General features: G+C 61.7%; 52 protein-coding genes and 1 pseudogene (1 of these 53 only partly in view). 26 read left to right on the top strand and 27 right to left on the bottom strand.

Annotated features, from left to right (window positions below; genetic code table 11):
- Positions 1-4,287 (top strand): Ig-like domain-containing protein (locus ACFZAI_RS26305; RefSeq protein ID WP_391569728.1); only part of this gene is annotated, 4,287 nt, incomplete at its 5' end.
- A 63-nt stretch (positions 4,288-4,350) separates the two neighbouring features.
- The gene (locus tag ACFZAI_RS26310) at positions 4,351-4,857 is read left to right on the top strand and encodes a hypothetical protein (RefSeq protein WP_054428056.1); all 507 of its coding nucleotides are present in this window, start codon (positions 4,351-4,353) and stop codon (positions 4,855-4,857) included.
- Between the two features lie 29 nt (positions 4,858-4,886).
- On the opposite strand, the gene ACFZAI_RS26315 is transcribed toward ACFZAI_RS26310, so the two are convergent.
- Positions 4,887-5,471: a hypothetical protein gene (locus ACFZAI_RS26315; RefSeq protein ID WP_391569729.1), complete on the bottom strand. Its 585-nt coding sequence runs from the start codon at positions 5,469-5,471 to the stop codon at positions 4,887-4,889.
- Between the two features lie 145 nt (positions 5,472-5,616).
- On the opposite strand from ACFZAI_RS26315, the gene ACFZAI_RS26320 reads away from it, so the two are divergent.
- On the top strand, positions 5,617-7,491 hold the full coding sequence (locus ACFZAI_RS26320; protein ID WP_391569730.1) for a tetratricopeptide repeat protein: 1,875 nt from the start codon (positions 5,617-5,619) through the stop codon (positions 7,489-7,491).
- On the opposite strand, the gene ACFZAI_RS26325 is transcribed toward ACFZAI_RS26320, so the two are convergent.
- Complete coding sequence (locus ACFZAI_RS26325; RefSeq protein ID WP_391569731.1) at positions 7,448-7,963, bottom strand: GAF domain-containing protein; 516 nt, start codon at positions 7,961-7,963, stop codon at positions 7,448-7,450. The two genes, ACFZAI_RS26320 and ACFZAI_RS26325, sit on opposite strands and share 44 nt — an antisense overlap.
- Positions 7,960-9,867, bottom strand: a complete 1,908-nt coding sequence (locus tag ACFZAI_RS26330; protein ID WP_391569732.1) for a CocE/NonD family hydrolase — start codon at positions 9,865-9,867, stop codon at positions 7,960-7,962. Before ACFZAI_RS26330 ends, ACFZAI_RS26325 begins: the two co-directional genes overlap by 4 nt.
- Before the next feature lie 236 nt (positions 9,868-10,103).
- On the opposite strand from ACFZAI_RS26330, the gene ACFZAI_RS26335 reads away from it, so the two are divergent.
- Positions 10,104-11,027 (top strand): LysR substrate-binding domain-containing protein, encoded by a 924-nt coding sequence (locus ACFZAI_RS26335; RefSeq protein WP_391569733.1) that lies wholly within the window; start codon positions 10,104-10,106, stop codon positions 11,025-11,027.
- Between the two features lie 14 nt (positions 11,028-11,041).
- On the opposite strand, the gene ACFZAI_RS26340 is transcribed toward ACFZAI_RS26335, so the two are convergent.
- The 6 genes and pseudogenes from ACFZAI_RS26340 to ACFZAI_RS26365 all read right to left on the bottom strand — a co-directional run bounded on the left by ACFZAI_RS26340 (position 11,042) and on the right by ACFZAI_RS26365 (position 14,960).
- Positions 11,042-12,022, bottom strand: a complete 981-nt coding sequence (locus tag ACFZAI_RS26340; protein ID WP_391569734.1) for a Bug family tripartite tricarboxylate transporter substrate binding protein — start codon at positions 12,020-12,022, stop codon at positions 11,042-11,044.
- 39 nt (positions 12,023-12,061) lie between these two features.
- Positions 12,062-13,057, bottom strand: coding sequence for a Bug family tripartite tricarboxylate transporter substrate binding protein (locus tag ACFZAI_RS26345; RefSeq protein WP_391569736.1), 996 nt, complete (start codon positions 13,055-13,057; stop codon positions 12,062-12,064).
- Between the two features lie 122 nt (positions 13,058-13,179).
- Positions 13,180-13,344 (bottom strand): hypothetical protein, encoded by a 165-nt coding sequence (locus ACFZAI_RS26350; RefSeq protein WP_391569737.1) that lies wholly within the window; start codon positions 13,342-13,344, stop codon positions 13,180-13,182.
- Between the two features lie 109 nt (positions 13,345-13,453).
- Positions 13,454-13,777: a YciI family protein gene (locus ACFZAI_RS26355; protein ID WP_391569739.1), complete on the bottom strand. Its 324-nt coding sequence runs from the start codon at positions 13,775-13,777 to the stop codon at positions 13,454-13,456.
- A gap of 292 nt (positions 13,778-14,069) precedes the next feature.
- Positions 14,070-14,513 carry a DUF695 domain-containing protein gene (locus ACFZAI_RS26360; protein WP_391569740.1) on the bottom strand — a complete coding sequence of 148 codons (444 nt, stop codon included), beginning with the start codon at positions 14,511-14,513 and terminating at the stop codon, positions 14,070-14,072.
- A gap of 64 nt (positions 14,514-14,577) precedes the next feature.
- Positions 14,578-14,960 (bottom strand): annotated as a pseudogene (locus ACFZAI_RS26365) (c-type cytochrome).
- Between the two features lie 184 nt (positions 14,961-15,144).
- Here ACFZAI_RS26365 and ACFZAI_RS26370 point away from each other — a divergent pair.
- Positions 15,145-16,005: an NmrA family NAD(P)-binding protein gene (locus ACFZAI_RS26370; RefSeq protein ID WP_391569741.1), complete on the top strand. Its 861-nt coding sequence runs from the start codon at positions 15,145-15,147 to the stop codon at positions 16,003-16,005.
- Positions 16,002-16,676, top strand: coding sequence for a hypothetical protein (locus ACFZAI_RS26375; RefSeq protein WP_391569743.1), 675 nt, complete (start codon positions 16,002-16,004; stop codon positions 16,674-16,676). The genes ACFZAI_RS26370 and ACFZAI_RS26375 overlap by 4 nt, the downstream gene beginning before the upstream one ends.
- Positions 16,677-16,695: 19 nt before the next feature.
- Here the strand turns inward: ACFZAI_RS26375 and ACFZAI_RS26380 are convergent, their stop codons facing one another.
- Positions 16,696-17,196, bottom strand: a complete 501-nt coding sequence (locus tag ACFZAI_RS26380; protein ID WP_391569744.1) for a hypothetical protein — start codon at positions 17,194-17,196, stop codon at positions 16,696-16,698.
- Between the two features lie 208 nt (positions 17,197-17,404).
- Between ACFZAI_RS26380 and ACFZAI_RS26385 the strand changes: the two genes are divergently transcribed.
- From ACFZAI_RS26385 to ACFZAI_RS26415, 7 genes are all read left to right on the top strand, one after another.
- Positions 17,405-18,016: a hypothetical protein gene (locus tag ACFZAI_RS26385; protein ID WP_391569745.1), complete on the top strand. Its 612-nt coding sequence runs from the start codon at positions 17,405-17,407 to the stop codon at positions 18,014-18,016.
- A 144-nt stretch (positions 18,017-18,160) separates the two neighbouring features.
- Positions 18,161-18,412: a hypothetical protein gene (locus ACFZAI_RS26390; RefSeq protein WP_391569746.1), complete on the top strand. Its 252-nt coding sequence runs from the start codon at positions 18,161-18,163 to the stop codon at positions 18,410-18,412.
- A 244-nt stretch (positions 18,413-18,656) separates the two neighbouring features.
- The gene (locus ACFZAI_RS26395; protein WP_391569747.1) at positions 18,657-19,187 is read left to right on the top strand and encodes a hypothetical protein; all 531 of its coding nucleotides are present in this window, start codon (positions 18,657-18,659) and stop codon (positions 19,185-19,187) included.
- 45 nt (positions 19,188-19,232) lie between these two features.
- Positions 19,233-19,643: a VOC family protein gene (locus ACFZAI_RS26400; protein WP_391569748.1), complete on the top strand. Its 411-nt coding sequence runs from the start codon at positions 19,233-19,235 to the stop codon at positions 19,641-19,643.
- Positions 19,644-19,688: 45 nt separating this feature from the next.
- A complete protein-coding gene (locus ACFZAI_RS26405; RefSeq protein WP_391569749.1) occupies positions 19,689-20,312 on the top strand; it encodes a hypothetical protein in 624 nt (207 codons plus the stop codon).
- A 249-nt stretch (positions 20,313-20,561) separates the two neighbouring features.
- Complete coding sequence (locus ACFZAI_RS26410; protein ID WP_391569750.1) at positions 20,562-21,389, top strand: phosphatase PAP2 family protein; 828 nt, start codon at positions 20,562-20,564, stop codon at positions 21,387-21,389.
- 68 nt (positions 21,390-21,457) lie between these two features.
- Complete coding sequence (locus tag ACFZAI_RS26415) at positions 21,458-22,249, top strand: hypothetical protein (RefSeq protein WP_391569751.1); 792 nt, start codon at positions 21,458-21,460, stop codon at positions 22,247-22,249.
- A gap of 101 nt (positions 22,250-22,350) precedes the next feature.
- On the opposite strand, the gene ACFZAI_RS26420 is transcribed toward ACFZAI_RS26415, so the two are convergent.
- From ACFZAI_RS26420 to ACFZAI_RS26445, 6 genes are all read right to left on the bottom strand, one after another.
- A complete protein-coding gene (locus ACFZAI_RS26420; protein ID WP_391569752.1) occupies positions 22,351-23,379 on the bottom strand; it encodes a helix-turn-helix domain-containing protein in 1,029 nt (342 codons plus the stop codon).
- Between the two features lie 74 nt (positions 23,380-23,453).
- Positions 23,454-24,491 carry a DUF1254 domain-containing protein gene (locus ACFZAI_RS26425; protein ID WP_391569754.1) on the bottom strand — a complete coding sequence of 346 codons (1,038 nt, stop codon included), beginning with the start codon at positions 24,489-24,491 and terminating at the stop codon, positions 23,454-23,456.
- A 238-nt stretch (positions 24,492-24,729) separates the two neighbouring features.
- A complete protein-coding gene (locus tag ACFZAI_RS26430; protein ID WP_391569755.1) occupies positions 24,730-25,713 on the bottom strand; it encodes a helix-turn-helix domain-containing protein in 984 nt (327 codons plus the stop codon).
- 256 nt (positions 25,714-25,969) lie between these two features.
- Positions 25,970-26,641 carry a lysozyme inhibitor LprI family protein gene (locus tag ACFZAI_RS26435; RefSeq protein ID WP_391569756.1) on the bottom strand — a complete coding sequence of 224 codons (672 nt, stop codon included), beginning with the start codon at positions 26,639-26,641 and terminating at the stop codon, positions 25,970-25,972.
- A 128-nt stretch (positions 26,642-26,769) separates the two neighbouring features.
- Positions 26,770-27,567 (bottom strand): SDR family NAD(P)-dependent oxidoreductase, encoded by a 798-nt coding sequence (locus tag ACFZAI_RS26440; RefSeq protein WP_391569757.1) that lies wholly within the window; start codon positions 27,565-27,567, stop codon positions 26,770-26,772.
- Positions 27,568-27,602: 35 nt separating this feature from the next.
- Entirely contained in the window at positions 27,603-28,589 is a 987-nt protein-coding gene (locus ACFZAI_RS26445) for a Bug family tripartite tricarboxylate transporter substrate binding protein (RefSeq protein WP_391569758.1), read from the bottom strand.
- Between the two features lie 357 nt (positions 28,590-28,946).
- On the opposite strand from ACFZAI_RS26445, the gene ACFZAI_RS26450 reads away from it, so the two are divergent.
- Positions 28,947-29,858 (top strand): tripartite tricarboxylate transporter substrate binding protein, encoded by a 912-nt coding sequence (locus tag ACFZAI_RS26450; RefSeq protein ID WP_391569759.1) that lies wholly within the window; start codon positions 28,947-28,949, stop codon positions 29,856-29,858.
- A gap of 28 nt (positions 29,859-29,886) precedes the next feature.
- Here ACFZAI_RS26450 and ACFZAI_RS26455 read toward each other — a convergent pair whose 3' ends face one another.
- Positions 29,887-30,813, bottom strand: coding sequence for an alpha/beta hydrolase (locus tag ACFZAI_RS26455; protein ID WP_391569760.1), 927 nt, complete (start codon positions 30,811-30,813; stop codon positions 29,887-29,889).
- Between the two features lie 90 nt (positions 30,814-30,903).
- Complete coding sequence (locus ACFZAI_RS26460) at positions 30,904-32,523, bottom strand: methyl-accepting chemotaxis protein (protein WP_391569761.1); 1,620 nt, start codon at positions 32,521-32,523, stop codon at positions 30,904-30,906.
- Positions 32,524-32,778: 255 nt separating this feature from the next.
- On the opposite strand from ACFZAI_RS26460, the gene ACFZAI_RS26465 reads away from it, so the two are divergent.
- The 5 genes from ACFZAI_RS26465 to ACFZAI_RS26485 all read left to right on the top strand — a co-directional run bounded on the left by ACFZAI_RS26465 (position 32,779) and on the right by ACFZAI_RS26485 (position 38,044).
- The gene (locus tag ACFZAI_RS26465; protein WP_391569762.1) at positions 32,779-33,132 is read left to right on the top strand and encodes a hypothetical protein; all 354 of its coding nucleotides are present in this window, start codon (positions 32,779-32,781) and stop codon (positions 33,130-33,132) included.
- A gap of 106 nt (positions 33,133-33,238) precedes the next feature.
- Complete coding sequence (locus ACFZAI_RS26470) at positions 33,239-34,192, top strand: LysR family transcriptional regulator (protein ID WP_391569763.1); 954 nt, start codon at positions 33,239-33,241, stop codon at positions 34,190-34,192.
- 179 nt (positions 34,193-34,371) lie between these two features.
- Complete coding sequence (locus ACFZAI_RS26475) at positions 34,372-35,244, top strand: tripartite tricarboxylate transporter substrate-binding protein (RefSeq protein WP_391570272.1); 873 nt, start codon at positions 34,372-34,374, stop codon at positions 35,242-35,244.
- Between the two features lie 38 nt (positions 35,245-35,282).
- Positions 35,283-36,731 carry a sulfatase-like hydrolase/transferase gene (locus tag ACFZAI_RS26480; protein WP_391569764.1) on the top strand — a complete coding sequence of 483 codons (1,449 nt, stop codon included), beginning with the start codon at positions 35,283-35,285 and terminating at the stop codon, positions 36,729-36,731.
- Positions 36,728-38,044, top strand: a complete 1,317-nt coding sequence (locus ACFZAI_RS26485; protein WP_391569765.1) for an FAD-binding oxidoreductase — start codon at positions 36,728-36,730, stop codon at positions 38,042-38,044. Before ACFZAI_RS26480 ends, ACFZAI_RS26485 begins: the two co-directional genes overlap by 4 nt.
- A gap of 256 nt (positions 38,045-38,300) precedes the next feature.
- Here ACFZAI_RS26485 and ACFZAI_RS26490 read toward each other — a convergent pair whose 3' ends face one another.
- The 7 genes from ACFZAI_RS26490 to ACFZAI_RS26520 all read right to left on the bottom strand — a co-directional run bounded on the left by ACFZAI_RS26490 (position 38,301) and on the right by ACFZAI_RS26520 (position 43,848).
- Entirely contained in the window at positions 38,301-38,945 is a 645-nt protein-coding gene (locus tag ACFZAI_RS26490; RefSeq protein WP_391569766.1) for a hypothetical protein, read from the bottom strand.
- A gap of 429 nt (positions 38,946-39,374) precedes the next feature.
- Complete coding sequence (locus ACFZAI_RS26495; RefSeq protein WP_391569767.1) at positions 39,375-39,734, bottom strand: Rap1a/Tai family immunity protein; 360 nt, start codon at positions 39,732-39,734, stop codon at positions 39,375-39,377.
- Positions 39,735-39,812: 78 nt separating this feature from the next.
- Positions 39,813-40,442 (bottom strand): hypothetical protein, encoded by a 630-nt coding sequence (locus tag ACFZAI_RS26500; protein ID WP_391569768.1) that lies wholly within the window; start codon positions 40,440-40,442, stop codon positions 39,813-39,815.
- Positions 40,443-40,470: 28 nt separating this feature from the next.
- A complete protein-coding gene (locus ACFZAI_RS26505) occupies positions 40,471-40,695 on the bottom strand; it encodes a hypothetical protein (protein ID WP_391569769.1) in 225 nt (74 codons plus the stop codon).
- Positions 40,696-40,811: 116 nt separating this feature from the next.
- The gene (locus ACFZAI_RS26510) at positions 40,812-41,813 is read right to left on the bottom strand and encodes an NADP-dependent oxidoreductase (RefSeq protein WP_391569770.1); all 1,002 of its coding nucleotides are present in this window, start codon (positions 41,811-41,813) and stop codon (positions 40,812-40,814) included.
- Between the two features lie 64 nt (positions 41,814-41,877).
- Positions 41,878-42,666, bottom strand: a complete 789-nt coding sequence (locus tag ACFZAI_RS26515; RefSeq protein ID WP_391569771.1) for an SDR family NAD(P)-dependent oxidoreductase — start codon at positions 42,664-42,666, stop codon at positions 41,878-41,880.
- A 90-nt stretch (positions 42,667-42,756) separates the two neighbouring features.
- Positions 42,757-43,848: an alkene reductase gene (locus tag ACFZAI_RS26520; RefSeq protein WP_391569772.1), complete on the bottom strand. Its 1,092-nt coding sequence runs from the start codon at positions 43,846-43,848 to the stop codon at positions 42,757-42,759.
- A gap of 184 nt (positions 43,849-44,032) precedes the next feature.
- Between ACFZAI_RS26520 and ACFZAI_RS26525 the strand changes: the two genes are divergently transcribed.
- The 5 genes from ACFZAI_RS26525 to ACFZAI_RS26545 all read left to right on the top strand — a co-directional run bounded on the left by ACFZAI_RS26525 (position 44,033) and on the right by ACFZAI_RS26545 (position 51,668).
- Complete coding sequence (locus ACFZAI_RS26525) at positions 44,033-44,596, top strand: TetR/AcrR family transcriptional regulator (RefSeq protein ID WP_391569773.1); 564 nt, start codon at positions 44,033-44,035, stop codon at positions 44,594-44,596.
- A 278-nt stretch (positions 44,597-44,874) separates the two neighbouring features.
- Positions 44,875-45,432, top strand: a complete 558-nt coding sequence (locus ACFZAI_RS26530) for a hypothetical protein (RefSeq protein ID WP_391569774.1) — start codon at positions 44,875-44,877, stop codon at positions 45,430-45,432.
- A gap of 874 nt (positions 45,433-46,306) precedes the next feature.
- Positions 46,307-47,224, top strand: a complete 918-nt coding sequence (locus tag ACFZAI_RS26535) for a radical SAM protein (protein ID WP_391569776.1) — start codon at positions 46,307-46,309, stop codon at positions 47,222-47,224.
- Positions 47,221-47,631 (top strand): DUF6375 family protein, encoded by a 411-nt coding sequence (locus tag ACFZAI_RS26540; protein ID WP_391569777.1) that lies wholly within the window; start codon positions 47,221-47,223, stop codon positions 47,629-47,631. The genes ACFZAI_RS26535 and ACFZAI_RS26540 overlap by 4 nt, the downstream gene beginning before the upstream one ends.
- 14 nt (positions 47,632-47,645) lie before the next feature.
- Positions 47,646-51,668: a hypothetical protein gene (locus ACFZAI_RS26545; protein ID WP_391569778.1), complete on the top strand. Its 4,023-nt coding sequence runs from the start codon at positions 47,646-47,648 to the stop codon at positions 51,666-51,668.
- A 433-nt stretch (positions 51,669-52,101) separates the two neighbouring features.
- On the opposite strand, the gene ACFZAI_RS26550 is transcribed toward ACFZAI_RS26545, so the two are convergent.
- Entirely contained in the window at positions 52,102-54,198 is a 2,097-nt protein-coding gene (locus tag ACFZAI_RS26550; RefSeq protein ID WP_391569779.1) for a TonB-dependent siderophore receptor, read from the bottom strand.
- Between the two features lie 268 nt (positions 54,199-54,466).
- On the opposite strand from ACFZAI_RS26550, the gene ACFZAI_RS26555 reads away from it, so the two are divergent.
- Positions 54,467-54,757, top strand: a complete 291-nt coding sequence (locus ACFZAI_RS26555; RefSeq protein ID WP_391569780.1) for a hypothetical protein — start codon at positions 54,467-54,469, stop codon at positions 54,755-54,757.
- On the opposite strand, the gene ACFZAI_RS26560 is transcribed toward ACFZAI_RS26555, so the two are convergent.
- The gene (locus ACFZAI_RS26560; RefSeq protein WP_391569781.1) at positions 54,694-56,208 is read right to left on the bottom strand and encodes an efflux transporter outer membrane subunit; all 1,515 of its coding nucleotides are present in this window, start codon (positions 56,206-56,208) and stop codon (positions 54,694-54,696) included. The genes ACFZAI_RS26555 and ACFZAI_RS26560 overlap by 64 nt on opposite strands.
- A gap of 97 nt (positions 56,209-56,305) precedes the next feature.
- Between ACFZAI_RS26560 and ACFZAI_RS26565 the strand changes: the two genes are divergently transcribed.
- Positions 56,306-56,601, top strand: partial view of a TetR/AcrR family transcriptional regulator gene (locus ACFZAI_RS26565; protein ID WP_391570274.1) — the 5' end (the start) only. It continues 322 nt past the right edge of the window; 296 of the gene's 618 nt are visible here — the first part of the coding sequence; it begins with the start codon at positions 56,306-56,308; the stop codon falls past the right edge of the window.

A 56,601-nucleotide genomic window follows, 5' to 3' on the forward strand; every position in this document is an offset into this window, starting at 1 on the left:
GTGAACCAAACCGCAACGTCGTCGATCACCTACACCGTCTCGGACGGTGAAGGCGGCACGTCGACCGCGACGCTGACGGTCACTATTACCGGCACCAACGACACGCCGACCCTGACCCCGGGCGTGACGCTCGACGACCAGAACAGCAACGACGGCCAAGCCATTACCCCGGTCGACATCTCCGGCCAGTTCACCGATGTGGACACCGGTGACGTGCTGACCTACTCCGCTACCGGCCTGCCGCCTGGCCTGACCATCGACCCGGCTACCGGAATCATCACCGGCACGCTGGACCGCTCGGCCTCGCAAGGCGGTACCGACGGCGTGTACACCGTCACCATCACCGCCACCGACAAGGCTGGCGCTTCGGTCACGCAAGACTTCTCCTGGGACGTCAAGAACCCGGCACCGACCGCCGTCAACGACGAAGGCAATACGGAGCAAGGCGCATCGCTGAATGTTGACGCCGCCAACGGCGTACTGACCAACGATACGGACCCCGATGGCGACAACCTGGTCGTCTCGCAAGTCAACGGCAACGCCGCCAACGTCGGTACCGCCATCACGGGCTCCAACGGCGGTACGTTCACGTTGAATGCCGACGGCTCCTATACCTTCAACCCGGGCTCGACATTCAACTCCCTGGGCGTGAACCAAACCGCAACGTCGTCGATCACCTACACCGTCTCGGACGGTGAAGGCGGCACGTCGACCGCGACGCTGACCGTCACGATCACCGGCACGAACGACACCCCCACGCTGACCCCGGGCGTCACGCTCGACGACCAGAACAGCAACGACGGCCAAGCCATTACCCCGGTCGACATCTCGGGCCAGTTCACGGACGTGGACTCGGGTGACGTGCTGACCTACTCGGCCACGGGCCTGCCGCCCGGCCTGACCATCGACCCGGCTACCGGCATCATCACCGGCACGCTGGACCGCTCGGCCTCGCAAGGCGGTGCCGATGGCGTATACACCGTCACCATCACCGCCACCGACAAGGCTGGCGCCTCGGTCACGCAAGACTTCTCCTGGGACGTCAAAAACCCCGCACCGACCGCCGTCGACGACGAAGGCAGCACCAAGCAAAGCGCCACGCTGTCTGTTGACGCCGACCATGGCGTGCTGGTCAACGATACCGACCCGGACGGCGACAAGCTGATCGTCTCGCAAGTGAACGGCAACGCGGCCAACGTGGGCGCGGCCATCGCCGGTTCCAACGGCGGCACGTTCACGCTGAACGCCGACGGCTCCTACTCGTTCAACCCCGGCAGCGCCTTCCAGAATCTGGCGAACGGCGCGACGGCGACGACGTCGATTACCTACACCGTGTCGGACGGTGAGGGCGGCACGTCCTCGGCCACGTTGACGGTGACGGTCACGGGCACCAACTCGGGACCCACGTCCACCGCCATCGCCAACCAGAACGGCGAAGATTCGCAAACGGTCGTCAGCGTGGATGTGTCGAGCCACTTCAACGACGCCGACCTGGCGACGGGCGACAAGCTGACGTTCACCGCCTCCGGCCTGCCGGCGGGGCTGAGCATCGATCCGGAAACCGGCGTCATCAGCGGCAAGATCGACCATTCGGCGTCCCAGTTTGGCGGCACCGGCGTGCACACCATCACCGTGACGGCAACGGATTCGGCGGGCGCATCGACGCAGCAAACGTTCAACTGGAACATCACCAACCCCGCGCCCCAAGCCGCGCATGATCAGGCGAACACGGACGAAGACACGTCGATTCAGGTTACCGACGTGACCAAGGGCGTGCTGGCCAACGACGTGGACCCGGACGGCGACGCGCTGCACGTGTCGGCCGTGGGCGGCGATGGGACCAAGGTGGGCCAGGCGGTGGCGGGCCTGCAAGGCGGCACGTTCATCATCTACGCCGATGGCACGTATTCCTTCGACCCGGGTACTGACTTCCAATATCTGGCCGAAGGCCAGCCTGGCCAGACCTCGGTCTGGTACACCGTGTCCGATGGCGAGGGCGGCACCAGCCAGGCCTTGCTGACGGTCACCATCATGGGCAAGAACGATGCGGCCACGATCACCGGATCGGGCGCCGACACCGTGTATGAAGACTCGGCCGTCTTCGCCAGCGGCAAGCTGACGGTGTCTGACCCTGACGCCAACCAGAGCTTCATGCAGGCGCAGTCCGGCGTGCCGGGCCTGTATGGCACGTTCACGGTGGACGTGAACGGCAACTGGACTTACCAGCTGAACAACGCGCTGGCCGCCGTGCAAAACCTGAAGGCCGGCCAAACGCTGTCGGAAAGCTTCAGCGTGGCGTCGCAGGACGGCACGGCATCCAGCCCGGTCTCGGTCACCATCGTGGGCACGAACGACGCCCCGGTCTCGGGCGATGCATCGGCGCACGTCAACATCAGCAGCAGCTACGTGTTGAAGGTCGGCGACTTCCCGTTTAACGATGGCGTCGAGAACGACAGCTTCCAAAGCGTCGTCATCACCCGCACGCCGGGCGCAGGCGAGGGCACGTTGACGTTCAACGGCCAGCCGGTCACCGCGGGCCAAGTGATTTCCGTGGCGGATATCCAGTCGGGCAAGCTCGTCTTCACGGCGGGCAGCAATGGCGGCGATTCGTCGTTTGGCTTCTCGGTGCGTGATGCGGGCGGCACGGAACACGGAGGCAAGGACACGTCGGCCGAACACACGTTCACGCTGTCCACCGACAAACTGGTCTTGGGCAACAACAACGGCAATACGGACCTGAACGGCGGTGGCGGCAACGACATCATCGTTGGCGACCGCGGCGGCTCCGTGACGGCGGTCGAGCCGGGCAAGAACTACAACATCTCGTTGATCGTCGACGTGTCCGGCAGTATGAAGGACAAGATCGGCAACACCAACGTGACGCGTATCGACTTGCTGAAGGCGTCGTTGACGTCGCTGGCCAATCAACTGGCCCAGCACGACGGCATCGTCAACGTGCGCCTGATTCCGTTCTCGGATACGGCCAAGACGGGTGTCACGATCAACAACCTGAGCGCATCCAACGTCAAGCAGCTGCTTGACGCCATTGACGCCCTGAGCGCCAACGGGAACACGAACTACGAAGACGCCTTCAACAAGGCGGTCAGCTGGTTCAATTCTCAGGTGACCGGCGGCATGGACGCCGCCCATAACTACCAGAACCTGACCTTCTTCCTGACGGATGGCGATCCCAACCGGTACGGCAACAATGGCCAGTCGGGCAACATGAAGGAAGTGCTGCAGAACTCGATCGATGCGGCCAAGCCCTTGGTGGACGGCTCCGGCGTGCTGGTGGGCGGCAACAAGGTGGTGATGTATGGCATCGGCATGGGTGCGGGCGTCAACAGCGACTACCTGCGCTTCTTTGACAACACCAATGCCACCGGCACCGGTTCGCAAGGGGTCGAAGTCAGCAGTGGTTGCAGCACCTCTACGCAGTACGTGACCGGCACGGTGGGCCAGCCGCAGATCGTCAACAACGCCAACGAACTGAATGCGGCGCTGCAAGGCGGCCATTCGTCGACGGAGCTGGCCGCGGTGGGCAGCGACACGATCCACGGCGGTGACGGCAACGACATCATGTTTGGCGACACCATCAACACCGATCACCTGTCATGGGCTGGTCACGCCCAAGGCACGCACGACGGCCAGGGCTGGCAGGGGCTGGTGGATTACCTGACCGCGCAAAAGGGCGGCGTGGCGCCGACCACGGCGGACCTGTTCTCGTACTTGCAGCAAAACCATGCCGAGTTCGACAAAGCCAACGACACGCGCGGCGGCGACGACTTCCTGTACGGCGGCAAGGGTGACGACATCCTCTACGGCCAGGGCGGCAACGACTACCTGAACGGCGGCGAGGGCAACGACATTCTGTACGGCGGCACGGGCAACGACGTCCTGGTCGGCGGCAAGGGCAACGACATCCTGGTGGGCGGTTCCGGTAGCGATACCTTCAAGTGGGAACTCAACGACCAGGGTACGGCGGCCGCCCCTGCCATTGACCGCATCAAGGACTTCTCCAACGCCACCATCGCCAATCAGGGCGACGTGCTGGACCTGCGCGATCTCTTGCAGGGCGAGCACACCGGCACCTTGTCGCAGTTCCTGGAGTTCAAGAAGCAGGGCAGCGATACGGTGATCAACGTCAGCACCAATGGCGACTTGCAGAACAACGTGAACCAGAAGATCGTGCTGGAGAACGTGGACCTGACCAACAACGGGGCGCTGTCCAGCGCGCAGGTTATCAACGACTTGCTGAGCAAGGGTAAACTGATCGTCGATCAATAAGCCCGCCCTTTCCCCACGCGATCCGGCCCATTGGGCCGGATCGCTGCTATTTGAATTCATCCCATGCCCAAGCATTTTTTCGAGCGTGAACAGCTGCTGACCTGGTTCAAGGGGAATGCGGCCGCGGCGGACTACGTCGACATGGTGTGCCGCATCGCCCACTTGTGGGACGACCTGATCGACCGCGACAAAGACGTGCCTGATGACGACATCAACCACGGTTTCTTTGAAGCGCTGATACGGCTGCCGCGCAATACCTTCTACCGCGCGCACTTCGACCACTTGAATGCGGTGCTGATCAATGCCGTGTCGAATTGGCAGATCGCCACCAAGCTTGAACGCGAAGGGGGCAATTATGAAAAGAGCATCGCCTTCGTGTTGCGGTCGTCGTATGCCGACCTGATCACGCAATCGGCGCTGATCATTGGCGGCGAGAAGTGGGCGTGCCAGGTTGGCGAAGAAGTGCGCAAGGCGACGCACGGCGAGACCTACGAGGGCTACATCAAGAACCTGGCCCAGGAAGCCGCCGACCGCAGCAAGCAGAAGCTGGCGCGGCAAGCCAAGAGCTGATTGCCGCGGCCAGCCGGGTCACGTTGCCGTCATTCGCGCGGCGGCGCGTCATTGCGCAGCGGGTGGATGGCCAGCGGATCAAAGTGCCAGTAATGGTCATGCTGGTCCGCGCATCGCACGATGGTGTAGATGGGGTTGTCGGTGTAGTGCCTGGGCCCGCCGCGCACCGTGCGCAGCCCCAGTTCCCCGCCGCAAATTGGGCAATCGCCGCCAAACTGCGTGATGAACACGTCGCCCGACTCGTTCGATTCCAGGCAGGTGCTGCGCCATACACGGGCAAAGCGCACGCGCCGCAGGTCGTTGGCGGGCTTGAACACCAGGCCAACGACAAACAGCAGTGCAAACCACAAATACCCCGTGCCTTGCCCCCACGCGCTGATGAAACCCAGCACCGCCAGCACGCAGGCGGCAAGGCTCGGCCAATATAGCCAGTCGACCTTGACCTGGCGCCCTCGGATGACAAAGGGCTGGATGTCCACCCGGGTAAGAGCAGGCGTGGACTTCGCCTTGTCGGTTTCCTCGCTGCGGCCAAACTGGCGCGCAAGCGACGCGCCGCAGTGGCGGCAGTAACGATCTTCACGCTCGCAGCCTGACCCGCACTTCATGCATAGCATTCACGGACTCCAATAATTGCAGTCCGACAGCATAAACGACCGGCATGGCGCCCTGGGATATTGCCGTCTGAAGCGAGAACGTTTCGCTGACTACGAGGATAATGTCTGCTTTCTGACGTTTGCTTATCCTTGTGGAACGGGTCACTTGGGCAACAACAATTCTTCCGCCACCCCTGCGCTGACTGTCTCAACCGCGTTGAGCCAGGCCTATGCGCACTGGAACGCCGGCCAGGCGGCGCAGGCCGAGCCGTTGTGCCTGGCCGTGCTGAAGGCCGTGCCGGATCAGCCCGACGCGCATCATCTGCTGGGCCTGATGGCGCATGCCTACGGACACCAGGACATGGCGATTGCGCACCTGCGCGCGGCTTGCGCATCGCCGCTAGCACCTGCCATGTATCACAGCAATCTGGCCGAAATGTGCCGCCAGAAGGGCTGGCTGGCCGACGCCGAAAGCGCGGCGCGGCGCGCGGTGGCGCTGGACCCCCAACTGGCCGCAGGCTGGAGCAACCTGGGCATCATCCTGCAAGAGGCGGGGCAACTGGCCGCCAGCCTGGAATGCTTGCAGCGTGTGGCCGTGTTATTGCCCGACCGCCCGGAAACGCATAACAACCTGGGCAATACCTGTTTACTGCTGGGCGACAACGCGCAGGCGCTATTGCACTATGAACGCGCCTTGGCGTTGAACCCCGATCACGCACAAACGCTGGGTAATCAGGCACTTGCCCTGAGCAACCAAGGCCGCCATGACGAGGCCCTGCGCGCCATCCGCCGCGCCATTGACATCGACCCCTTGACGCCGCTTGCGCAGCAGAACCTGGCGCGCATCGAACAGGCGCGCATTGAACAGAGCCACAGTGAACAGGCCCGCATTGAACAGGCCCGCGTTGAACAGGCCCCGATCGAACAGACCAGCGCGGTCCAGGATGCGGCTGCGGCGTCGCAGCTCACCGTCGCCGACGCTTACGCGGCAAGCGTGCAGGCGCATGTGCTTCGTGCCCAGGGCCAGGTGGACGAGGCGCGCAAGATCCTTGAACGTGCCGTTCGTGACGTGCCTGGCGATGCCAGCGCGCGGTTCGATCTGGCCGAGCTATTGCTGCTGCAAGGCGACTTCGATGCCGGTTGGCGCGAGTACCGTTTTCGTTACCGGATGGCGCACACGGCCATGCGGGCGCGCCATGTGCAGCAGCCTCGCTGGGAAGGGCAGCCCATCGCGGGCCAAACCTTGTTGATCCATGATGAGCAGGGGTACGGCGACACCTTTCAATTCTTGCGGCTGGTGGCGCGGGCGCGTGAGCGCAGCGGGGCGCGCGTCATCCTTGAAGTCAATGACGATTGCTATGCGCTGGCCGAGCGCAGCGGCGGTTTTGACCAGATTATTCGAGCCGGCACAATACCGCCGCCGTTCGACGTCCATTGCGAACTGATGAGCCTGCCGCTGCCGCTGGGGTTGCGCCTGGGCGACTTGCCGGTCCGCACGTCGTACCTGCACGCCGATCCGCAGCGCGTCGAGCAATGGCGCAAGCGTCTGGCGGACGTGCCGCGGCCTTGGGTTGGGCTGGTGTGGGCGGGGCGGCCCACTCATCCGAACGACGCGCAGCGATCATTGGCGCTGGCGGATCTGGCGCCGCTTGCGCTGGTTGCAAAAGCGGGCGTGAGCTTCATCGGGCTGCAAAAGGGCGCTGCCGCCGACCCAGCCGCCGACCCAGTCACCATCCCGCCGGCGGGCATGGCGATGCTGTCGCTGGGCCATGACCTCGGCGACTTCGACGATACTGCCGCGCTCATCACGCTGCTTGATCTACTGGTGACGGTGGACTCATCGCCCGCACATCTGGCTGGTGCGCTGGGCTGCCCAGTCTGGGTGTTGTTGCCGTTTGCGCCCGATTGGCGCTGGCTGCTGGGCCGCGACGACTCGCCCTGGTATCCATCGATGCGGCTGTTCCGACAACCCGCGCCCGGGGAGTGGGGGCCGGTGCTTACGGAGGTGGCCGCGGCGTTATCAGCGCTGGCGCCGCAATAAGCGCCAGGCCCGCGCAGAAATCCACGTGGGCGGGCGTGTAGGTGTTCGCCGCGTGCAGCAGATTGATTTGCCCAAGTAATCGTCCTTGGCCGTACACGGGAATGTTCAACACACTTTCGCATTGCAAGGCGAAGATGGCGTCGGCATCAAGGAAATTGAGCCGGACGGCCGCGGCGTCCGGGGTGAGCAGCGGCTGTCCGGACTCCACCATTTTCCGTAACGCGGGGGCGGCGCCGATTTGCTTCACGCCGCTGGCCGGATAGATGTCGGGCGCGCTGCTGTAGAGCCGATGCGCCAACCCGGCCTCAAGGTCATAGCGCAACGCGGTGAACAGGCGGTGGCCGACCGCCCGTTGCGCAACGTCATCCAGTGCTTTCAGAAGCGGATCGGGCTCTCCCGCCTTCGGCGCGCGCGCATTCGCCCGGGTCAGAAGCTGAACGTCGTGCGGCGTCAGCGTGAAGGGCGGGGTCATCGGCTTGCCTCGTTGATCGCCTGCGATGGCTCCTGCTGACGATCTCCCTGGCGAAGCGGAAAATCCACGCGAGAGCTGTACGCGCCGCCCGTGCCGATCTTCAACAACGGGGGCCGGCCGTGAGGCACCTGGCCGCAATGGTCTTTGTCGGCGCCCGCTATCGATATCCGCAAGCGGCTGCCCCGTTGAAACTGCCAGGCGGTGGGCAGCAGCGCAAGGCTGATCCGCTCGAACTCGCCCGGCGTGACGGGCGACGCGTCTTGCCGGCTGAACGTGCGGAATGGCCACGACGTCTTGTAGCTCGAGGGGCAGTGCGAGACTTTTCGATGCAGCAGGCGCAGCATGCCTTCGGTCACGTAACGTTCGGCGCCATCCGCCTCGACTTCGGTCAGGTACACGAACAAGCCGGCGTCCGGTTCGCTGCTGCTGATCCACAAGTCCGCCACCACGTGGCCCGCCAGTTCGACCGCAGCGGGCAGGGGCGCCGAGGTAAAGCTGCACATCAGATCAGTGCGGCCTTGCCAGTCTGGGTAGTACGTCGTGCTGTTGATGGCCGCAATGCGCTCGTAGCGCGTGCCGGCGCCAGTGCCGATTGCAAAGTCGACTTGATAGGCCTGGTGCGAGGTGCCGGATGACGGGGCGGGCTCAAGCGAGGCGGCGGGCGTCAGGTGCAGCGTGCTGTCCAGGCGCTTCTCGTAGGGCGGCCATTGTGCCGAGCTGCGCCATTTTTCGGCATGCAGTGCGTAGTAATGGACCGGGTCTTCGGCATCAAGCCCCGTGTCGTGGCCCAGCAGATAGTGGTCGAAGAAGCGCAGGATCTCGGCCAGCCACGGAAAGTCGGCCATCTGCGTTGTGCGCCACGGCGAAACGTCAATGCGCGCGCCGTGGTCCCACGGCCCCAGCAACAGATGGCGGGGGTTTTTCGACAAGGTCAGGTAGCGCGAGATCGCGCCGTTCATGTAGCCGCCGCCATCCATCCAGCCCGATACCGACAGCACGGCCACATCGCGCGGAATCTGCTCGGCCAAGCTGTAGGGGCTGAACGTGGCGGAGCTGAATGCCGCGTCATAGGGCAGCGGATCTTCGCGGAAGCGGAACTCGGGCATGAACTCCGTTTGGCGGAAGTTGCCAAGATGCTGGTGGATGGCCGCTTGCAGCAGGGCGCCGTCAGAATCCTCGTCAACCGGTTGCGGGCCTTCGAAATCCGGGTTGGCGTAGTAGACAAACCGGTGCAGCATGTCGCGGCGGTCATGGTCCAGCGCGACCATCAGGTCGTCATAGCTTTGCGTCAGCGCCTTGAGCGGAATGCCGCCCGGGAAGTAGTTGTCGGTATAGGTGTCCCAAACGGAGAACAGCGGGGCAATGGCCTTCACGGCCGGGTGGCCGGTGCTGGCCAGAAAGTCCGACGCCGCACCCAGGTAAGAGATGCCGGTGGCGCCCACCACGCCGCTGGACCACGGCTGCTTGATGATCCAGTCCACCACTTCGCGGCTGTCATCGCGCTCGCGGGGCGAGCGGAAGCTGTCACGCGTGCCGAAGCTGGCCCCCGTGCCACGCACGTCAATCACGATCACGGCATAGCCGCGCGGAACGAAGAAGTCGCGGAACTTTGCGGTGTTGGGCGCTCGTTCACCCGTGCCGCCTGCCTTGAGCTTGAAGCGGCGGTAGTAGGGCGTGAACAGCACGATGGCGGGAAACTGTGCGGGCGCTTCACGCTCAAGGCGGGCGGCTTGGCTCGCGTCAGCCGTAGGAATGTAGATATCAATGGCCAGGCGGCAGCCATCGCGCATCGTCAGATAGCAAGAGCGCGGCTCGGGAATGCCGAACGTGGCAGGCCGGGTATCCGCATAGTCTTGAGGCGGAACGACCCAGGCCACGTCTTCGTTTTTTGTATAGGACTGCATGAACTTCCTTGAAAGCAATGTCGGGATCTGTGGTTAAAGCCTGGCGGCAACCGATTTGGCAATCATGTTATTGACGCGGAAATGTCGCCGCCAATATGCAATCTGAATAGCGGCATAGGAAAAAGTGATGTTCGTAGGAAAGCTGAATATCGCCATTTTTCCTAGGGATTACGCGCAGCGCGTGGCCGGAAGGCGCCATCGTTGAATATGATTCGTGCTCGAGATAGGAAATCCTGATGGACCTGCGACAACTCAAGTACTTCACTCGCATCGTCGAGCTGGAGAGCATTACGGCCGCGGCGGAAACCTTGCACATCGCGCAGCCCTCGCTTAGCCAACACGTGGCGAATCTGGAGGGCGAGCTGGAGACGCAGTTGCTGTTGCGCGGCCCCGGCGGCGTACGCGCCACCGACGCGGGCAAGTTGCTGTACCGGCACGCCAAGATGGTGCTTCGGCAAGTGGAAGAGGCCAAGTCCGCGCTCAAGCATGGCCGCGATACCCCGGCCGGCCACGTCACGGTGGGCCTGCCGACCAGCACGTCGCGCGTGTTGGCGGTGCCGCTGATCGAAGCGGTGGCCCAGCGGTATCCTGAAGTGCTGCTTGAAATCATTGAAGGCAGCAGCGCCGACTTGGCCGTGGCCGTGTCCTTGCACCGCATGGATATCGCCGTCGCCATGGATGTGCAGCCGCAACCCGCCCGCATGACCACGACGCCGCTGCTGATCGAAAACCTGTACCTGATCGGCCCGTCGCTGGGAGTAGAAGCGGTGTCCCTGCGGCAGATGTCTGAGCTGCCTCTGGTCTTGCCCAGCTTTCCGAATTCGATACGCGTGCTGGCGGCCCGCGCCTTCGCCGAGGAAACCTTGCCGTTGACGCTCGTCGCCGAGACCAGCGCGGTGTCGGTCCTGCTGGCGCTGGTTCGGGCGGGTAAGGGCTGGACCGTGCTTCCCTCGTCCGCGTTGGGCGGCCCGGAGGCCCACGCCGAGAATATCGTCTCGACGCCCATCGCTGACAAGGCATTCAGCCGGCGGGTATCGGTTTGCATGTCGCTGTCTACCGAGAAGAGTATGGTCTGCACCCACATCCATCAGACGCTCATCGAAGTCACGAAAGACTTGGTGGCAACCGGGCGGTGGGGCGGCGTGGCCTGGCATAAGTGACCCCGCCGGCTGCGTTACTCGGACTTGATTTGCGCCAGCTGCGCCACCTTGCCCCAATGCGCCCGGTCTTCGGCGACGATGTCGTCAAAGCCCTTGAGCGTGACGCCGCTGGCGGTGGCGCCCTGCGCATCGAAATACGCCACCATGTCCTTTTCCAGCACGACCTCGCGCACCAGCGCCGCGACTTTTTCAGCCACGTCATTGGGTGTTTGCGCGGGGGCAAACAAGCCAAACCAGCCCAAGGCCTCAAACTCGGGAAAGCCCTGCTCGGTCACCGTGGGCACGTTGGGCAACACTTGCAGCCGCTGCTTTGACGTGACCGCAACGGCGCTGACGTCGCCCCGTTGTATATAGGGCAACGACGTCATCGCCACGTCCAGCATGAAGTCCACATGGCCGGCCATGGTGTCGGTCAAGGCCGGGCCGGACCCCCGATACGGCACGTGCGTGACTGGCAGTTCCAGGCTGGCGCGCAGCGCTTCGGTGGCCAGGTGGTTGGAAGAGCCCAAGCCACTTGAGCCATAGGTCAAGCCACCGGGCTTGTTCTTCGCCGCGGCGATCAAGGCCTTCAGGTCGTGGACCTTCAAGTCCTTGTTGACGACCACCACGTTTGGCACGGACGCAATCATCGCCAGACCACGAAAATCCTTTAGCGGATCGTAGGGCAGGGTCTTGTACAGAAAGGGCGCTACCGATTGCGTGCTGACCGTGCCAAGAAACAGCGAATAGCCATCGGCAGGCTGCGCGCGCGCATAGGCCGCACCCAGCGTTCCGCCGGCGCCCGGCTTGTTTTCAACCACGAAGGGTTGATGGGTCAGCTGGCCCAAACGCTGCGCGACCTTGCGCGCGACGATGTCGGTGGACCCGCCCGCTGCGAAAGGCACGATGATGCGCACCGGCTTGCTGGGCCACGTGGCGGCGTCCTGCGCGTGGACGGACGGGCTCAGGCTCAACGCCGCAAGCGCGATGGCGGCCAGGGTGTAAACAGGTTTCATGACGATCCTCCACGGATCAGAAAGAAGGGGCGGGCAGCGTCAGTCCACTTGTACGCCGGTGCGGGCGATGAAGTCACCCCATACCTTGGCGTCTTCGTCAGCGCGTGCGCGCATTTGCTCGGCGGTGCCTTGCAGCGGGATGAAGTACAGATCCTTCAGCCGCTTATTGATGGCGGGTTCGGTGATAGCGGCCTGAATGGCGCTATTCAACTTGCCGACCACCGCCGCATCCATGCCTGCCGGTCCCACCACAGCAAACCAGCCGGGCATGGAAGGGGCTTGAATGCCTGCTTCTTTCAACGTCGGCACGTTGGGCAGGTCGCTGGCGTGTTCGCTTGCCAGCACGGCCAGCGGCACCACGTTGCCGCCCTGAATCTGCGGCAGGGCTGAGCCCAGCACGCTGGTCATGATGTCTACCTGCCCGCCGATCACGGCGTTCAACGCCGGGCCTGACCCCTTGTAGGGCACGTGTTTGAGCTTGATGTTGGCGCCCGCCGCGATCATTTCCGTGGACAGGTGCGTGGAATTTCCGGCGCCGGCGCTGGCGTAGGTCACGCTGTCAGGCGACGCCTTGGCGGCGGCCACCAGCTGCGCCAAGGTCTTGAAAGGGCTGCTCTTTCCCGCCACCAACACAAACGGGGTATCGACCACGGGGGCGACATACGTGAAATCTTTGCCCGCGTCGTAGGGCAAGTTCTTGTACAGCTTGGGGTTGAAGCTCATCTGCGACACGCCCGCCAACAGCAGGGTGTAGCCGTCGGGGGCCGACTTCGCCACATACGACGTGGCCACAATCCCGTTCGCGCCGGGCTTGTTCTCGACGACGACCGAGGCCCCCAGCGCGGCACCGATCTTCTCGCTTAACAACCGGGCGACAACGTCGCCGCCAGAGCCTGCGGATTGGGGAACGATCAGCCGGATCGGGCGGTCGGGGTAGGCGGACTGAGCATGGGCCGCACTGCTAAGTAACGGCAATACGCTGATCAGAGCAGCGCCGAAGCAATAGGCCTGACTGGCCTTGCGAAGATTGAACATCTTTTTCCCTTGGATCGATGCGCTTGGTGCGCCTTTTTCGTTGCGCCATTTGATTGCGATATCAGCGCAGATCCATGCTAGGGAGAGCTTGCATTCAATTCAAATACTGCTTTCCTATGCGCCTATAGGTTTTTCCTTTGGCTGTCCGTGCTGGCAATGCCACTGGCCGGTACGTTGCGGCGGCGGGAAAAATCGCAGACTTCGGCGGCGCGCCGCGCGATGTATTCACTGCGGCCGTCCAGCGTGCCTTGGTGGAATACGGCGTTGTAGACCATCGGCGGGGGCATGGGAACGCTGTGCACAATTCTCAGCAGGCCAGCATCGAGCTCCAGGAATTAGGTGTCAGACTGCAATTCCAGGATGTAAGTGTCAGACTGCGATATTGCAGTCTGACACCTAAACCAGCGGCCACACCTCAACAACACCGTGCGCGATCGCGCAGGGGGTGCGGGCCACCATATCAATTGCCTCGGCCAGATTGGCGGCCTCGATGATGGAAAATCCTGCCACGGGCAAGGACGATGTCATATAGGGGCCGGTCGTCGTTTGAACATTAGCCGACTCATGATTGCGCACTTGGACGGGGGCGCCCGCAATCCCCATCAAGACGCCGCGTCGTTGCAAAGCGGCGTCATGCGCGTGGGCGGCGTCGCGCAGCGTTGCGGGCGTGCGGTCGTAACCGGCCTGGTCTCCGTATCCTATCGTCACGAATTTGGGCATAGGGGGCTCCTGACATCAGGCGTCTTCGTGCGCGCCTGGGGGTGGGGCGCGGGAAGGCCGCGCGTTACCGGCGGCGAATCCCGATGCTGATGCCGAGGCCGCCACAACGTGTTTTTTTAACACTTGTCGGGCCTGCATCGTTAACCCTGTGCCCACCGTAGGCACCCCATGCGCGGTGTCGCTGGCACCCGACGCGCGGTGTGGCGGGCACCCCCATGCGCGGTATGGCGGACACCCCATGCGCGGCTCGTCAGGCGCGACATGCACGCGTGGCAAGCCCCGCCAACCGTCTTCAGTGAACCTGGTCTGAACCTTCAGGCTGCAATTCAGCCAGGGCATTCCAATCGGGGTCTTTGAACATGCGCAGCTGAAGCGGATACACCGGATGCCCCGCCAGGCATGCATTGAACGCGTCCAGGAAGGCTTCGACGTCACGGGTGTAGAAGCGCCATTCCTTCAGATGATTGCCCGTCATGCAAGCCACCATCACGCCAAGATCAGAGTGCTCGAAACCTTGCTCGATGGCCTCTTCAAAGCGGTTGGTAAGCGCCTTGTCTTCGTCGTTGGGCATGCCGGACTCGATGCCCGTATACGGCCAGGAGATGAAGACCAGGTTGTCATTGGCCTGACGATCAGGCGCCGGCGGCAGCCCGGTACGAAAACGAACGATGACCGACAAGCCGTCGGTGCGAGTTTCCCCGACCGCCCACAGATCCCCTGGAAAAATACTGCTCATTGAATCAATTCCTGTGTAGAAGCCGAACCCGCGGGTTCGGCGGCCGTTAAGTCTATCGCGAACTTCACCGGCTTTTTGCAATCACGCCGCTCATGTACTGGTTCAGATCCCGAAAATCCTGGACGGTCCAAGCATGCGGCGCGATCTTGACACCGTTCTCTCGCAACGTTCTTGGGATCAGGTCCCCGTTGGGGCGCAGGATCACCGACGACACAATCACGCCCGGATAATCATTAAGCCGCTTTTTGAACGCGGCGGTAGTCAGGTCAGGAGTGGGAGGGTTGCTCTTGTTGGCCAGAGGCCCCGTTCCTTTGATGTCTGCGCCGTGGCACATGGCGCAACGCTGCGTAAAAAGTTTTTTCCATTGACATTTTGGGCGACGGACAGCGGTGCTTGAGTCAGCAGCACAACGCCCAGCATCGCCACACATAACGCGCTTACGTTCATTTGATGTTGTTGTATAAATCAAAGAATTATCGGGAACAGAACTGGGAACAGAACTGGGACCACCCGGGGGAAAAATCCCGGGAAGCCTACACAGGAAGGCGCGTTTCGCGATGGCGCACAAGGCCGGCCACGGCGCCGGCGCATTGTCGCAGAAGGCGCGGCCTTGGTTTGCAGGAGATTACGCATGTACATCGTCATGGGTGGAACGGGCCATGTAGGCGCCGCCACGGCGGCAACGCTGCTTGGCCGGGGCGAACGGGTCGTGATCGTCACGCGCGATGCCCGTCGCGCTAGCGCTTGGCGCGACAAAGGGGCCGTGCTTGCAGAAGCCGATGTTGACGACGTGGACTCGTTGCGCGCCGCGTTTCGCCTTGGGAAACGCGCCTTCTTGCTGAATCCGCCGGCCGATACCGCGACGGATACCGACGTTGTCGAGCGGCGTACGGCGGCCAATATTTTGGCGGCGCTTGAAGACTCGGGACTGGAGAAGGTCGTGGCTGAATCGACCAGCGGTGCGCAGCCCGGCGAGCGTATCGGCGACCTGAGCGTGCTGTGGGAATTCGAGCAGGGGCTGCGTCGTCAATCGATCCCGGCCGCCATCAACCGCGCCGCTTACTACATGAGCAATTGGGACGCCCAACTAGAGGCGGCCAAAGCAGGCAGGCTGTCTACGCCGTTCGCGGCCGACCTCGACATCCCGATGGTCGCGCCGCAGGACTTGGGTCAGGTGGCGGCGAACAGGTTGATGTCGTCTCTGGACGACGTCGGCGTGAAGTATGTGGAAGGCCCGAAACGCTATTCATCCGACGATGTCGCAAGCGCATTTGCGGCCGCGCTTGGCCGGCCCGTCGAACTGGCCGTCACGCCTCGCGACGACTGGAAAGCGGCTTTTCGCAAGTTGGGCTTTTCCGAGGCGGCAGCCGATTCCTACGCACGCATGACGGCAGTCAGCGTTGACGGCGGCTTTGATATGCCGGATGACGCCTTGCGGGGCGCCATCACGCTCGACGCCTACATTCGCGATCTTTTGACAATCTCCCGATGACTGTGCGACGGTTTCTCCTTGCGGTTGCCACGGTCGCCACGCTGGCCGCATCGTCCGCATCGCCCGCATTTGGCGGGCAGGCCACGTCCAACGTTGCCGTCTGGACGCCGTCGGGCCCCACGGCGTGCAGCGTCTCGGGCTGGACGACCAACGTAAAGCCTGCGATTGCCGTGCGCGCGGCGCCGTCTGCCAACGCCCAGGTACTGGGCCGCCTGCCGACCACGCGCGGCGACGACCCCGATCCTGATATCGATTACTACAGCGTCACCTTCGACGTGACCGAAGCACGCGACGGTTGGCTCAAGATCAAGAACGCCAGCGACGACATGACCGGCAACGACACGCCCCGGCCACGCCCCGTTTACCGGGGCGTGGGCTGGATTGAAGCGGAAGATGCGCAGGTTGGCATTCAGTCAGCGCGGGGCTACGCGCGCCCGGACGCGGGCAGCGAGCGGCTGCTGGATTTGAAAAGCGACTGGCTGACGGAAAGAGCCGCCTTGCGCGGCATCGTCGCGTGCGATGGCGAATGGCTGCTGCTGGATTACGAGATGCGCCAAAGCGAAAATTGGGAGCCGCTGGCTCCCAAGGACCGCACGCGGGGGCGTGCGTGGTTTCGTGGCGTTTGCGCTTCTGCCGAGACAACTTGCGATATGCGCTCCGTCGACAAATAGCCCCCGCTACGCTTGGCGCTTAGCCGTGCTTGCTGAAGCCGCCGCTGGCCCACTCAGATGCGCGCTGCACGGTCAGTTTGTACGTCGGTGCAACCTGGGTTTGGGCCAGCTGTTCACCCAATTCATCGTAGGCGCTTAGCACCGCATAAGGCTCGTCTTCATCGGGAACGATATCCAGCTTGATGGTCAGGCGGCCCGCCGCAGCGTCAATCTTCACGCTCTTGTGCAGCGTCGCGTGCAGCTGCTGTTCGTGGCGGCGCAAGACTTCATTGGCGGTTTTGACCAAGGTGGAGAAGGCCGAAGAGTCGAGCGGCTTGGGGTTCTTTTTGTCACGCCCCATGGTCCAGGGGCCGACCAGCGCCGGTTCGGCTTGGCCGTCCAGCGTCATTTCCACGGCCCAGCCGTCGTCGTCTTCGTTCTTGATGACGCGAGCGGTCCAGCCGTCGTCGCGCCACAGCCGGGGCTCTTGTTCCTTTCTGTCTTCGGCGATGTCGGTGTCCGGGGTGTGGGTGTCATTCACTGCTGTACTACTCCTGAATTCATTTGCTCGCAGCCTTGCCGCTGCGGCGCCAACAGCACTGTAGCCGAAGGGCTGCGGGCCGCGCTTGCTGGCGCCCCTGGGCGGCCGGCGAACAGATGGATGAATACATCAATCGATAAATATTGTTGCATTTTATTGGGGACGGTATAAAGCGGCCTGCGGATAATCCCGGCACCATTTGCAGAGGATGTTTATTTTGAAGTTGAAAGCCGCAGTCCTGATTTCCGCGCTCAATGCCTTGGCGTTTGTTCCCGCGCACGCAGCAGCCCCACGGTCGGTCGACGCCCGGACCTTTGATATCGCCGGGGTCAAGACCGGTATGGACTATGACGAGGCCGCCGCGGCCGCCGCCAAGAATTTCAACGTCAGCAAGAGCGAAATCAAAGCGGGATACGCAGAGGTTAACCCTGTAACGAACACGAAGACGCCCAAAAATTTCAGCTACAAGAAGGACGGCGTCGAGCTGGTCGTTCACTTCGAACCGCGCGTGCCCGTCGATAAGCAGCGGCCGTTGGTGGTCTCGCAGATCAACTACGAAATGCCGTGGACGCCCGCCAACAAAGAGGCGATGGCCCAGGCGGTGGTGCAGAAGTACGGACGGCAGTCGAATTATCCGAACGACCTGAGTTTGGAATGGTGCACCAAGCCGAGTACGAATCCGGGCATGGGCTGCTCGACCGATATGACCCAAGCCGTTTTGAAATACTCCGGCGTGACCGTCCAACTCTATGATCCCGCGTGGACCAACGCGCGGATGGAATTCATGAATCAATCCAACGCCCGCAAGCCCAGCTTTTAAATCCGCCAGCTTTTAATTCCGCCTGCTTTTAATTCCGATGGCGGCGCAAACCGCTGACGCCGGCCCCTACTGCGAGTAAGGTACGCGGTAGAGGCCTTGATTGCCTGGCACGTCGGCCTGTGCCGCCAGCGGGAAGCAGAACTCATGAGAACCTTTCGTTTAGCACTGCGGTCAGTCCTGGCCGCGTTGGCGTGCGCGTCAATTGCCGCCTGCGCGGACAATCCGCCCCGGCAAACCGATATGGAATATCGGACCCGGTCGTCCGAAAAAGCAAAGGCGGCGACCAGCGCGCCGGGTTCGTCCGGCCAACGCTTGACCATACAGTCCGGCGAGGGCGAAAGGCTGAATCTTCCTTGGTTTATCCAGGACACTCAAGACTGGATCAACACGAACTGATCGCAGGCTGCCCCGCGATTGACTATCCATTCGCCGTGCTGCGCCGAGCCTTTACGCCCATCAGAAAAAAAATGTCACGCGATCCATTTTTGTTTACGGGATTGCTGCGAATCACAACATGTTTGCGCAAGGCTGGGTGCTATAAAACCGAGCCATCATGCTGACCTGACCTTGCCTGCGCTTGGCGTGGCTGGGGCTTGCAGGGTGCGGTGATTCAATCAGACCAACCTCGGGAGTTTCGAACGTGCCATTGAACAAACAGAACGCGCGCCGGATGTCGTTGGGCGCTGGCTTGGGGCTGGTCTGCGCGATGCTGTCGGCCACGGCTGGCGCGGTCGAACCGGGCACCGCGCTCAAGTGGTCCACGGACCCGTCCACACAGTGCAAGTTCGTTGCGCCTGAATCGTTGGGGGAGGGTGCGAAGTACTGGACAGGTCCGTGCTCCACCGTCACCCGTGTCGCAACGGGCGTGGGGATGATCGCGGCGCGTAACGGCAGCAAAGCGGGTCCCGCTTTTTTTGGCGAAGTCCGCGCGGGCGTTCCGATTATCGGTGTCGTCGATGACGGCAATGGGTATCGCGCCGGCCTGTTCGACGGCCGCGAGATCGGCGCCGCCAAAGAGGCCGAACGCGTCGACGTCGATGACAGCTTCGAGGTTGCGGCGCGCGCGGCGAAAATGGTCAGCGCGCAATACGCCAAGGAAAAGAACGCCGCGTCGGCAAAGCACTATCAGGCGGTCGCCAAGCAGCTTGATAGCCAGTTGAACCGGGACTGAAGCGATCTGAACCCCTCCCAATCTTTCTCACCCCAGAGGATCATCATGCCGGTATTTCAGATCAAGCATTTGGATCATGTCGTCCTCAGGGTTCGGGACCTGGAGCGCAGCGTGGATTTTTATACGAAAGTCCTGGGCTGCTCCATTAGAAAGAAGAACGAGAAATTAGCGATGATCCACCTGGGCGCGGGCGGGTCTTTGATTGATCTGGTGGATGTGCAAGGCCCCTTGGGCGCGGCGGGCGGCCAGGCTCCTGGCAAAGCGGGGCACAATGTCGACCACTTCTGTTTGCGCGTCGATCCGTTCGATGAAGCGGCCATTCTCAAGCATCTCAAGGCGTTCGGCGTTGAGGCGGACAAGGCGGTGATGCGATACGGTGCGGAGGGCGAAGGGCTGTCGATCTATTGCTTGGACCCTGACGGAAACCAAATCGAACTGAAAGGGCCGGCGATCTAGCGCGCATCCTTTCTTCCATGACGTCTGTTTTTGCCCGGCCGGACCATGACTCTTTTGAACGAATTTCCCTCGCCCGATGCGCTGCTCATCAAGTCAAAAGCGCTGGCCATACTGGACGCCATCTATTGCCAAGATTGGAGCATGCGTTATTTCAGTCATAACGCCGGATGGGCCGACGATCAGCATATGAGCTCGATGCGCAACGGTGAGGGCGACGATTACTTCGTCATTCACGCGCCTTATGGTTGCGCCGTCAAAGGCTGTTTTTCGGATAGCAGGGCAGAGGCAGGCGGCGCGTTTCTTGACCGCGTGGCGCAGCAAATTCCCGCACGCTTTGCGGAATTCATGGCCGAACCCGCGTTCTCGATGGAGCAAGCGACCTTCGTGATGTGGTTCGAAAATGACGCGGGCGCTTGGCGTGCCGTGTCATCGCGCGATGCCGACGAAGGCGGCCAAGCGGCGCTGCTCAAGTGGCTTTGCAATGGGCCGGCGTTCTACCGGTCTTGGGCGCAGGAGTACTACGAGGTGGACGTCGACCCGGCATTGGTGGCCCGCGCGTTCAACCACCAAGCGCTGTCAATCGCCGCCATCGAATCGCTAGGCATACCGATTGACCGTGACGTCCTTGTCGCTGACTTCGAAGAGATCGGCTATCCCTGGGTTGCGTAGGCCGGGGATAGATCCGGGCCGATGTGGAAGAGGGGCAGTCTGACTGCAATTTCTCAGTCTGGCAGTCTGACTGCCTTCCAGCCGCAGCGTCTCATTATTCACATCGATCTGTCTCATCTATATCGCGATCACGACTTGCTTTAAAAGCATCGGTGTAAATTCGCCAACGGTTTCACACCGCAGGCGGCTTGCCACGTTCAAGTGTCGGCGCGTGAAGCGTTCAGACATTAGACGGACAGTGAAGATCGTATGCTTTCAAAGACTCGCAGCAAGGCCGCCAGCATTTCTCTGGTTGTGATGGGTATGACCCATGCGATGTCGTACGCGGCGGGCAATGCCGATGGCCCGGCGGTTACCGATCCGCACTTTGAACTGGCGCCCGGCTATATCCCTAAAGACCGCTTGCCCAACAGCCTTGAGCTGCTCGGGCCGCCGCCTGCCGCCACCAGCGCTGCATACGCACGCGATGAGGAGGCTAGGGCTGCAACGATTCCCTTGCGGGGTTCCGCGCGCGCCACGCAGGCGCGTTTGGACGCTGATTTGCAGTTTCCGCAACCGGCCAAGAATTTCTCGTGCGCGATGGGTGTTGATATCACCGAGGCGCAAACGCCGCACCTGTATCGCTTGATGCAGAAGGTGCTGACCGATGCCGGCCTGTCTACCTACGGCGTCAAAAATACCTATAACCGCGTTCGCCCGTTCGTCGTGCACAACGAAGGGACGTGTTTTCCCGAGCAAGAGTCTTTGCTGCGCACGGATGGGTCATATCCGTCGGGCCACACGGCGGCAGGGTGGGCGTGGGCGCTGGTGCTGGCGGAAATCAATCCGGATCGGGCCAACGCATTGTTCAGGCGCGGCCTGGAGTTCGGGCAAAGCCGAGTCGTCTGCAACGCGCATTGGCAAAGCGATGTGGATGCCGGCCGCACGATGGGCGCGGCCACCGTGGCGCTATTGCAAAACTACGCCGAGTTTCGTGCGGATGTGGCCGCGGCGCGCGAAGAAGTGCAGGCAGCTAAGGCAAAGCCGCAGGCGGCGAGGCTGGACTGCGGGGCAGAAGCCGCGGCGCTTAAGCCATAACGGCGCGCCATAAAAGCGCGCCGCTTGTTCTCTTGCCTGTGCCTCCGACGCCGCATCATCGAGTATTCATGACACGCATTTCTACCCCGCTGTTTTTTTCGTGCCTGCTGTTAGGGGCAAACCACGCGGCCTGGGCCGAAAACATGCTGCCCGTCAGTCCGCTGCTGAAAAGCGAATCTGGCGATGGCGACGCATGGCGTGTCAGCGTCAGCCCCTATATTTGGGCGTCTGGCATCAGCGGCAAGGTGGGGCAGTTCGGGCAGCCGCCGGCCAGGCTCAATTCCAGTTTCAGCGACATCATGAGCGAGCTTGACCTGGCCTTCATGGGCGCGGTCGACGCGCGCCACGGGCGCTTCAGCCTGCTGGGCGACGTCATGTACTCGCAACTGTCGGGAAGCGGCAATACGGATTTCGGCATTCTCAGCCGAAGCGTCAAGATCAAGTCCAAGTCATTCTCCGGCTTTGTTGGCGCAGGCTATACCGTGCTGGAAAGCGATCGCGGGCATCTTGACGTCATCGGTGGAGCACGGCTCTGGTCCGCCAGCACGAAAATCGCCTTGAACGGCGGGGCGCTAGGCGGAAGAAGCCGAACCGACAGCGCAACCTGGGTGGATGCGGTGGCCGGCTTGCGCGGGCAATACGCCTTGAACGAGCGCTGGTATCTGACAGGCTGGGGCGTTATCGGCGCAGGGCAAGCCAAGCTTGATTGGGACGTGACGGCAGCGCTGGGCTATCAGTTCGAATCCAATCTTTCGGCGATGCTTGGTTACCGCGCGCTTGGCGTCAATTACGATCGAAACGGCTTTGTGTACAACGTCATCCAGCAGGGGCCGATTCTAGGATTCGCCTACCGGTTCTGAGCCGCCTGGGCGCTTAAGCGCGCTGACGGCGTTCAAGCTAGAGACACCGCCCACGCCGCTGAAGCCCTAACGCCTCTGAAGCCCTCACGCCGCTGAACCCCTCACGCCGCCCGCAGCGTTGGGCTGTGCGCGGCAAAATGTCTGGACAGAACATTGTTGCCGCCAACCGGTGGCAAGACCGCGCTGCCCCATTCACGGGCGTCTTCGGGCGTTACGCCAAACCGCAGCAGGAACGCCTTGCGAAATCGGCGCATGTCGCGAAAGCCGGCATCCGCGGCGGCCTGGTTGACCGGGCGCGTTGAATTCCGGGCATCGACGAGTCGGGCGTAAGCCGCGTCCAGGCGACGTGTCTTGATCGTATGAGTGACGCCGCCAAGGTCGGAAAAGATGCGGTAAAGATGCGCGCGCGACACGCGGAAACGTTGCGTGAGCAGGTCCGGACCCAGCGCCGGATCAGACAGGTGGTTATCAATATAAGCCAGCACCCGCGCCCGCAACGCCTGACCCAGCAGGGATTTTGGCTCGTCCTGGATAGGCGCCGCGTTCGACAGGCCCGCTGACAACAGCGTGACAAGCGCGTCTTGCGCCGCGATGTCTTCGCTTGCCGACAGTTGCCCGGCCACCGCGTGAAAGCCGCACAGGTAGTCGACCAGCATACGCGTCATCGGTTGGCCGGCCGGCAGCACGAAGCCATGCACATCGCGTTGACCCAGCAGCTTGTCGATGCCGGCGCGGGGTATGGTCATAGCCAATCGTTCGCCGGCATCCACCTTGCATTCGTAAGGCCGGGCCAGGTCGATGATGCATATGCCGCCAGGGGCGGCCACGAGGTTACGCCCGTCAAAGTCCCCGTGTATGGAACCAGCGGTCAAGACATGAACCAGGTAATGGTCCAGTCCGCTGCGCGCAATGGTGGGCTTGTCCCGCTTGTAGCGCTGCGCGTTGAAGGTGGTGGAACCCAGCGTCAATCCGCCAAGGTGGCGCAGCCGCATGCTGCCTTCCAGCGTGGCCGTGTCGGCCGCCGAAATCCGCGAGGTCTCGCAGAACGGCCGCGTGACCTCGCGCCAGTATTCGTCACGCAATGCAGGCTCGATTGCGTCGGTGGAAATGAACGTTTCGGGGCAGTTCATGATGACGTATTACCTTGCTTCGCGTGGGGCGCAACGATAACCGGCGGCGGCTGCGGCTACGGCTACGGCCGCGGTTACGGCTGCGCCTGCGCCTGCGGCTGCGGAAAGCGCCATTGACCCTTCAGGATGCTGGCGTCCGGCTGATACAGCCTGACGGTGTAGTTCCAACCCGGCGTAATGGGCAGGCAATTGGCGATTTTGCCATCGCAGCCGCCGAACTGAATGGTAATGGAACCGTCCTGGCTCTTCTTGGCTGTCAGGTTATTGATCGAATAGGCGTCGTACGGGTTCTTTTGGAAGTAGCCGTCGGCGTTGTAGACGCTGACCGACCAGAAACTCTTGACCGGCACCTTGCCCACGTGCAGCCGGTACTGGGTCTTGCCATCATTCTGGGGAATCGCGCCGCTCAGGTAGATGGCGTCCTTGCTGGGGTTGCCGCCCCAGCCTGTTGCGGTGCCGAGCAAATGCTGAATGGGGTCCACGGCGTCTTTCGTGCCGAACGCCTGGTTGTAGTCGGGAACGGTCGAACCCAGCACGAGCAGGGCGTCACGCATTTGTTTCTGGCTTGCCTGATCCCATTTCGGCACCACGAATTCCCCGGTCTTGGCCTGGGTGACCTTGATGGCGTCCTGTAGCTGATGCACCTGCTTCAGGTCTTTGGCGTCGGTGGGATCGACCAGCGTGCGGACCGCCACAAACACATAGCGCGTGCCGATATCCTTTTTGGTCAGCGTATGGCTGCCCGCGCCGTAATACACGGCGGGCACATAGTGGTTCTCGTCAACGATCTGCATCGACATGAATCGCTCGCCGGCCGGCGGCAGCTCAATGGTGACCGGCCCGGCATCCAGATCAAACACGGCCGACGAATACAGGGTGTCGCGGTTCATGCGGATAACGTTCTGGGCGTCGATGGCCACCGGTTCGCGGCTATGGACAAACTTGCCCAGCCCGCCGTCGGCCACCATCTTGCCCATGTAAAGATCGGATTCCGCTCGGACGAAATTGTTGACGCCTACCGGGATGGCCGCGTCGGCGGCGGGCTGGGCGTGTGCGCTGCCAAGGGCGGCCAACGTCAGGGTGACGAGGCAGGACGCGGATAAATAACGCATGGGAATCCTTGTTGATGTGGGTGGGTTGCCGAGTCCCGCGGCGCGCCTGTTGTGCGCGTATTGCGCATCGCAGGGCGTGTGGCCGGGGCGGCACGGCGTGGGATGCGCCGGACTCTACTAGACCGCTGCGATGCGGGCTTGCCTTTCGACGCCAACATCGCGGTAATTCAAGATGGCGAACACGGATGGCGAACACAGATGACGAATACGGATGGCGAACACGGATGGCGGCGCTGGTTCAGGCCGCGCTGCGCGACAGGATGCGAAAGTGGGACGGGGCATTCCCCGTCCATCGCTTGAACGCGCGCGTGAAGTGGGCGGGGTCGCTGTAGCCGATCATGTAGGCGATTTCGGTGGCCGAATGTTTGCCCAGCGCAATCAATCGCAGCGCTTCGGTGCGACGCGTCTCATCGCGCAAGGCCTCGAAGTCGACGCCACTGCGTTTCAGGCGCCGCTGTAAGGTCCGGGCCGACATGCCAATCGTCTTTGCCACCGCCCCGAGCTTGACGTCAATCTGATCCGACATGCCGTTCCTGAGCAGGGTGGCGGTGGCGATCGTCGATTGCAGCGCCTGCGTGATGGCTGAGGCGTCGTCCGCGAGATGCTTCAAAGGGAGTTCCAGCAAATCGCGGTCGAACTCGATCATGTCGTAATCCGCGCCCGTCTCGATGTTCGGACCCAGGCACGCCAGAAGCGCGTCGTCGCCCCTTGTGCGCGCCGTCTTCAAATGCACGCGTATCGCGGACGGATCACCCGCCATGAGCGGCACTTTGCGCAGCACCGCCAGGCTTCCATAAATGAATTGCCGGGGATCGGCTTCAAGCGGTCCGGCAAAGCGATGTATCAGCCGGGTCTTACGGCCTTCAGTGACGATATGGACTTGTCCGCCTTGATGCAGCATTTCCGCATTGGCGGCAGCTCTGGCGCAGGCCTGCGCCACATTTTCCGAGCGCAGCACCAGATGACCCCAGGCGCCCAATGACGACAACGCCATCAAGCGGCCCACATGCGCACCGGCGAACGGGTCCTGCGCAATAGCGGCCATCTCGTTCGCAATGCGAAAGCACATGGCGCGCGGCAGCCACATATCGGGCGTCTGGAAAATGTTCGGCGACATGCCCACGCGCTGGAAGAACTCAAGCGGGGAAACGCCCTGGCTCGCCAGGTAGGGCGACATGTGCAAAAAACTGCGCAGCTTGATCAGGGGGGCGGGATTCTGCATGGCATTCAGCGATACCGGCAGTCAACTCGCGGGCCTAATCACCCCCAATAACCTGCGCTGCCGGATGTCGTTAGTATTTGAAATCGTTGCCGAATTTACACCCCGTCCCCCGAAGGGCCGCGTAAGAATCGGCCGGCTGAGACAGATTGGCCTGAGTAATGAGACATTTCGCGCGCGAGCCTGCTCGCTTGCGCCTGAAACGAACGCGCGGCGCATCGCGAACATCGATGCCCCCATCAAGCATTCCTGCTGGCCCTTAGCGCACCGCGAACCAGGTGCCCGCCAGGCCGCCGTTCATGCCGCAGAAGGGCGGGCCGAAGCCGTCGTCTTTGGCACCGGGGAGCGGCGCTTCGCTGGTCACCAGCACGGCGCCGCGACGCTTGAGCGACAGGACCCAGGGCGGGCCGTCTTGATAGGTGACTTTCAAGGTGTCGCCGGAAACCACCGCGTTGCCGCTTAAATCGCAAACCCAGCGGCCGTTGTAGGGCTGCGATGAGTTGGCCTCCACGAACAGCTTGCCATCGGCGGCTTGCGTGATCTCGATCTCGCCTTCGATGTTTTTCCACTTGCCGACAAAACCGGCAGGCGGCTGCGGGTTGATGGCCTTCAGAAAGTCCAGCCGGTAACGCATGCTGGTGCTGATTTCTTTGAACGGCGTGCTTCCGGCGTAGGGCTCGGCGTAGATCTTGTCGCGCACGGCCAGGTAACGACGCTGGTCGGCCGTTAGCGACTTGGCGGCTTCGGGGTCAAGCTTGTCCCGTACCGCTTTGTATTGCTGCGCGATGGCCGCGTCCTGGTCGCCCAGAACCAAATTGCCGCATAGGGATTTTTCGACCGGGGTTGTGGCTTTGGCGCAATTGAACGAAGGGGCAGCCGCAGCGCTGCCGGCCATGGCCAGCGATGCTGCAAAGACCAGACGACGAATCATGGTGTCTCGCTCTTAAGATGATGTGCGCGTTCGGCCAACCGGTACGCGCCGAGATAATGGCGCAGTTTACCGGCCTGGCTGGCATTCATCCAGAGCAGGTTTTGGATTGGAATTGGCCCTTACCTGTTTTACGCATCGTATAGATTGCTGAGCGACGCTTTAAGAAAGCCGCCGTCCACCACGATGTCTTGCCCGTTGACGTACACCGAGGCGTCGCTGGCAAGAAAGGCGATTGCTTGCGCGATGTCTGAGGGCAGGCCGATACGCCGCGCCGGGATGCGGGCAATGCGCTTTTGCAGCACCGATTCATCGCGGTAGTGCCGTTCGGACAGCGGCGTGCGGATCATGCCAGGGCTGATGGCGTTGGCGCGGATGCCGCATGGCCCCCATTCAACGGCCATCTGCCGAGTCAGCGCTTGCAGCGCGGCTTTGGTCGTGCCGTAGGCGCCGAGCCGGGTGGGCGACCGCGCCGAGATCGACGCCACGTTGATGATGCTGCCCGCCTGTTGGCCGCGCATCAAGGGAAATAGCGCTTGCGCGCACAACAGGGCGCCGCGCAGATTGACGCGGAAGATGCGGTCCCACAGGTCGATTGGAAAATCCTCCAGGCCGACCGGCGCCGCGCTGATGGCCGCATTATTGACAAGAATGTCGCAACGGCCAAAGTGCGCGCGCACCTGCCCGGCCATGTCGGCTACCGAGTCGGGATCGGAGATATCGCAACGCAGGTTCAGGAGCGGCGCGCCGTCCGTGCCGGTGTGGGGTGCTTCCGATACATTGATATCGGCCTGCACCACGGCCGCGCCCATGGATTGCAGCTGCTGGCAAATCGCCAGGCCGATGCCGCCGGTGGCGCCTGTGACCACGGCCACACGGCCTTGCAAGGCGTTGGAAGAAAACGGGAGGTTGGAGTAGGGCGTGTCCATACGTCTGCCTGAGGGATAGCGGGCGCGGCCCGGGTCTACTTGTTTTTCAGATCAGCCACGTTGGCCAAGCCTTGCCAGATGACCGCGTCGCGCTTGATCGACGACGCGAACTGCTGCGCCGAAGCCTCCGTGGGGACGATCATGTTCTGGCCTTCGATTTTTTCCCGGACGTCGGCGCTATGCTGCGCGCGGTAGATCTCGGCGTTAAGGCGGTCGATGATCTCGGGCGGCGTTCCCGCTGGCGCAAACACGCCATACCAGCCGTCGGCTTCGAATTTGTAGCCTTGCTCGGCCAGCGTGGGAACGTCCATCGTGGCAGGCCAACGGCGTGAACCCGTCTGCCCCAGGGCGACCAGCTTGCCGCTGCGCATGAACGGAATCGGCGAAGCAATATCCATAAAGCCAACGCTGATGGTGTTGGCGATCAGGTCGGTGCTTTCAGTGACCAATTGCTTGTAGGGAACATGGGGCATGTCCAGGCCGTAATGGGCTTTGATGCCTTCCATGGCCAGGTTGCCAGACGAGCCGGTGCCCCAAGAACCGTAGGCCAGCTTGCCAGGATTGGCCTTGGCATAGGCGACCATGTCCGCCAGGTTCTTGAAGCCCGTGCTGGGGTTGGCGACCAGCAAAATCCCCGCTGCGCCGACTTGCGCGATGGGAAGCAAATCCTTTTCCGTGTCGTAGGGTATCGAAGGCAACACAACCGGGTTCAGCAGGATGGCGGACGAGGGCGCAAACAGCAGCGTGTAGCCGTCAGCTGCGGCCTTGGCCACCGTGTCGCAGGCGATCATGCCGTTGGCGCCCGGCTTCGATTCCACCACCACTGGCTGCTTCAGGGCTTTGGACAGGGGGGCAGCGATCAGGCGGGCAAAAATATCGCCACCCGCGCCGGGCGATCCGGCTACGACCAGCCGGATAGGGCGCTCGGGCCAATTGCTCGGCGCGGCAAAGGCGTTGACACCCAGGCCCATCAACATGCCGCCCAGCAGCACGGCGCGCCGCGTGAGAAATGAGGGGTTCATGGTTAGCGTCTCCAGAATTTTTGAATTATTAGGAAGCTCTAAATTCTAGGTAGCAAGATTGAATTGCCTATAGCTGAAACCGCAGATCAGAACTGCGTGAATCGACGGAGTGAGGGATACGGCCGTGGGCGATGCCGCTTGCCGTGTGCTGCATTTTTTGCAGGAGAGATCTTCAAAATGTGAGGGGAATGGACAGCTGCGCCGTCGATACACTTTTGGCGAGACAACTGAAAAAGAGCAAACATGCCATTCGCCAAGAGCCGCTGCGCGCTGTCTGGCCGCGCAGGATTCGGTGTTGCAGCATTCGGTGTTGCAGCAGTCAGTAGTGCCGTATTCGCTAGCGCAGCATTGTGCGCAGTGTTCCCGGTTGCCGCTGCCGCCGAAACCCCCTATCCGTCCAAGCCCGTGCGGCTTGTCGTTCCGTATCCGCCAGGCGCCGCTACCGACGCGATCTCGCGCGCGTTCGCCCAACAGTTGGGAACGATCATGGGGCAAACCGTGGTGGTCGAGAACCGGCCGGGCGCCGGTTCGGCCATCGGCATACAGGCTGTCAAAAGCCGGCCCGCAGATGGCTACACCTTGCTGGTTCATGCCGAAGGGTTCTACAGCGCCAAGTTCACCACGCCCAGCGCCGGCTACGAGTTCTCGGACTTTGAAATTCTTGCTCCGCTAGCGCAGAGCAGCTACGCCTTCATCGTGCCGGCCGACCGGGGCTGGAACCGCCTTGACGACCTGAAGGGCGTGAAGCGGGAATTGGATATCGGCACCGCCGATCTCGGCGTGGGCACTTATTCCACGCTGGCGGCAAGGTTGGCGTCGGGGCTGGGCGCAACCTACCGCGCCATTCCCTTCAAGGGCGGCGCGGAAGGGCTCACGGCAATTCTTGGCGGCCAGATCGATGGCTACTTCACCACGATTGGAACCACGCAAAGCGTCAAGGACAATCCGCACGTCAAGGTGCTGGCCTACACGGGCCGGCCGGGAAGCACCAGCCATCTGCCCGGCGTAAAAACGTTCGCCGACCTTGGCGTGCCTGACATGGTGTTTCACAGCAGCTACAGCGTGGCCGTGCGTACGGGTACTCCCGAGCCGATCAGGCAGAAGCTTGCGGAGTTCGTCCGCCAGGCCGCAACGTCCGAGGCGATGAACAAGGCGCGGCGCGATCTTTATCTGGATGACTACACCGGCAGCCTGGACGACTACAAGCAAGAGCTGATGCGCCTGGCCCATGAGTTTGAAGCCAGCGCCAAAGCGCGGAAAAGCGAATGACGGGTTAGGGCGGGGGGGGGCGCAGGGCTTATTGCACCCGCAGCAGATACGTCAGGCCTTGCATGAAGCCACGCGGTGCGACCGTGAGATGGTCCTCGTCGTTCAGGACCTCTGACTTCAGCTTCAAGCTGGGATACCGCCGGCTCTGCAACGCTTTTTCAAACGCACGGTTGTCGGCGACCATGTCCACGGTCTGGTTGTAGCGCTTGTCCCCCTTGCGCAGCGCCTCATACTCGCCGACATAAAGATAGATATTCGCCGTCAGGTCCTGATGCTGTTTGGCATAGCCCGCCTCGATTTTCAGGGCGTGCCGCTTGTCATACCAAAGCGACGGGCTGCCAAGGATATAGCTGTTGAACAGGCGGGGCTCGGTGAAAAGGATCTGCGTCCCAAGCAGGGCGCCGTAGGAATGGCCGTAGAAAATGGCGTTAGCCGGATCGGTCCGGTATCGACCAGTGATGAAAGGCTTTACCTGATCGCGCAGATAATCTTGATAGGCGCGCGATTGGCCATGGACGGCATTGGCGGGCGCGGTGCTTGGGCCGTTCGGTGTCGGGGTGTAGTCACGTTGCCGGCTGACACCGCCGTCCTCACCCTTCGCATAAGACAGGCCGACAAGAATGAACTCCTGAATTCGCGGCCCTTCAACGTTCAGGCGGCGCGCCAACTGCCGGATGATCGGGAACGCGTAGTCGGCATCGGTCACATACAGCACCGGGTAGCGCCGCTGCGGCTGCTGTGCATAGGACGGCGGCAACGCCACAAACACCTGGTAGCCGCGCCCCGACACCGGGTCGGGCACGTCCCATACTTCGCTGCCGGCGATCTCATAGGGCCGGCCTTCGCCCGGCTGCACCTTGGGGGGCGGCGGGGTTTGGGCTTGTGCGGGAGCGATAGGGAGACTGACGTTTGCGATGACAGCAAGCAGTAACGCGTTCAGAAAACGTGGTCGCATGTGAAGGGGAAGGCGTTATTGGCGTGGGGGACTGCGGATTATGGCATTCAGACTGCAATAACACCGCCACAGCCCCCGTGAGCGGGAGGATCAAGTCAACATCAGCGCGCCGCGCTCGCGCGGCATGATCGCTTCATCGCGCCGTGCCGCGTCATCGCCCAAGCGGAAAACCCCCACCGCTTTCACCAATGCATGGGCTTGATCCTGCATGGAACCCGCCGCCGCGGCGGCCTCTTCAACCAGCGCGGCGTTTTGCTGGGTTACCTCGTCCATCTGCGAGACGGCGCGGTTCACTTGCTCGATACCGCTTGCCTGTTCTTGCGATGCCGCAGCGATCTCGCCCATGATGTCCGTCACACGCTGCACTGAAGCGACCACTTCCTGCATCGTGGCGCCTGCGTTTTCCGCGTGTTCAGCACCCTCGGCCACTTTGCCCACGGACGCATCGATCAACGCCTTGACCTCGCGAGCGGCCTGCGCGCTGCGTTGCGCCAACGACCGCACTTCGCCCGCGACCACCGCAAAGCCCTTGCCTTGCTCGCCCGCCCTGGCCGCTTCAACGGCGGCGTTCAGCGCCAGGATGTTGGTTTGGAATGCAATGCCATCAATGACCGAAACAATCTCGGAAATCTTGCGCGAACTGGCAGAGATATCCCCCATCGTGCTCACCACTGCCGACACGACGGAGCCGCCCCGCTGGGCGATTTCGGAAGCGCTTGCCGCCAATTGATTGGCCTGACGCGCGTTGTCCGCATTTTGTTTGACCGTCGACGCCAGTTCTTCCATCGATGCCGCGGTTTCTTCCAGCGAAGCGGCCTGTTCTTCGGTGCGGCTGGACAAGTCTGTGTTGCCGGCGGCGATTTGCCCCGAAGCGCTGGAAATGGTTTCGGACCCCGCGCGAATAATCCGAACCGCGCCGGCCAGCTTCTCCTGCATATCATGCAGCGCGCGCATCAGCCGGCCGGTTTCATCCAGGGTGTTGGCGTGGATGGGCCGGCCCAGGTCGCCACCCGCCACGGTTTCCGCCACGGTCACGGCTTGCGCCAGCGGCACGGTAATCGACTGCGTGACCTTCCACGCAAAAAATCCGCCCAGCACGACGGCCAGGCCCGACAGCATCAGATTCATGCGGCCCGCGTTGTCGATGACCTGCTGGCTGGCGGCGCCAGCGTCCGCCATTTCGACAGATTGAATCCGGGAAATCTCGATAATCCGGTCTTGCAGGCTGTCCAGAAGCGGCAGGGTTTCGTCCAGCAAGCGCTGGCGCGCGGCATCGCGCTCGCCACTTTTGAGCAGTGCGCCCACTCCCTGGAATGACTTCACGTAGCGGCCGCGCACCTCTTCCAACTGCCGCAACTTCTGGCGCTCATCATCGGTATCGAACAACGGCCGCATCGTGGCAAGCGCCTGATCAATGACTTTCCGATTTGTGTCGATGCGGGCCAGCAACGTTTCGGCGGCGCGGGGGTCCGTGTTGACGATAAGCTCAAGGTTCGCGCGCGCATTGGCGCGCGTCGTCACATCAATGGTGTTGATGGCGTTCGCTTTGGCCCACGTCTCTTGCGTGATCGCCCGGTTGATGCCGCCAATGTGGGTCAGCTCGTACTGAGACAGCCCGGTCAACGCCAGTAATAGCGCGAGTACAACGCCGAATCCCAGCGTCAGCCGGGTGCCAATGGATAGGTTGCCAATCGAGTAGCGCGAGAGCATGAATTTGTATTACGTATAAGGGAAAACCCGAGTGTAAAATTCATGACACATTAAGCAACGATTTTGTAATGAAAGTTTGCGATTGAGCAATCGCGCGGAATATAGTCTGGCTGTTTATCAACCGCCCCGGTGCGCTGTGAAATCAGCAATAATCCATTCACCCTGGCGCCGAGTGACGGCAGGCGTTCAGTTTTCGCTCCCACATAAACCGCTAGCGGGTGGGACGTAGCTTACTCAGTGCGGAGTGTCTCAACGATGACACCGGAAACGCCAGACGACGATTTGGGTCGGACCCGCAGCCCCAGGCCACGCGAATTGCCCCAGGGATTTCGGGCTGGGTTGATTACGGCCATCACGGTATTGCTGGGTTTTTCGCTGGGCTTCGTGCGCTACTGGGGCTTCGACGCGCCGGGCAATTGGAGCGTGCTGTCCGTGCTGCCGGGCGTGTTCTTGTTGCTCGCCATCCTGTTGCAGATAATCGCTCTTTACCGCGCCTTGCGTGTGGAGGATGACGCCGAAGACGAATACCGGAAAACCGTGCGATGGTTCATCGCATCGGCGATGCTGCTGTTCCTGGGACTAACGGCAGCGTTGTGGGAAGTGGCGTGATAAGTCCATGCTGGCGCAGGCGGCCGTCTTTGTAGAAATCCTGCGCGCCGACGCCGGCAGCGCTTGCGGTTGGGCGCCGCATGCTTGACTCCCGTATCCTTGAACCATGACGCCACGCCAGCTTCGTTATTTTCTTGAAATCGCCCGCAGCGGCAGTCTGTCTCTGGCCTCCGGCGCGCTGCGTATCGCGCAGCCCGCGCTCAGCCAGCACGTGGCGGTGCTGGAAAGCGAGTTGGGCGTGGCCCTGTTCGCAAGGCATGCCAAGGGCGTCACGCTGACGGCCGAAGGCAAGCGCTTGCAGCAGCGTGCTGCGTCCATCCTGGACCAGCTGGAATCGCTGAAAACCGATGTGCTGGGTTCAACGGGGAAACCGCGGGGACCGGTCCGGGTATGCCTGGCGCGGTCGTTGGCGCAGGTGGTGGCCGCGCCCTTGATACGGTACGTGGAACAGGAATATCCCGACATACGTCTATTGTTGTCGTCGGCGCTGTCCAGTCAGGTTCGCGCGGCGCTTGAGACGCGGCAGCTGGATGTGGCGCTGATGCCCAACGCGTTCGAATTGCCGGGCTTGTATTGCAAGCCGGTCTACGAAGAAGGATTTTCGCTGTTCGGCCTGGAATCCATGTTCGGCCGGCCGGGAAAGACAATCGCGTTCTCGGAGATCGCGTCGCGGCCGCTGGTGGCGCCCGACCGCGATCACGATTTGCGCCGGCTGATCGAGCGCACGGCGGTGGACCAAGACTGCCCGTTGAACGTGAAATACGAGATCAACGATCCCGAATTGAATTTTGCCCTGGTGCGCGATGGCGTGGCGTTTGCGATCCTGCCCGACAGCGCAGGCCTGGAACTGGGACTGGGCAAAAACATCGTGGGCGCGCGGCGGCTGCTGCGGCCGTCTATCAAGCGGATGCAGTCCATCGTGCGCGTCGCGGAAAACGCACCCGGCAACGCGGTGCTGGCCGTGGAACTGGCGTTGCAGACCGTGTTGCGATCCTTGGTGGAAAGCAAGGTGCTGCGCGGCACGCTGGTATATGAAAAAACTTATAGAAAACGCAGATAAATAATATTTGTCTTCATGGCCGGCGCGACCGTACGCTACCTCCAAAATGGCGCACAGAAAACGCCGATACGGAGACAAGCATGCAAGTCCGACGCAGACAATTCCTGGGCGCTCTAGGCGCCGCCGTGTGCTGTAGCGCGGCGCCGTTCAGGCAAGCACGAGCCAATCCCCCCTTGCGCATGTTGGTCGGTTTCGCGCCGGGCGGTGCGGCCGACCTGGTGGCGCGTGCGCTGGCCGAAGGCATGCGTGCATCGGGCTACACCACCATCGTCGAAAACAAGGCGGGAGCGGGTGGGCGCATTGCAGTCGATTCGCTGTTGACCGCAGGTGCCGACGGCAATTCCGTGCTGTTCACGCCCTCTACGAACCTGACGCTGTACCCCCATTTGTACAAAGACCTGCGCTACACCACGGCGGATTTCACTCCGCTAGGCACGGCCAGTGAATTCGATTTCGCATTCGCGGTGGGCGCGAACAGTCCTGCCAGGACACTGCAGGAATTCCTGCAACTGGCGCAAAAGGACATGCGCATGGCGGTCTACGGCACGCCCGGCGCCGGGACCGTCATGAATTTCCTGGGCATCATGCTGGCGAGCGCCAGCAAAGTCCCCCTGACGCCCATCCCTTACAAGGGCGGATCGCCGGCGCTGGCCGACACCGTGGGCGGGACCTTGCCCGCGCTGATCACCACGCTGCCCAACCTGATTCCCATGCACAAGTCCGGCAAGATCCGAATCCTGGCCACGACGGGGTCGACGCCCTCGCTCGCGCTGCCAGACGTGCCTACGTTCGCCGCCGCCGGATATCCATCGCTGACGGTGGCCGAATATTTCACCTTGCTGGGCCACAAGGGTTTGCCCGACAGCCAGGCTCAGGCATTGACGGGCGCCGTGGCCAACGCCGTCCGTTCGCCGGCCTTTGAAAAGGTCATGCAGCAGCAGTTCTTTGAAACCAAAATCACCGCGCCCGCCGCTTTGAAGCAGCAACTGGAACGTGAATACGCATTCTGGGATCGGGTCGTCAAAGACAGCGGCTATCGCCCCGAGGCCTGACGCCGCGCGCGTGGCCGGCCTATTTCCAGGAAGCACAAATGAAAGGCAAGAACATCGTCGTCATCATGTCCGATGAGCACAACCCCGAATTCATGGGCTGTTCCGGGCATCCGTTCATCAAGACCCCCAACCTGGACGCGCTGGCGGCGCGGGGTGCGCGGTTTCCGAACGCCTATACCCCCAGTCCGATCTGCGTGCCCGCACGGGCGGCGTTCGCCACGGGCCATCGTGTGCACCAGACGCGCCATTGGGACAACGCGATGCCGTACGTGGGCGATCCCGAAGGCTGGGGGCATGTGCTTCAGCGGCACGGCATCAACGTGGAAAGCATAGGCAAGCTGCACTACCGCAATGAAGAGGACCCGGTCGGTTTCGATGCCGAGCATATTCCCATGCATGTGGTGGGCGGGCACGGCATGGTGTGGGCGTCGATCCGCGATCCCTATTTGCCCGTGGCCGGCCGCAAGCGCATGCTTGGCGAGCGCATCGGCATGGGCGAATCGCCTTATACGTCCTATGACCGTTCGGTAACCGGGCGCACGTTGCAATGGCTGCGCGCGGCGGCCGGCCGTGACCAGCCCTTTGTGTTGTACGTGGGGCTGGTGGCCCCGCATTTTCCATTGATTGCGCCGCAGGAGTTCTTCACGCTGTACGAGGCCCGGCAGATTCCCCAGGCCAAACTGCACCCGAAAAGCGGCTACGAACGCCATCCCTGGGTGCAGGCCTATGCGGAATTCGAGCGCACCGAAGAAACGTTCCAGGGCGAGGACGAGCGCGTCAACGCCTTCCTGGCGTATTACGGGCTTTGCAGCTTCCTGGACAGCAACGTGGGCCTTATCGTGGACGAGCTTGCTACGTTGGGTCTGGCCGACTCAACCCACGTGGTCTATACGTCGGACCATGGCGACAACGTCGGCGCCCGTGGCCTGTGGGGCAAATCCACGCTGTATCAGGAAAGCGTGGGAATCCCCATGATATTGGCGGGCCCGGACGTGACGCCCACCGTTTGCGAGACGGCGGTGGATTTGCTGGATCTTTATCCGACGCTGTTGCAGGCCGTGGGCGTGGACCCGGCGCCGCATCAGGGCGGCCGGCCTGGAAAATCTCTGTTCGACATCGCACGCCAACCGGTCGACGTCAGCCGCGCAATCCTCAGCGAATATCATGCCGCCGGTAGCAATACGGCGGGCTTCATGCTGCGCAAGGGGCCTTGGAAATATCACCACTATGTGCGCTTCCAGCCCGAGCTGTTCAACCTGGATTCGGACCCTGGCGAACTGCACGATCTGGCGGGCGACCCGGCTTATGCAAGCGTGCTGGCCGACATGAAGGCGGCGTTGTACGCAATCTGCAATCCGGAAGACGTGGACAGGCAAGCCAAGGCTGACCAGGCCGCGATGATCGACCGTCTGGGCGGCCCTGAAGCCGCCTCGATGATGGGCGCGAGCGGGGCAACGCCCGCACCCAAGGTGGAGCAAGCGGCATGACTGTGGATGCGCGGTATCTCAACGACTGGAGCGGCCTGACGCGGGGCGTGCCTGACGAGCTGCACCGGCCCACGACCACGGACGAAGTGGCGGCTCTGGTTCGCGATGCCGATCAGCGAGGCCGCAAAATCACGATCCAGGGCGGGCTTACAGGCTTGGCTGGCGGCGCGGTGCCGGACGATGGCGACGTGGTCATCAACATGGAGCGCATGAATCGCATTGAATCCATCGACGAGGTGGAAGGGATCATGCAGGTGCAGGCGGGCGCCACCTTGCAACAGGTGCAGGAAGCCGCGGCAGACGCCGGCTGGTTTTTCCCGGTGGACCTGGGCGCGCGCGGCACTTGCCAGGTCGGCGGCAACGCGGCCACCAACGCTGGCGGCACACAGGTTGTGCGCTACGGCACGATGCGCGATTCGGTGCTGGGGCTGGAAGCGGTCTTGCCCGATGGGTCGGTGGTGACATCGTTGACGCGCCTGGTCAAAAACAGTTCCGGCCTGGACTTGCGGTACCTGTTCATTGGGTCCGAAGGCACGCTAGGCGTGATCACCAGGCTGATCTTGCGCTTGCAGCCCGATCCGGGCGCGCCGGCTACGGCGTTGGTGCACGTGCCGGACACGGCATCCATGGCCTTGCTGTTGCGCCATTTGAAAAAGACCTTAGGCCCGCAACTGACCGCCTATGAGTTCATGTCGGCGCAATTCCTGCAGCGCGCCACGGCGCTGACGGGCGTGGCCTTGCCCTTGTCTGGCGACGCGCCATGGAGCGTGCTGATTCAAGCCAGCGGGCTGGCTGGCATGGACCCGCAGGCGGCGCTGGAGAGCACGCTGGAGCAGGCGTTGGAGGCGGGCACGATCAGCGATTGCGCGGTGGCGTCCAGCTTGTCCGACGCGCAAAAATTCTGGCGGCTGCGGGAATGCATTCCCGAACTGTTGACGGCGCTCAAGCCCACGGTGAATTTCGACTGCGGCCTGCCGTGGACTGAAATGTCGGGCTTCGTGACCGAAGTCGAAGCGGCGCTGAATCAGAAATACCCAGATGCAGCGCACTTGTTCCTGGGACATCTGGGCGACAACAACGTCCATATTCTGACGGGGCCGCACGACCCGGGCGAATGGCTGCACGTGGAAGAACTCGTGTACAGCGCGTTGCGAGGCCGGCAGGGGACCATAAGCGCCGAACACGGCATAGGTTTTCTAAAAAAACCGTTCCTGGGCTACACCCGCAGCGAAGGTGAAATCGCATTGCTGAAGCGCGTAAAAGTTGCGCTGGACCCGAACAATACGCTGAACCCGGGACGGGTTGTTGATTGACGGGGGATGGGTCGGGTACGGGCCGTTTGCGCAGTGTCTCCTTCAAGCTGCGCCGTCAGGAGTCGATGGAAAGCGGTTCTTGGATCTACCCGTTTTCGACCCAAAACGGCCGCTCGACAGTTGCGTGTCTGGCAGGAAATCATGAATTGCTCTGCGCATGAGCGGTATGCGGAGATTGGTCCGCAAATATTTATTTATGGCGTCAATGCGTTGGAAACCCCGAGCCGCCCCGACATCGCCACCCTCCGTCATGCATTCACTTGCGTTGAACGTCGCCAGCGATCTTCCTGGCCGTCAGCGTCACAGTGAAAAACTCGTCAAGCTTATCGGCCGGAACGGCATCCAACTGGTTGCGTCCATAATCAGCATGCTGCCCGTTCTCAAAGCGAGGGTAATACCCTTTCCAGAAATAGCGCGTTTGTGTGCCGCCCGCGAGCACGTCTTTCGCGGGCAGCCCGGCGACGAATCGCGTATCAGCGACGTCCGCCCGCGCCCGCAAGGTGACGCGGGCCTCTGTCAACGCCCAATGGCATACCTCGCGTCCGTAATAGTCCTCATCGAGCAGCATGTCGGCATACACGGTGCCCACGTAGTCGGTAGCGGATAGACGGGAAAGGCGGAACGGTTCGTGGCTGGACAAGGTCGGCACGTGGCCGGACAGGGCGTTCGATTTTCCACAGCGGGCGCCGTTGCTGGCGTCGAACTGCACCGTGCCCTCGACGACCGTGAAGGGCGATTTGCCGTCGGCTGCTCCTGAGAGATCCGACGCGTTGGAAAGTGTCAGTCGTATCTCATAGGCCTGTGTCGGCGCAGGGTTCAGCTTGCGCAGCGGTGCCTTGGCGGGGCTGGTGGCGTCATTGGACCCGCACCCGGCGGTGACCAGAAGGACCAGCGTCGGCAATGCCCAACGTAAGGCAGGCGACGAGAAAGAGGGAAGGGCGCGCGGCAATGTCGATGTCTTCCTATGAAAGGTATTTAGTATCAAAGTTTGCCACGAAATTGAAAGCACATTGCCTCTTCTGGCGACCATTCTTCCACACGGCGCTGACCGCATCGAATTTCTGGCGCACGTCGTCTGGCAAGGCGGTGTCGCGAGCGACCGGCGCCAGATCGCAGGCACCCGTCGGTCCGCAGAGCCGCCCGCAAGGCAGAACGGGCGAGCTCGGTCTGGCTTTGGCGCAATCGCAATGCGACGCGGGCGCGCCGGACTTTTGCGTGCGCCGCTGTTAGCCGCCGCTCGGAATCATCGACAGTTACCGTGCGACAGAACGCACCCGGACATTCCCTCTCAGTGCCGCCGGGGCGGGGAGGGCGTATTGGGGGGATGATCCTACCGGCAAGCGAAAGACTGATGGAGTGCCTCGCTTACCAGCGGGCCGGCATTTTCCGCGAGACGGCTGGTCGGCAGCTTGGACAAGTAGCTGTACACCCTGTCCTTCAATTCGTGGGGAAGGACGCCGGTGGGGGTGCACCAGACCGAGCCCTGTGTCTGGTCGGCGATGCCGACGATGTAGGCCTGCGCATAGGAGGAAGCAAATTGGCGGCGAAGCGATGCATCGCGGACCTCCGAGGGCATCCGGCCTTCAAGGGCCGCAGCCAGTTCGGCACCAGTAAAGTGCCAGGTCCTGGTTCCCTGCGCCTGGCAGACCGCGCAGGCAGACATCATGATGACCAGTGCTAGTAGTCGCATTGGAAGTTTTCCCTCTTTGGCCCGCCTGGCGGCCCTGTCGTGTGCACTCTGTTGTCCCTGCTGGACGCAGGTCTGGTCTCAAAGATGGTCGAGTTGATTGCGCGGGTGGAACTCCGAATCCTCTTTGCCTTCCAGCATCGCGTCCACCATGGCCTCGAATGCGCGAGCGGCTTGGCCGAGTTCTTCGGACGCCAGGAATACGGAGCCGCCGTTTCCGGCGAGTTCCAGCGCAGCCACCGTTTCTCGTTCGTCTTCCTCGCCCCAGAGATAGTCGTGAACCACTGCAAGGCCGCGACCATCCGCCTCGAAAAAATCGGCCGCTCCGCGCGCTATCGAAAAAAAAACGATGAGGTCGTAGAGGTTTTCGGAATAGGTCAGCGAGCCTGCGACGAAGCACGTTCCCGTACGATCGTAGGCCGCAACTTTGATGTTCTCGGCCTCGGCGGATTTCAGGATGGCCCCCAGCGCCGCGCGGTTGTCCGGATGGCGAGCCAGCATGGCGTCGCATTCCGAAATGAGCCTGCCCAGATCCTGATTGCTGGAGGCAGCCAGATCCTTGCCCTCGGAAAGAGACCACTGCCCGCCGATGGAACGCCAGTCCGACCATCTTGATGCCGCCGGCGCCGGGGCAGCGAGCCATCTGGCAAGATTTTCGCGGGGTATCTGGAGCTTGAGAAAGGCGGAATAGGGTTCGGACATGGTAGCCATCGATTCTCAGGTTTTGGTCACTGTGCTTTTACCAAATAAGGGCGGTCAGGCCAACATTCGACAGGGTTCGTTCAATTGAGAGGCGGGTAGCGGGCAGATAGCTGCGACTTTGGAAGGTGCGCGCGGCAATCCCTTGGTCCCTCAAAGTGCTGTCCTCTTGGCTCGACAACAGCACCGGTGTTCGCGCGTCCGTTGTCTGCTTGACGAAATAATCCTTCACGATAGCGGCACCGGCTGTTGCAAGGTCGGGCATGGCTTGTGCACTGTCTCGCTCAATCGCTCAGATTTTGTGGTGGCTCCGCTCACGCCCTGCGCCGAGAGAGGCGATTGAACGTTAGCGCCAGGCATTGCGCAGGCCACACGTGGCCGCTATGGCATTTGCACCACGATCTTGCCCTTGGCGCGTCCACTGTCTGAATACGCCAACGCCTGGAGGATGTCTTCAAACGCGAACACTTGATCGACAACGGGGCGAATCGCGCCAGCTTCGACGAGGGCGGTGATCGCCTGCAACTGTGCGCCGTCGGCGCGCATGTACACAAAGGAGTACTCGATGTTCTTCTGCTTTGCCTTCCTGCGAATCCCGTAGCTCAAGAGGCGCAGGACTTGACGGAGCGGCCATGCCAGTCCGCGCGCCGCGGCGAACGCTGGGGTTGGGGGGCCGGACACGGAGATCAGATGCCCGCCTGGCTTTAGGACCTGAAGGGATTTATGCAACACGTCGCTGCCAAGGCTGCTGAGCACCACGTCGTAGTCACGCAGAACCGCCGCGAAATCCTGCTGTTTGTAGTCGATAACCACGTCTGCCCCTAAGGCCTTCACCAACGAAATATTGGAGGTGCTCGTGGTTGTAGCAACGAAGGCGCCCAGGTGTTTGGCCAGTTGGATGGCGATGGTGCCGACGCCGCCCGAGCCGGCGTGGATCAGTACTTTCTGTCCTTTTTTCAGCTTGGCGGTTTCCACCAGCACCTGCCAAGCGGTCAGCGCCACCAGGGGGAGGGAAGCGGCTTCGACCATGCTGATATTTGTCGGTTTGAGCGCCACGGACGATGCTTTGATGGCAATGAACTCGGCAAAGGTGCCGATGCGATCATCGTCGGGGCGTGCGTAGACGTCATCGCCCGGCTTGAACTGACTTACGCGGGTACCGACGCGCACAACCGTACCGGACACGTCGTTGCCTAGAATCAGCGGGAATCGATAGGGCAAGATCAGCTTGAACTCGCCACTTTTGATCTTGGAGTCCAATGGATTGATGCTTGCCGCGCGGACCTGAATCAAGACATCATCGTCCCGCAGGTCCGGCTCCGGCATGTTGCCGATGCGGCCGGATTCTTGCTTGCCGTAGCGGTCGATGAGGAAGGCTTTCATGGTGTTGTGTCTTGAAAGGAGAGGGCAAGCCGGTCGACGGGAACGGCTTGCCGGGTTTTCCGGCTCAGGTGATGGTGCGATAGCGTTCAGCGGCCTGTGCTTGCCGAATGTCGCCAAGCAAGGCTAGTCGAGACGCTTCCAGCGTGTCCCAGCGCGCAGCCACGTGCAGTGGAGGAATCGTGACGGTCTCGCGGCGATCGAAACCCACCAATGCCGCATCGACAAGTTCGCCCACGTCCATCACTTCGGGCAGCGTGTTGATGTCGATACCCGCACGCTCCCAAATCTCAGTGCGCGTAGCCGCAGGCAGCACTGCTTGCACGTAGACACCCTTGGGCGAGAGTTCCAGGCTGAGTCCCTGGGACAGGAACAGCGCGAATGCCTTGGTCGCGCCGTAGACCGACATGCCGAATTCCGGTGACAGGCCGACCACCGAGCCGATATTCACGATCGCGCCTTCGCCCACCTCGACCAGCCGAGGAGCGGCGGCGGCGGCCAAGCGCGTCAGCACCGTCGTGTTCAAGGTCACCAGCCGTTCGATGCTGTCGGCCGATTGGTCGACGAAACCCCCTGACTGGGCGATGCCTGCGTTGTTAATCAGAATGCCAATGCGCGCGTCGTCGCGCAGCCGCGCTTCGACGGCAGCCAATTCCTCGCGCTGCGTGAGATCTGCGGGCAGCACCTCAACGGCGATCCCGAATTCCTGGCGCAAGCGCGTGGCGAGTGCTTGCAAGCGTGCGTGGTCGCGTGCGACCAGCACAAGATCATGGCCGCGCCGCGCAAAGCGGTCGGCATAGGTGGCGCCGATGCCACTGGAAGCGCCAGTGACGAGGACGGTTGGATGAATGGTCATGGTGTGTTTCTCTGGAGTGTGATGGGCAAAAGAGGAGGGCAGAGGTGGCTGGCCAGATGGGCCGCGTGCGCGGCGGCCTTGTCAGCAGCTTTATTGCGCGTGAGCGTCTGCCAGGGCGGGATAGTCGATGTAGCCTTGCGCGTTGCCGCCATACAACGTGGCCGGGTTCAACGGGGCAAGCGGCGCCCCGGTTTTCAAGCGTTCGACCAGATCGGGATTGCTGATGAACGCACGGCCAAAGGCAAACAGGTCTGCTTTGTGTTCGATCAGGTGGGCGTTGGCCAATTGCAGGTCGTAGCCGTTGTTGGCCAGATAGGTGCGTGAGAAGCGACGGCGCAAGCTGCCGAAGTCGAACGGCGCCACGTCGCGCGGGCCACCCGTGGCCCCTTCCACCACGTGCAAGTAGACGATGCCAAGCGCATCGAGCTGTTCGACGATGTAGTCGTACTGCGGCTGCGGATCGGTGCAGGAAATTGCGCCAGCCGACGATACCGGCGAGATGCGCACGCCGGTGCGGTCGGCGCCGATTTGCTTGACCACTGCGGCAGTGACTTCCAACAACAGGCGTGCGCGGTTCTCGATGGAGCCGCCGTACTCGTCGGTGCGCTGGTTGGCGCCGTCCTTGATGAACTGTTCCAGCAGATAGCCGTTGGCGCCGTGGATTTCCACGCCGTCGAATCCCGCCGCGATTGCGTTGGCCGCGGCCTTGCGGAAATCGTCGACGATGCCCGGCAGTTCAGCGGCGGATAGCGCACGCGGCTCGGAAACGTCGGCAAAGCCGTTGTTGACGAAGGTCTTGGCCTGGGCGCGGATGGCCGACGGCGCAACGGGGGCGGCCCCGCCGTGTAGATCGACGTGGGAGATCCGGCCGACGTGCCACAACTGCGCAAAGATGCGTCCGCCTCGGGCGTGGACGGCGTCGGTGACTTCGCGCCAGCCCTCAATCTGTTCCTGGGTGTACAGGCCCGGGGTGTCCTGATAGCCCTGGGCCTGCGCCGAGACCTGGGTGGCCTCGCTGATGATCAGGCCGGCCGAGGCGCGTTGCGCGTAATAGGTGGCGGCCAGCGCGCTGGGCACCAAGCCCGCGCCCGCACGGTTGCGCGTCAGCGGCGCCATCACGATGCGGTTAGCGAGGGTCATCGAACCCAGCGTGTAGGGCTGAAAAAGTGTGGTGTCGGTCATGGAGAGTCCAAGAGTTGATCTGGGTTGAGCCCTGGGCAGTGCGAGTCCCAAGGCTCGTTTTCTGTCGAAGCGGGGTCAATGATGATGGTCATCATCTTTAATGTCAATGGTTTGATGATGGTCATCATCTATGAGTGGTATAGTGCCGCCTATCCGTCGACAGGACACTTAGAGACATCGGGCTATGAAGGTCACCAAGGCACAGGCGCAAGCAAATCGGGCGCACATCGTGGAAACTGCGTCCACCCTGTTCAGGGAACGGGGTTACGACGGCGTGGGCGTGGCAGATCTGATGGCGGCCGCCGGCTTCACCCACGGCGGCTTCTACAAACACTTTGGTTCTAAGGCCGATCTCATGGCGGAGGCGGCAAGCTGCGGCCTCGCGCGATCCGCAGACGCCACGACGGGCGGCGATCCGGCGGAATTCGTGCGGTACTACCTCTCCCGAGACCATCGCGACAAGCCGGGCGATGGCTGCACCATGGCCGCCCTGTGCGCGGATGCCGCGCGTCAGTCGGAACCGGTCAAGGCCGCTTTTGCGGCTGGCATTGAGCGTCAACTTGCGGCCCCGGCTCGCTCAGCGGGGGAATTAACCGAAGGGTCGGGCGACAACGCACGCGCGCGCAGGATCGCCCTGATGGCACAGGCCATTGGCGCGGTGGTGTTGTCGAGGTCTTGCCCCGATGATTCGCCGTTGGCCGACGAAATTCTGGATGTCTGCCGGGCGGATATTTTGGCGCGGCTGTGAGATGCGCGGCCTGCCTGGCGACGGCTTTCTCTTAGGGCCGTGAGTATCGCGGAACCGTCCTAGGGCGGCGGGGCATCCGCCGCCGGCGCTGGGCAAGCCCCTTCGGCCTCGCGTTACTATCGCGAGACCACGAGCCCCAAGGAAGGGAATGAATCAGAAGCAGCGCACAACCAAACGCCGCCGGATTCCGCGCAAGGCCTGGGCCTTGGGTCTGGCCATCGCCGCCGCCTACCAATGCGCCAGACAGCGCCTGCGTCGACGTGGTGGGTGTGCGGCCCTTGCCGACCGATGTCTACACCGACTTCCTGCAACAGCAGGACAAAATCGTGCAAGGGCTGATCAAACACCAGCTCATCACGGTCAAGCGCGTCAGCGCGAACGGCGACGGTTCACCTCCCAAGCCGGATGAGAATCCCGAAGACGCCACGAGCCACATGGAGCTGACCGAAAAAGGCCGCGCGTACTACACAGACGGCGAGGCCCGCATCGGTTCCAAACTGCTCTATACCGCGAAGTTCTGCGCCCCTGGCCTCCAGGTCGGCAAGATTCTCGACTACTCCAAGCCGGGCAAGAATCCGTTCGACGACAACCCCAATGCGGTTTTCGGCGGTGAAGTTCGAATGGCGGCTAGATCGCGCCACCGCGGATTGGGCGGCGGACCCCGTCTTTTATCCCCATATCACCGGCTTTCCCTCAAAGTCCGAGCCGGACGAGTGGCAAACCCGGCACATCATGCTGGAACGGAAAAACGGCGTGTGGGGGCTGGGAGACAGGCCCTATACGATCCGCTGGTAAGCATGCCGGCGCCGGCAAGGCGTCGGCGCCCCAAGGCCTAACCGGCCGACGATTCCAAACCATCGGCGCGGGTGTTCGAAATGTCTACGCCCCACACCAGTGGTTAAGCCGACTGGAATAGAGACCGGACCGCCTCGATTTCTGCCGCAGCGAGGGGCTTCCATAGCAAGACTGCGTTCGCCTGGGGAAGTGCAGTGGCTTTACTCATTGGGCACCATTCCGGCTTGAAATCCTGGTCGGCCCACGCTTCCAAGCGTGCAGCCCCTTGACGTGTAATTTCAAGAACATACATGGGCCTTTCGTCGTAGCCATATGGTAGCGAGCCAGCACCACGCTATTCGTCGTCGCGTTCGGCCATGCCCGGCAAGTTTTCTTTGTATAACTTTTTCACCGCGGCCGAGATTTCGCCACGTGTTGGCAGCCTTTTTTCCTCGCCAGACCTGCGCAGCCGATAGCACCACGGATGACTCGTATAAAACCTTTTCGCTTTCGATCGTTGAGCCTCCGGGGCGATATCAGGGGATGTGTGATTCTGGCAGGGAACGGTCTACTGTCAGCGACAGGTATCGACCCATTGCTGCCGTTGACGCCTCGTTGCTCGATGTCCGCTGTGCGGCGATAACAGCCCTTCGGTGATTCCGATGCAACGGCCGCTGTCGCAATGAAAGCAGAATCGAGATATCGCGCTTCCGCGAACACGGCTCGGCGCTTCTGATTGCCTCGGCAAGTCAAAAGGGGGGGGGCGACAGGCCACTGCTCAATTGAAGGCCGTACCATTGAGTCGACAGAACATGGGCTGCAGGTGAAAACCGGTAGTTGGGTACTTTCCAGATGAGTGTATCGAAGGTCGCCAAGAGAGGGACTTCGCGCTATAAGACCGATTCAGAAGCTAACTGCGTTGTGTGAAAATAATGTATGAAATCCAGAATCGGACCAAACGGGGTGCATCTCTTCGATCGAATATCAGGTCTGAATGTCCTGCTAGACGAATTGCTCGCGGAAGAGGCAGTTTGGTCAATAGCGCCACGCCAGGTATCCATCGCACTTACAAATGTCTGTGACCTTCATTGCGCGTACTGCTACGCGCCGAAGTTCAAGGCGTCGCTGAGTACAGAGCAGGTGCTCGGCTGGTTGAAGGAGCTGGACACTGAAGGATGCCTCGGCGTCGGTTTTGGCGGCGGCGAGCCGACGCTGCACCCCGACTTCGTCGATATATGCAGACGAGCGGCACAAGAGACTCAGCTAGCAGTCACCTTCACGACGCATGGCCATCGTTTCACACCCCAGATGGTCGGGCGGCTCAGAGGCTCAGTCCATTTCGTACGTATCAGCGTTGACGGCGTAGATCGCACCTATGAAGAACAGCGCGGGAAGCCGTTTGCCAGCCTGCTCAGAGCCATGGAGTCGATCGCGACGCTGTCGCCCTTTGGGATAAACGTGGTAGTCAACGAGCGAACAGTCGCAGAACTCGACGCGGTAGCCGAGCTCGCGCAGACCTTTGGGGCCTACGAATTGCTGCTGCTGCCTCAGCAACAAACCAGCGTGGTCACAGGCATAGACGGGGCAGCCAATTTAGCGCTCCAAGACTGGGTCTCAAAATACAGAGGTACTGTTCGTCTGGCGGTCAGTGAAGCGGGTGCATCGGGGCTTCCGACATGCGACCCGCTTCCCGATGAGCGAGGCCTTCAGGCCTACGCACACATCGACGCGTCCGGGATGCTGCGCGCAAGTTCTTACTCGACGGTCGGTACAAAGATTGGAGCCGAAAACGTCATCTCGGCACTCCAGCGACTTAAAACTTCCTTCGATATCAAACGGGAGATGCAACCATGAAGATCTGGAACGGATACGGATCCGAGCACTCGATGAACTTGGTTCTCATCGGGAAGTTCAAGAAGGCGCAGGACGCAGAGAAAGTCGAGAACGACATTCAGAAGCTGAGTGAGCAGGCTTTAAAAGATGAGAGCCACTCCCTTGTCTTCGACCCCGACCCGGAAGATCTGAGATTTTCGGAGGACATGCTCTCGTTGTTGGGAAGCCTGAGATTACACACCTTGGGACCTGCTGAGCTCGGCCAGTTGGTATCGGACCATCGACTTGAGCGTGAAGACGATCAGATCATCGTCAAGACAGACGAAGCTGACGTATCCGCGTTCGTAAAGCTGTTCATAGAAGCCGGGGCGAAGGTCGAAGTCTTCTCGGCGCATGATTACCCGGCCGATTCTGCCAACGCGAGCTGACGGAGAACACGCCGATGCCTCAAGCCAATTGGGACGTATTCCGCAGGTTGCCTGGTGCTGCGACCGAGAACTTCGAGAAGCTTTGCCGCGCTCTGGTGCGCCGTCACTATGGTCGCTTTGGTCGCTTCAAACAGCGAGCGAACCAGCCTGGGGTGGAGTTCCACCTCGAACTGACAGAGCCTTGCGATCTTGGAGCGCCGCCACGCTGGATAGGTTGGCAATGCAAGTGGTACGACCTGGAAAACGGAGAAGGCCTGGGAGCCACGCGTCGAAAAACTATCATCGAGGGGATGGAGAAAACGCAAAGCCATGTTGACGGTGTGACCGACTGGAAGCTCTGGACGCGACACACGTTGACGGCGGACGATCAGCGGTGGTTCTTTGCTCTGGAACAGAACCGCTTCGCCGATTTCAAGTTGGACTTGCTGACCGCAGCCGACATCGAGGACCTTCTGGTCGGTCCGGCAGCGCTACTTCGTGAAACCTACTTCGGCGAGCTTGTTCTGACGCCTGAGCAACTCGCTGAACAGTACAGGCTTGCCGCGGCTCCGTTCAAGCGTCGATACCAGTCAGACGTCCATGTTCCCGTTGGGGCCGAGACGAAGATATTCAAGCGTCTGGGCCGCCTGAGCGCGTGGGAATCACTGAAAGAGCTCTCAAGTGCCGTAAGGAGAACTTGCGCGGAAATTTCGCCTCTGACGGAAAACGTCAAGACAGACGTCAAGGTTGAAGTCGAAGCGTTCTTGGCCAGGGCCACTGGTTTGGCTGACCTGCTTGATGGCTTGCATGCGGCGCTCGAAAAGGGGGACTTCGACACCGTAGCTCAGTCTCTGGCTTCGAATCCGCCGCAGCCAGTCCGCTATAACAAGCTGCTCTCGAAGCTACGTGGCGCGCGTTCCGAGGGGGCTCCGTTGGCGGCGAATCTGGTCGCCGACCTCCATGCAGTTTCCAACACGTTGCTCGGACTGGAGCGGTCAACCAGCGTGCGAGCTGTCGCCGTGCTTGCGGCTGCCGGCGAAGGAAAGTCCGAGCTGGCCGTCAAGGTGACACAGGCCGATGGCGACTTCCCCGGTGGTGTCTTGCTGCTGGGGAAGAATCTTCATACAGGGCAGACGCTTGACGATCTCGTGTGTGCCTTCAAGATCTCCGGCAGGTCTGCCGAGAGCTTCGACCAGCTGGTTGAAGCCGTAGACGCTGCGGGCCAGCGAGCAGGTAAGCGCATCCCAATCGTCATTGACGGCCTGAATGAAGCGGAAGACCCGAGAAACTGGGCAGATGAGCTCGCTCGGGCGGATGAGCTGCTGAAGCAGTTCCCCTACGTCTTGCTGGTTGTGACGCTGCGCAATGAGTTCGCACCAATGTGCCTGCCCGAGGATTTCCCGAGGATCGAGCACAACGGGTTCCAGGAGGATCCGCAAACGGCCATCGACAAGTACTTCAGCTACTACAAGATCGACGCCACCGACGCGGACCTGCCTATCGAGTTTCTGCAGCATCCGTTGACGCTGAGGATATTTTGCGAGGTGGCGAATACCCATCGCCGTCATATTGTTGGAGTTGAGGCGCTGCCTACCTCGCTCGCAAGCCTTTTCGAAGAGCACTTCAAGAAGGTTGCCGCGCGAATCGCCGAACTATCTTCGACGGCGCATCGAATCTATCAGCAGGAAGTGCAAGAGGCGCTGCTGACTATCGCGCGTCTGCTCTGGGAGGGCAATGCGAGAAGCGTTGAGTTTCAAGCTGTGCGGACTGCTGTTGGAGACGTGGGCAGTTGGGACGCCAGCGTCGTGCGCGCGCTGGAGTCCGAAGGCGTCCTCGTCCGGACGACTTTCGGGGAAGGAAGCCAGGGCATCGCATTCTCGTACGACTTGATGGCGGGCCACATGATGGCGTGCCACCTGCTTTCCCGACCGTCGCTGGCGCAATGGTTGCAAGGCGACGAGGGAAGTGCTCAGTTCAGATTCACTCAGGCTGGATCGCACACCTTCGCCTATGACGTGTTCCAGGCTTTGGTAGGTCTGTACCCCCACCGGCTGGACAGGCGCCAGCTCTGGCAAGACCTGTCGGACGAGATCCTCGTCATGAACGCTCTTCTATTGACGGTGCAATCCGATCCAGGGCAGATCGGCCGGGAAACGGTGGAGCGGTTCGCGCGCGCAATGCAGGAGTCGAAGCGGTTTGCACAGCTCGCCTTCAAGAGACTCCGGAGTACGAGGGCGGCGCGAGCGCATCCGTTTGACATGGACTTTCTTCACGGCGTGCTGCTGGCGATGTCTAACACGCAGCGTGACCTTTTCTGGACAGAGTGGATTCGCGAGAACTCAAAGGAGGCAGAAGGCGATTTCAAGTTCCTGTCGGTCAGATGGACATCAGGAACGTTGGACGAGCGGGAGATTCGGCGGGCTCGCTGGGTCATGTGGACGCTCACCTCCACCTCGAGAAGCCTGCGTGACTTGGCCACGAAGACCTTGTACGACTTCGCCGTCAAGCGATCAGCAGAATTTTTCGACCTAGCAATCGATGCCGTCGCCATTTCGGACCCCTATGTACCCGAGCGGATGTTCGCCGCGGCCTATGGGGCGGCGCTGACCACCTGGTCCGATATCAACGCCGTGGAGATGCGCGAGGCCCTGCCTAGAGTTGCGCGCGAGATCTATCAAGCGATGTTCTCGCCTGGCGCGACCTATCCCACTTGGCACGCTCTATATCGACAGTACTGTCTCGGGACTATCGCCATTGCACAGATAATTGATCCGACGTGCTTGTCAGAGGACGAGGGAGTCCATCTCCTTACGCCCTTCAGTCATCTTCCCGACCCGTTTTCGAACATGCCGCATTTCGGTGCGGATGTAATTGAACGGGCGAAGCGTGAGGCGATTCGAATGGATTTCGGAAACTACACGATTGGAACGCTGATCCCCGGTCGGTCGAATTACGACGATAGCAACCCGGAGTACCAACAAGTAAAGTCGGCAATAGTTTCGCGGATGCTGGTGCTCGGCTATGACCCTCAACAGTTCGAAACCGTGGATCGCCAGATGAACTCCGGTCCTCGCATGGGCGGTGACAAGCACAAGGTCGATCGCTACGGGAAGAAGTATGGCTGGATCGCCTACTTCGAAATGTGGGGCGTCCGACAAGCGGAGGGCCTACTTGACGAGCGGCGCGGAGCGCGGCCGTCAGATGCAGATATCGACCCGACGTTTCCGCTTGAGGCCCTGGTAGTTAAGCTGCCCCTTCCTGACTTGTTCAGCGGTCAACCTACCGAGATTAGTAACTGGATCGTGAGAGGGCCGCAACCAGACTACCGGAGTATCCTCGAGATTACTGAGGTTGATGGCTTGAGCGGGCCGTGGGTTTTACTTGATGGATTCCTCGAACAGACAGCAGTTGATGATCGCCAAGTCTTTACTTTTCTCCGAGGTGTGCTTGTCGAGAGCGGAGAAGCTGATCGCCTGTGCAGGCTTTTCTCTGGCCTAGAATACCCCGGTAATTACGCCATCCCTAACGCGCCAGAGCGGTACTACACCTACGCGGGTGAAATGCCCTTTTCCTCAGTGCCTGGTCTACCTGCCGCTAGTGAGCAAGAGGAGGACGGCTACGAGAAGAAGGTGTCTACCGATCGTTGGTCAGACGGTGGCATCCCAGTCGATATCCCTGTGCAGAGGTACAGCTGGGAGAGCTACCACAGCGTGGTGAACCAAAACAGTGGTACGGTCCTGCCTTCAAAGCAGATCTGCGAAGCGCTGAATCTCCGGTACCGCGCGAACAAATGGGACTTGCATGATGCTTCAGGCGCGGCGTCCCTATATCGCGAGGTCGGAGAGGACGGCTCGCAGATCAGCGGCTGGTTCAGCTACCTTCGCCGTGACCTTCTCGACAACTACCTGACGCAGTCTGGCAAGACGCTTGTGTGGCTTATGTGGGGCGAGCGTGGAATTCACTATCGCTCGCCCGTAGCGCAAAATAGTCACCTGCACGATTGCTTTGCGAATCACCACCATATTCACAAGCGTTTTCATATCTATCAGCCTGCTTGAACATTCAATCGTAGGCCGAATTAGATGAGGTGCCTAAGAGTCATAAGCAAGTTGCGAGCACACACTTGCAAGCGGCAATAGGCCGTCTAATCTGATAAAAACTGCCAGACAGCAGACGGGCGGAGTTTCGCCAAGAGGCTCAGACGAGTTTTCCGTGCCGATTGTTGCTGTTTAAACCAGAGGCACCAACGACCGAGAACAGTCTGGAGGTGTCGTCGGCGGCTTCGCGGTGGCCGGCCGTTCGTGGCCAAAAGCAGACGTCCATGGCGGGAATAGACGTCGCGTCGCGACCTGGCAAGACGCAGCCATCTAGTGAATGTATATCGGCTAAAACCCCCAGCTTGCATACTTCCCCCCCTCGGCCCGCAGCAGTTCATACACGGAATGCAGCCGCCCACGCGCTTTGCCGCCCCATCCCCCAGCCGCTCCGCGATCAGTGCCGGTACGACAGCGTTAACAGGGTGATGCGTCCATCGCCCAGCGCGACGGCGTTGCGTACGCCGCCTGCGTAATAGGGTTTGTCGAACAGGTTGTTCATGGTTAGCGCTGCGCGCCAGCGGCGTGCGTTATATGCCACGCCTGCGTCGGCGACGACGTAGCCGGGGAGGTCATAGCCGTAGGTATAACGGCTTCCTTCACCGCGAAGCCCGCCGGTCAGTTCCCAGCCGGCCAGGTCGCCGTGCATCCGATAGCGCGCAGTGACGTTGAAACTGTGACGCGGAACGCTGTTGAGGCGGGTATTGTTGGTGGACGGCTGCTGGCCGCCATCGTCAACGACGACGGCCGATAGGTACGCGTATCCCCCCATCAGGCTCAGGCCGTCGGTCAGGTCCGTTGCCCATCCCAATTCCGCGCCGCGCGTGCGTTGCTTGCCGACCGCAATGCTGTAGCCGTCGTTTAACGGGTCCGATTGGAGTACATTGCGGCGCTCCAGATCGAACGCTGCCACGGTGATGCTGGTGGCGCCGTCGTTAAGGTCGAACTTCACGCCAGCTTCCCATTGCCTGCCGCTTTCCGGTTTGAATGTGCTGCCGTCTACGCTGGTGCCGCTGTTGGGATAGAACGACGTGGCGTAGCTGATATAAGGCCGCACGCCGGGCAGGACCTCGTACATCAATGCGCCTGAACCCGTGATGGCGCGCTCGCTGCTGTCTTCGCGCGCCTGCGTGCGGTGTTCCGTTGAATACGTGGTGGCGCTGTCATGGCGCAGGCCGAAGACTGCGTTCCATCGCTCTCCCAGCGCGATCTGGTCGCGGGCATACAGGCCAATCGAGCGCACGGTGCTGCTGCTGTCGGTGCGCGGATTGGCTGGGCAGTTGATGGCGCTGCCGTATACGGGCTGGTAGACGTCCAGGTCCTGCACCGAGCAGTTGTACGACAGGCTGTTCTCGCGCGTGCGCAGGTAATCCACGCCAACCGTGATGTCGTGGCGGCCAAAGCCGGTTTCAAATCCGCGCTGTGCGTTGGTATCCAGCGTGATCGTGTCGCCGTCCCAGTGCTGGTCATTGGCGGTGCGCCGCAGCGTCCGATTGTCCGCGCGCAAAAGGCCATTGGCGACCAACTGGCCATTGAGCGTAAACGACTGCCATCGCGCGTTCTGGTTGACCGTCCAGCCATTGTCGAACCGATGCGTCAGCGCATAGCCCACGCGGCTTTGGTAGCCGCGGTAGGGGTCCTGCCCGGGCTCGCCGGTAAAGCGGTCTCGGGGGATCTGGCCATTAGGGTTTGACTGGACCGACCCGGCGATCGGCAATCCCTGCTGGCGGATGTAGCGGCGTTCCTGGTAGCTGGTAAGGATGGTGAAATCCGTTCGCGCGCCCAGATCCAAAGACAGCGAAGGGGCGATGAACCGATTCTTGAACCACACGTGGTCTGTTTCGTCATCCGAATTCATGGCCAGGGCATTGATGCGAAATGCCGCCTTGCCGTTGTCCGACAGCGGCGTACCCATGTCCAGCGTCGCCTGCCGGAAATCGTGGCTGCCCACGGTGGTGGCCACTTCCGCAAAACTCTCGGCACGCGGGCGCTTGCTGACCATGTCGACCAGGCCGCCGGGCAGCACCTGCCCATAAAGCAGCGAGGCGGGGCCCTTCAACACCTCTACCTGCTCCACGCCGAACAGTTGTTCGGCGATGCGGTTGCTTGCCGCCGTGCGCAGCCCGTCCAGGAACAAGGAATCCGAAGCGACCTGGCCGCGGATGATGAGGTCGTCCCAGCCGCGTCGGCCAAACTGATTGCTGACGACGCCGGGCACGTTATGCAGCGCGTCGGCCAGCGTCTGCGCCTGCTGCGCGTCCAGGACCGCCCGGGGCACCACGGTGATCGACTGCGGCGTCTTGGCCAGGGGCACCGACGACTTGTTGACCGTGGGCGGCGCGATAGGGTTGAACAGGCTTTCCTGGCCTGCGTCGTCGCCAGTGACGCGCACGGCGGGCAGTTCCACGGCGGAATCGGAGTTCTGAGCAACGACGGCAAAGGGGGCGGCCAGCGCCAAGGCGGCAGCGAATGCCGGATAGGGATGCAAGGGCATGAAAGGACGGCAGGGGAGGTGTAGCGGTGGAGAGGATGCGCCACAACGCGCTTTCGGAAAGCGCATCGTAAGATGCGAATGAGAATAACAACGATTAATTATAAGCGTTGCAATGCTCGGCGAGCGCGCAGCTTCAGCCGAGATCCTGGGGCGCAACGACGGGCGGCACATGGGTGAGCACCCCCCAAACTCTATTTTGGGGGACACCGTAGCGGCTGACCCCGAGCAACGTAAAATGTCGCGTCTTCAGCCTCTACATGCTTCCGTAATGAACCTTGAACGACTGCGTCGCGAATTTCCCGACTTCGACACAACCACTTTGCCGACCCTGCCCGAAGGGTATGTCGACACGTCGAGCTACATCGATGCCGCTCCCTCTTTCGAGAACAAGGAACGCGGTTTGAAGGTGTATATCGACTACGCCAACTATGCCGACCGCGAATCCGGCAGGAGCCAGCGCTTCTGTGTGTCGCACTACGACGAGGAAGCCGGCGACTACGAGGACGTCGCTTTGTCGACCAACGATTGGGACGAAGTCACGCGCTTCCTGAGCGCCTGAGCGCTTTCGCCAGTGGCGGTCGGTTGCCAACCACCGCCCAGCGCCTTGAATGCAGCGACTGCCGCGCGCGCCGCGCCTGTCTGCGCCTGAACGCGAGTGTCCGAGGCGCGAAGCAGACTTTCGTCGGCTTGAAGGACTTCGATAAGGCTCACCACGCCTTTCTCGTACGCTGCAAATGAAGCCGTGCGTGCTCGCGCTAAGGAATCCACCCCGCGGGCAAGCACGCTGGCTTGATCCTCCCGTTTGACCAGCGCCGACAAGGCGTTTTCCACGTCTTCGGTCGCGCGCAGGACGGCGACGCGGTAGGCAGCCAGCATTTCCGCTTCTTGCCCCTTGGCCAATTCGATCTGCGCGTTGATGCGTCCGAAGTCGAACAGGCGCCAGCGTAAGCCTATGACGCCGGCAGATTGGCTGGCGCCGCTGCTGAACACGTTGCCGCCCGAAAGAGACGTCGCGCTGCCGATCAATCCACTGAGCGAAAACTTGGGGTAGTACTCGGCAATGGCGATGCCGATACGGGCATTCGACGCTGCCAGCCTGCGTTCCGCGGCGATCAGGTCGGGCCGGCGTCTGAGCAAATCTCCGGGCGAACCCATGGCGCCGATTTGCGGCGGAATGGGAATGCCTAGGCCGGAAGCCAACTCCGTGCGATGGGTGCCAGGTACGGCGCCAAGAATCACGTCCAGCGCGTTCATGGCCGCGTTCAACCCGTCTTCAAGCACGGGCAGCGATGCCTGCACTTGAGCCAGCGCGCCCTCGGCTTGCTGAACTTGAAGCTCCGCCGCCAAGCCCTTGCCGTAAAGCAGCTTGATCGTTGAAAGCAATTTCTCCTGCGTTTGTACCTGGCTGCGGGCGACATCAATGCGGGTTTGAAGGCCGCGGATGCTGATGTAAATGTCAGCGGTCTGCGCGGCGACGGCCAACCGCGTTGCGGTGGCGGCGGCTTCCGAGGCCTGGTATTCAGCCAGCGCCGCTTCTTGTCCACGGCGCAGGCCGCCGAATACATCGATCTCCCAGCTTGCACTCAGATTCGCCTCGTAGGCGTTGCCGTAGCGGTCGAAATCCGGCGTCGAGTTCAATACTTGCCCGAGGGGCGTCTCGACAGATTGATAGCTTCTGGCAGCCTGGCCACTGACGCCGCCAGAGGGCAAAAGGGCGGCGTTGGCCGCACCGAGCCCGGCGCGCGCCTGTCTGACGCGTGCCGCCGCTTGCGCCAAATCCAGGTTCTGATCCAGCGCCAGCTCTACATATTGCGTCAGTTGGGGGTCATCGAACGCTGTCCACCACGTAGCAGCGTCAGCCATGGCTTCGGCATGCCGCTGGTCTACCGCAGGCTGGCCGAGGTACGCGGCGGGCAGGGGCGTTTCTGGCCGAACGTAGTCGGGGCCGACAGCACAACCCGCCAAGGTGATGGCGGTGGTCAGAATGGCAAGTGAACGAGTAGGAAGCATGGACGTCTTCTGAGTCAGAAGGAACAAAAGAGAGGTGACTATAATACTAAATAGTCACTCGTTGTCGACTTTTTCGCTGGGAGGTAAGCTTCATCCCATGAACAAGACCACCTCTTATCCGGTTTCCGCCCGCGGCCCGGCAGACCACGATGTGCGCGATCAGATCGTGACGGCGGCCACTGAGCACTTCAGTCTGTACGGGTATGAAAAAACGACCGTATCCGATCTGGCCAAGGCCATTGGCATCTCCAAGGCCTACATCTATAAGTTCTTCGTTTCCAAGCAAGCCATTGGCGAGATGATTTGCGCCAACTGCTTGCGCGAAATCGAGGCAGAAGTCAGGGCGGCAGTGGAAGAGGCCGATCGGCCCCCCGAGAAGCTTCGCCGCATGTT

The organism is Achromobacter sp. NPDC008082 (genome assembly GCF_042957345.1).
Taxonomy (GTDB): Bacteria; Pseudomonadota; Gammaproteobacteria; order Burkholderiales; family Burkholderiaceae_B; genus Achromobacter; species Achromobacter kerstersii_A.

What these genes read in the sequence shown, in the direction of transcription:
- ACFZAI_RS26310 (WP_054428056.1), top strand. Translation starts at nt 4,351, where the DNA reads ATGCCCAAGCATTTTTTCGAGCGTGAACAGCTGCTGACCTGGTTCAAG.
- ACFZAI_RS26315 (WP_391569729.1), bottom strand. Translation starts at nt 5,471, where the DNA reads ATGCTATGCATGAAGTGCGGGTCAGGCTGCGAGCGTGAAGATCGTTAC.
- ACFZAI_RS26325 (WP_391569731.1), bottom strand. Translation starts at nt 7,963, where the DNA reads ATGACCCCGCCCTTCACGCTGACGCCGCACGACGTTCAGCTTCTGACC.
- ACFZAI_RS26330 (WP_391569732.1), bottom strand. Translation starts at nt 9,867, where the DNA reads ATGCAGTCCTATACAAAAAACGAAGACGTGGCCTGGGTCGTTCCGCCT.
- ACFZAI_RS26335 (WP_391569733.1), top strand. Translation starts at nt 10,104, where the DNA reads ATGGACCTGCGACAACTCAAGTACTTCACTCGCATCGTCGAGCTGGAG.
- ACFZAI_RS26340 (WP_391569734.1), bottom strand. Translation starts at nt 12,022, where the DNA reads ATGAAACCTGTTTACACCCTGGCCGCCATCGCGCTTGCGGCGTTGAGC.
- ACFZAI_RS26345 (WP_391569736.1), bottom strand. Translation starts at nt 13,057, where the DNA reads ATGTTCAATCTTCGCAAGGCCAGTCAGGCCTATTGCTTCGGCGCTGCT.
- ACFZAI_RS26350 (WP_391569737.1), bottom strand. Translation starts at nt 13,344, where the DNA reads ATGCCCCCGCCGATGGTCTACAACGCCGTATTCCACCAAGGCACGCTG.
- ACFZAI_RS26355 (WP_391569739.1), bottom strand. Translation starts at nt 13,777, where the DNA reads ATGCCCAAATTCGTGACGATAGGATACGGAGACCAGGCCGGTTACGAC.
- ACFZAI_RS26360 (WP_391569740.1), bottom strand. Translation starts at nt 14,513, where the DNA reads ATGAGCAGTATTTTTCCAGGGGATCTGTGGGCGGTCGGGGAAACTCGC.
- ACFZAI_RS26370 (WP_391569741.1), top strand. Translation starts at nt 15,145, where the DNA reads ATGTACATCGTCATGGGTGGAACGGGCCATGTAGGCGCCGCCACGGCG.
- ACFZAI_RS26375 (WP_391569743.1), top strand. Translation starts at nt 16,002, where the DNA reads ATGACTGTGCGACGGTTTCTCCTTGCGGTTGCCACGGTCGCCACGCTG.
- ACFZAI_RS26385 (WP_391569745.1), top strand. Translation starts at nt 17,405, where the DNA reads ATGTTTATTTTGAAGTTGAAAGCCGCAGTCCTGATTTCCGCGCTCAAT.
- ACFZAI_RS26390 (WP_391569746.1), top strand. Translation starts at nt 18,161, where the DNA reads ATGAGAACCTTTCGTTTAGCACTGCGGTCAGTCCTGGCCGCGTTGGCG.
- ACFZAI_RS26400 (WP_391569748.1), top strand. Translation starts at nt 19,233, where the DNA reads ATGCCGGTATTTCAGATCAAGCATTTGGATCATGTCGTCCTCAGGGTT.
- ACFZAI_RS26405 (WP_391569749.1), top strand. Translation starts at nt 19,689, where the DNA reads ATGACTCTTTTGAACGAATTTCCCTCGCCCGATGCGCTGCTCATCAAG.
- ACFZAI_RS26410 (WP_391569750.1), top strand. Translation starts at nt 20,562, where the DNA reads ATGCTTTCAAAGACTCGCAGCAAGGCCGCCAGCATTTCTCTGGTTGTG.
- ACFZAI_RS26415 (WP_391569751.1), top strand. Translation starts at nt 21,458, where the DNA reads ATGACACGCATTTCTACCCCGCTGTTTTTTTCGTGCCTGCTGTTAGGG.
- ACFZAI_RS26420 (WP_391569752.1), bottom strand. Translation starts at nt 23,379, where the DNA reads ATGAACTGCCCCGAAACGTTCATTTCCACCGACGCAATCGAGCCTGCA.
- ACFZAI_RS26425 (WP_391569754.1), bottom strand. Translation starts at nt 24,491, where the DNA reads ATGCGTTATTTATCCGCGTCCTGCCTCGTCACCCTGACGTTGGCCGCC.
- ACFZAI_RS26430 (WP_391569755.1), bottom strand. Translation starts at nt 25,713, where the DNA reads ATGCAGAATCCCGCCCCCCTGATCAAGCTGCGCAGTTTTTTGCACATG.
- ACFZAI_RS26435 (WP_391569756.1), bottom strand. Translation starts at nt 26,641, where the DNA reads ATGATTCGTCGTCTGGTCTTTGCAGCATCGCTGGCCATGGCCGGCAGC.
- ACFZAI_RS26440 (WP_391569757.1), bottom strand. Translation starts at nt 27,567, where the DNA reads ATGGACACGCCCTACTCCAACCTCCCGTTTTCTTCCAACGCCTTGCAA.
- ACFZAI_RS26445 (WP_391569758.1), bottom strand. Translation starts at nt 28,589, where the DNA reads ATGAACCCCTCATTTCTCACGCGGCGCGCCGTGCTGCTGGGCGGCATG.
- ACFZAI_RS26455 (WP_391569760.1), bottom strand. Translation starts at nt 30,813, where the DNA reads ATGCGACCACGTTTTCTGAACGCGTTACTGCTTGCTGTCATCGCAAAC.
- ACFZAI_RS26460 (WP_391569761.1), bottom strand. Translation starts at nt 32,523, where the DNA reads ATGCTCTCGCGCTACTCGATTGGCAACCTATCCATTGGCACCCGGCTG.
- ACFZAI_RS26465 (WP_391569762.1), top strand. Translation starts at nt 32,779, where the DNA reads ATGACACCGGAAACGCCAGACGACGATTTGGGTCGGACCCGCAGCCCC.
- ACFZAI_RS26470 (WP_391569763.1), top strand. Translation starts at nt 33,239, where the DNA reads ATGACGCCACGCCAGCTTCGTTATTTTCTTGAAATCGCCCGCAGCGGC.
- ACFZAI_RS26475 (WP_391570272.1), top strand. Translation starts at nt 34,372, where the DNA reads ATGTTGGTCGGTTTCGCGCCGGGCGGTGCGGCCGACCTGGTGGCGCGT.
- ACFZAI_RS26480 (WP_391569764.1), top strand. Translation starts at nt 35,283, where the DNA reads ATGAAAGGCAAGAACATCGTCGTCATCATGTCCGATGAGCACAACCCC.
- ACFZAI_RS26485 (WP_391569765.1), top strand. Translation starts at nt 36,728, where the DNA reads ATGACTGTGGATGCGCGGTATCTCAACGACTGGAGCGGCCTGACGCGG.
- ACFZAI_RS26495 (WP_391569767.1), bottom strand. Translation starts at nt 39,734, where the DNA reads ATGCGACTACTAGCACTGGTCATCATGATGTCTGCCTGCGCGGTCTGC.
- ACFZAI_RS26500 (WP_391569768.1), bottom strand. Translation starts at nt 40,442, where the DNA reads ATGGCTACCATGTCCGAACCCTATTCCGCCTTTCTCAAGCTCCAGATA.
- ACFZAI_RS26505 (WP_391569769.1), bottom strand. Translation starts at nt 40,695, where the DNA reads ATGCCCGACCTTGCAACAGCCGGTGCCGCTATCGTGAAGGATTATTTC.
- ACFZAI_RS26510 (WP_391569770.1), bottom strand. Translation starts at nt 41,813, where the DNA reads ATGAAAGCCTTCCTCATCGACCGCTACGGCAAGCAAGAATCCGGCCGC.
- ACFZAI_RS26515 (WP_391569771.1), bottom strand. Translation starts at nt 42,666, where the DNA reads ATGACCATTCATCCAACCGTCCTCGTCACTGGCGCTTCCAGTGGCATC.
- ACFZAI_RS26520 (WP_391569772.1), bottom strand. Translation starts at nt 43,848, where the DNA reads ATGACCGACACCACACTTTTTCAGCCCTACACGCTGGGTTCGATGACC.
- ACFZAI_RS26525 (WP_391569773.1), top strand. Translation starts at nt 44,033, where the DNA reads ATGAAGGTCACCAAGGCACAGGCGCAAGCAAATCGGGCGCACATCGTG.
- ACFZAI_RS26535 (WP_391569776.1), top strand. Translation starts at nt 46,307, where the DNA reads ATGAAATCCAGAATCGGACCAAACGGGGTGCATCTCTTCGATCGAATA.
- ACFZAI_RS26540 (WP_391569777.1), top strand. Translation starts at nt 47,221, where the DNA reads ATGAAGATCTGGAACGGATACGGATCCGAGCACTCGATGAACTTGGTT.
- ACFZAI_RS26545 (WP_391569778.1), top strand. Translation starts at nt 47,646, where the DNA reads ATGCCTCAAGCCAATTGGGACGTATTCCGCAGGTTGCCTGGTGCTGCG.
- ACFZAI_RS26550 (WP_391569779.1), bottom strand. Translation starts at nt 54,198, where the DNA reads ATGCCCTTGCATCCCTATCCGGCATTCGCTGCCGCCTTGGCGCTGGCC.
- ACFZAI_RS26555 (WP_391569780.1), top strand. Translation starts at nt 54,467, where the DNA reads ATGAACCTTGAACGACTGCGTCGCGAATTTCCCGACTTCGACACAACC.
- ACFZAI_RS26560 (WP_391569781.1), bottom strand. Translation starts at nt 56,208, where the DNA reads ATGCTTCCTACTCGTTCACTTGCCATTCTGACCACCGCCATCACCTTG.